The 57,671-nt window shown below is 38.5% G+C and carries 39 protein-coding genes (2 of these 39 cut by a window edge); 18 read left to right on the top strand and 21 right to left on the bottom strand.

Annotated elements, in window-relative coordinates; genetic code table 11:
• The 3 genes from IPM47_12255 to IPM47_12245 all read right to left on the bottom strand — a co-directional run.
• Nucleotides 1-9,755, bottom strand: partial view of a SprB repeat-containing protein gene (locus IPM47_12255; protein ID QQS27655.1) — the 5' portion only. Its footprint begins 511 nt before the window's first position; the window shows 9,755 of its 10,266 coding nt (coding positions 1-9,755); it begins with the start codon at nucleotides 9,753-9,755; its stop codon lies off the left edge, out of view.
• Between the two features lie 54 nt (nucleotides 9,756-9,809).
• On the bottom strand, nucleotides 9,810-10,331 hold the full coding sequence (locus IPM47_12250) for a hypothetical protein (protein ID QQS27654.1): 522 nt from the start codon (nucleotides 10,329-10,331) through the stop codon (nucleotides 9,810-9,812).
• A gap of 372 nt (nucleotides 10,332-10,703) precedes the next feature.
• Entirely contained in the window at nucleotides 10,704-10,964 is a 261-nt protein-coding gene (locus tag IPM47_12245) for a hypothetical protein (GenBank protein QQS27653.1), read from the bottom strand.
• Between the two features lie 367 nt (nucleotides 10,965-11,331).
• Between IPM47_12245 and IPM47_12240 the strand changes: the two genes are divergently transcribed.
• The 3 genes from IPM47_12240 to IPM47_12230 all read left to right on the top strand — a co-directional run bounded on the left by IPM47_12240 (nucleotide 11,332) and on the right by IPM47_12230 (nucleotide 13,635).
• On the top strand, nucleotides 11,332-11,958 hold the full coding sequence (locus IPM47_12240; protein QQS27652.1) for a fibronectin type III domain-containing protein: 627 nt from the start codon (nucleotides 11,332-11,334) through the stop codon (nucleotides 11,956-11,958).
• 593 nt (nucleotides 11,959-12,551) lie between these two features.
• Nucleotides 12,552-13,025 (top strand): hypothetical protein, encoded by a 474-nt coding sequence (locus IPM47_12235; GenBank protein QQS27651.1) that lies wholly within the window; start codon nucleotides 12,552-12,554, stop codon nucleotides 13,023-13,025.
• Between the two features lie 229 nt (nucleotides 13,026-13,254).
• Nucleotides 13,255-13,635, top strand: coding sequence for a VOC family protein (locus tag IPM47_12230; GenBank protein ID QQS27650.1), 381 nt, complete (start codon nucleotides 13,255-13,257; stop codon nucleotides 13,633-13,635).
• Nucleotides 13,636-13,680: 45 nt separating this feature from the next.
• On the opposite strand, the gene IPM47_12225 is transcribed toward IPM47_12230, so the two are convergent.
• Nucleotides 13,681-16,956, bottom strand: coding sequence for a CHAT domain-containing protein (locus tag IPM47_12225; protein ID QQS27649.1), 3,276 nt, complete (start codon nucleotides 16,954-16,956; stop codon nucleotides 13,681-13,683).
• A gap of 416 nt (nucleotides 16,957-17,372) precedes the next feature.
• On the opposite strand from IPM47_12225, the gene ftcD reads away from it, so the two are divergent.
• Nucleotides 17,373-19,082 (top strand): glutamate formimidoyltransferase, encoded by a 1,710-nt coding sequence (gene ftcD / locus IPM47_12220; protein QQS27648.1) that lies wholly within the window; start codon nucleotides 17,373-17,375, stop codon nucleotides 19,080-19,082.
• A gap of 467 nt (nucleotides 19,083-19,549) precedes the next feature.
• On the opposite strand, the gene IPM47_12215 is transcribed toward ftcD, so the two are convergent.
• Nucleotides 19,550-20,866 (bottom strand): VWA domain-containing protein, encoded by a 1,317-nt coding sequence (locus IPM47_12215; GenBank protein ID QQS27647.1) that lies wholly within the window; start codon nucleotides 20,864-20,866, stop codon nucleotides 19,550-19,552.
• A 525-nt stretch (nucleotides 20,867-21,391) separates the two neighbouring features.
• On the opposite strand from IPM47_12215, the gene IPM47_12210 reads away from it, so the two are divergent.
• Nucleotides 21,392-21,994, top strand: a complete 603-nt coding sequence (locus IPM47_12210; GenBank protein QQS27646.1) for a DUF3575 domain-containing protein — start codon at nucleotides 21,392-21,394, stop codon at nucleotides 21,992-21,994.
• A 20-nt stretch (nucleotides 21,995-22,014) separates the two neighbouring features.
• On the opposite strand, the gene IPM47_12205 is transcribed toward IPM47_12210, so the two are convergent.
• Nucleotides 22,015-23,313: an amino acid ABC transporter substrate-binding protein gene (locus IPM47_12205; GenBank protein ID QQS27645.1), complete on the bottom strand. Its 1,299-nt coding sequence runs from the start codon at nucleotides 23,311-23,313 to the stop codon at nucleotides 22,015-22,017.
• Between the two features lie 358 nt (nucleotides 23,314-23,671).
• Nucleotides 23,672-24,328, bottom strand: coding sequence for an ABC transporter ATP-binding protein (locus IPM47_12200; GenBank protein ID QQS31460.1), 657 nt, complete (start codon nucleotides 24,326-24,328; stop codon nucleotides 23,672-23,674).
• A 172-nt stretch (nucleotides 24,329-24,500) separates the two neighbouring features.
• Here IPM47_12200 and IPM47_12195 point away from each other — a divergent pair, with 172 nt between their 5' ends.
• Entirely contained in the window at nucleotides 24,501-25,220 is a 720-nt protein-coding gene (locus IPM47_12195; GenBank protein ID QQS27644.1) for a glycosyltransferase family 2 protein, read from the top strand.
• Nucleotides 25,221-25,227: 7 nt separating this feature from the next.
• Here IPM47_12195 and IPM47_12190 read toward each other — a convergent pair whose 3' ends face one another.
• Nucleotides 25,228-28,239, bottom strand: a complete 3,012-nt coding sequence (locus IPM47_12190; GenBank protein QQS27643.1) for a phosphoribosylformylglycinamidine synthase — start codon at nucleotides 28,237-28,239, stop codon at nucleotides 25,228-25,230.
• 329 nt (nucleotides 28,240-28,568) lie between these two features.
• Between IPM47_12190 and IPM47_12185 the strand changes: the two genes are divergently transcribed.
• The 3 genes from IPM47_12185 to IPM47_12175 are packed head-to-tail and all read left to right on the top strand — an operon-like array spanning nucleotide 28,569 to nucleotide 34,208.
• Complete coding sequence (locus IPM47_12185; GenBank protein ID QQS27642.1) at nucleotides 28,569-30,515, top strand: DUF3857 domain-containing protein; 1,947 nt, start codon at nucleotides 28,569-28,571, stop codon at nucleotides 30,513-30,515.
• Nucleotides 30,516-30,548: 33 nt separating this feature from the next.
• Nucleotides 30,549-32,336, top strand: coding sequence for an ABC transporter ATP-binding protein (locus IPM47_12180; GenBank protein QQS27641.1), 1,788 nt, complete (start codon nucleotides 30,549-30,551; stop codon nucleotides 32,334-32,336).
• Between the two features lie 48 nt (nucleotides 32,337-32,384).
• Nucleotides 32,385-34,208, top strand: coding sequence for an ABC transporter ATP-binding protein (locus IPM47_12175; protein ID QQS27640.1), 1,824 nt, complete (start codon nucleotides 32,385-32,387; stop codon nucleotides 34,206-34,208).
• A gap of 87 nt (nucleotides 34,209-34,295) precedes the next feature.
• Here the strand turns inward: IPM47_12175 and IPM47_12170 are convergent, their stop codons facing one another.
• From IPM47_12170 to IPM47_12155, 4 genes are all read right to left on the bottom strand, one after another.
• On the bottom strand, nucleotides 34,296-35,231 hold the full coding sequence (locus IPM47_12170; protein QQS27639.1) for a hypothetical protein: 936 nt from the start codon (nucleotides 35,229-35,231) through the stop codon (nucleotides 34,296-34,298).
• 279 nt (nucleotides 35,232-35,510) lie between these two features.
• A complete protein-coding gene (locus IPM47_12165; protein QQS27638.1) occupies nucleotides 35,511-36,473 on the bottom strand; it encodes an IS30 family transposase in 963 nt (320 codons plus the stop codon).
• 185 nt (nucleotides 36,474-36,658) lie between these two features.
• Entirely contained in the window at nucleotides 36,659-39,142 is a 2,484-nt protein-coding gene (locus IPM47_12160; GenBank protein ID QQS27637.1) for a T9SS type A sorting domain-containing protein, read from the bottom strand.
• A 313-nt stretch (nucleotides 39,143-39,455) separates the two neighbouring features.
• On the bottom strand, nucleotides 39,456-40,331 hold the full coding sequence (locus IPM47_12155; protein QQS27636.1) for an EamA family transporter: 876 nt from the start codon (nucleotides 40,329-40,331) through the stop codon (nucleotides 39,456-39,458).
• 204 nt (nucleotides 40,332-40,535) lie between these two features.
• Between IPM47_12155 and IPM47_12150 the strand changes: the two genes are divergently transcribed.
• The 4 genes from IPM47_12150 to IPM47_12135 all read left to right on the top strand — a co-directional run bounded on the left by IPM47_12150 (nucleotide 40,536) and on the right by IPM47_12135 (nucleotide 43,805).
• On the top strand, nucleotides 40,536-41,810 hold the full coding sequence (locus IPM47_12150) for a hypothetical protein (GenBank protein ID QQS31459.1): 1,275 nt from the start codon (nucleotides 40,536-40,538) through the stop codon (nucleotides 41,808-41,810).
• Between the two features lie 310 nt (nucleotides 41,811-42,120).
• On the top strand, nucleotides 42,121-42,303 hold the full coding sequence (locus IPM47_12145; GenBank protein ID QQS27635.1) for a hypothetical protein: 183 nt from the start codon (nucleotides 42,121-42,123) through the stop codon (nucleotides 42,301-42,303).
• Between the two features lie 230 nt (nucleotides 42,304-42,533).
• Nucleotides 42,534-42,806, top strand: coding sequence for a hypothetical protein (locus IPM47_12140; GenBank protein QQS27634.1), 273 nt, complete (start codon nucleotides 42,534-42,536; stop codon nucleotides 42,804-42,806).
• Nucleotides 42,807-42,869: 63 nt separating this feature from the next.
• Nucleotides 42,870-43,805 carry a homoserine kinase gene (locus IPM47_12135; GenBank protein QQS27633.1) on the top strand — a complete coding sequence of 312 codons (936 nt, stop codon included), beginning with the start codon at nucleotides 42,870-42,872 and terminating at the stop codon, nucleotides 43,803-43,805.
• Nucleotides 43,806-43,834: 29 nt separating this feature from the next.
• Here the strand turns inward: IPM47_12135 and IPM47_12130 are convergent, their stop codons facing one another.
• From IPM47_12130 to IPM47_12120, 3 genes are all read right to left on the bottom strand, one after another.
• Nucleotides 43,835-44,974: a T9SS type A sorting domain-containing protein gene (locus IPM47_12130; GenBank protein ID QQS27632.1), complete on the bottom strand. Its 1,140-nt coding sequence runs from the start codon at nucleotides 44,972-44,974 to the stop codon at nucleotides 43,835-43,837.
• A 71-nt stretch (nucleotides 44,975-45,045) separates the two neighbouring features.
• Complete coding sequence (locus IPM47_12125) at nucleotides 45,046-45,810, bottom strand: DUF1295 domain-containing protein (protein ID QQS27631.1); 765 nt, start codon at nucleotides 45,808-45,810, stop codon at nucleotides 45,046-45,048.
• Nucleotides 45,811-45,865: 55 nt separating this feature from the next.
• A complete protein-coding gene (locus tag IPM47_12120) occupies nucleotides 45,866-47,140 on the bottom strand; it encodes an aspartate kinase (protein QQS27630.1) in 1,275 nt (424 codons plus the stop codon).
• A gap of 262 nt (nucleotides 47,141-47,402) precedes the next feature.
• Between IPM47_12120 and IPM47_12115 the strand changes: the two genes are divergently transcribed.
• Nucleotides 47,403-48,131 (top strand): sigma-70 family RNA polymerase sigma factor, encoded by a 729-nt coding sequence (locus tag IPM47_12115; GenBank protein ID QQS27629.1) that lies wholly within the window; start codon nucleotides 47,403-47,405, stop codon nucleotides 48,129-48,131.
• The gene (locus tag IPM47_12110) at nucleotides 48,091-48,765 is read left to right on the top strand and encodes a hypothetical protein (GenBank protein QQS27628.1); all 675 of its coding nucleotides are present in this window, start codon (nucleotides 48,091-48,093) and stop codon (nucleotides 48,763-48,765) included. The genes IPM47_12115 and IPM47_12110 overlap by 41 nt, the downstream gene beginning before the upstream one ends.
• A gap of 109 nt (nucleotides 48,766-48,874) precedes the next feature.
• On the opposite strand, the gene IPM47_12105 is transcribed toward IPM47_12110, so the two are convergent.
• The 3 genes from IPM47_12105 to IPM47_12095 form a co-directional block, all read right to left on the bottom strand.
• A complete protein-coding gene (locus IPM47_12105) occupies nucleotides 48,875-50,482 on the bottom strand; it encodes a M28 family peptidase (protein QQS27627.1) in 1,608 nt (535 codons plus the stop codon).
• 198 nt (nucleotides 50,483-50,680) lie between these two features.
• Nucleotides 50,681-51,463 carry an enoyl-CoA hydratase/isomerase family protein gene (locus tag IPM47_12100; protein QQS27626.1) on the bottom strand — a complete coding sequence of 261 codons (783 nt, stop codon included), beginning with the start codon at nucleotides 51,461-51,463 and terminating at the stop codon, nucleotides 50,681-50,683.
• A gap of 57 nt (nucleotides 51,464-51,520) precedes the next feature.
• On the bottom strand, nucleotides 51,521-52,441 hold the full coding sequence (locus IPM47_12095) for a rhomboid family intramembrane serine protease (GenBank protein QQS27625.1): 921 nt from the start codon (nucleotides 52,439-52,441) through the stop codon (nucleotides 51,521-51,523).
• Nucleotides 52,442-52,735: 294 nt separating this feature from the next.
• Between IPM47_12095 and IPM47_12090 the strand changes: the two genes are divergently transcribed.
• Nucleotides 52,736-53,071 (top strand): hypothetical protein, encoded by a 336-nt coding sequence (locus IPM47_12090; protein QQS27624.1) that lies wholly within the window; start codon nucleotides 52,736-52,738, stop codon nucleotides 53,069-53,071.
• Here IPM47_12090 and IPM47_12085 read toward each other — a convergent pair.
• The 3 genes from IPM47_12085 to rbfA all read right to left on the bottom strand — a co-directional run bounded on the left by IPM47_12085 (nucleotide 53,068) and on the right by rbfA (nucleotide 55,616).
• A complete protein-coding gene (locus IPM47_12085) occupies nucleotides 53,068-53,484 on the bottom strand; it encodes an EVE domain-containing protein (protein QQS27623.1) in 417 nt (138 codons plus the stop codon). The two genes, IPM47_12090 and IPM47_12085, sit on opposite strands and share 4 nt — an antisense overlap.
• 56 nt (nucleotides 53,485-53,540) lie before the next feature.
• On the bottom strand, nucleotides 53,541-55,115 hold the full coding sequence (locus tag IPM47_12080) for a hypothetical protein (GenBank protein QQS27622.1): 1,575 nt from the start codon (nucleotides 55,113-55,115) through the stop codon (nucleotides 53,541-53,543).
• Nucleotides 55,116-55,232: 117 nt separating this feature from the next.
• Nucleotides 55,233-55,616 carry a 30S ribosome-binding factor RbfA gene (rbfA, locus tag IPM47_12075; protein QQS27621.1) on the bottom strand — a complete coding sequence of 128 codons (384 nt, stop codon included), beginning with the start codon at nucleotides 55,614-55,616 and terminating at the stop codon, nucleotides 55,233-55,235.
• A 353-nt stretch (nucleotides 55,617-55,969) separates the two neighbouring features.
• On the opposite strand from rbfA, the gene IPM47_12070 reads away from it, so the two are divergent.
• Both IPM47_12070 and IPM47_12065 read left to right on the top strand, forming a co-directional pair.
• A complete protein-coding gene (locus IPM47_12070) occupies nucleotides 55,970-56,881 on the top strand; it encodes a class I SAM-dependent methyltransferase (GenBank protein ID QQS27620.1) in 912 nt (303 codons plus the stop codon).
• Between the two features lie 372 nt (nucleotides 56,882-57,253).
• Nucleotides 57,254-57,671: the 5' end (the start) of a hypothetical protein gene (locus IPM47_12065; protein QQS27619.1), read on the top strand. The gene runs 4,211 nt beyond the window's last position; the window shows 418 of its 4,629 coding nt (coding positions 1-418); its start codon is at nucleotides 57,254-57,256; its stop codon lies beyond the right edge, outside the window.

Raw genomic sequence — 57,671 nt, 5'->3', positions numbered from 1 at the left:
GTCGCCGTACAACTGTTCGCATCAGTTACGGTTACATTGTAGGTTCCTGTGCTTAAACCCGTCAGGTCTTCTGTCGTTACCCCTCCGCCCCAGTTATAGGTATAGGGTGAGGTGCCTCCGGTAACTGTCAGGTTTATCGCTCCGTTTGTGCCTCCAAAACAGGAAACATCGGTCACAATTGTAGATAATGACATCGCAGCTGCAGGCTGATTTACCGTCGCACTTGTCGTCGCCATACAACTGTTCGCATCAGTTACAGTTACATTGTAGGTTCCTGTACTTAAACCCGTCAGGTCTTCTGTCGTTTCTCCTCCACCCCAGTTATACGTGTAGGGTGAGGTGCCACCGGTAACTGTCAGGTTGATCGCTCCGTTTGTGCCTCCAAAACAGGAAACATCGGTCACAATTGTAGATAATGACATCGCAGCTGCAGGCTGATTTACCGTCGCACTTATCGTCGACGTACAACTGTTCGCATCAGTTACAGTTACATTGAAGGTTCCTGTACTCAAACCCGTCAGGTCTTCTGTCGTTTCTCCTCCACCCCAGTTATACGTGTAGGGTGAGGTGCCACCGGTAACTGTCAGGTTGATCGCTCCGTTTGTGCCTCCAAAACAGGAAACATCGGTCACAATTGTAGATAATGACATCGCAGCTGCAGGCTGATTTACCGTCGCACTTATCGTCGACGTACAACTGTTCGCATCAGTTACAGTTACATTGAAGGTTCCTGTACTCAAACCCGTAAGGTCTTCTGTCGTTTCTCCTCCACCCCAGTTATACGTGTAGGGTGAGGTGCCGCCGGTAACTGTCAGGTTGATTGCTCCGTTTGTGCCTCCAAAACAGGAAACATTAGTTACACTAGTAGATAATGACATCGCAGCTCCCGACAGAGTTATAGTTGCATTAGTCGTTGTAGTGCAATTGTTTGCATCGGTAACTGTTACTGTATATGTTCCAGAAGGCAATCCCGTTCTTGGGTTAGAGCCTGCACCTGCTTGTGCTCCCCAATCATAACTAATTACACCGGTCCCACCAACAGTAGAAACTGAAATACTTCCCGTACTGGAACTACAAGTTGGATTTGTAGGAGTTGCAGTAGCAATAAGCTGATCCGGCTGAGTAACATTCAAATTTAAAATTGATGTGCAACTTTGAGCATCAGTTACAGTAACAAAATAAGTTCCTGCAACAAGATTGTTAATATCCTGAGTAGTTGCACCATTAGACCAGTTATAAGAATATGGTGAAGTTCCACCGGATGCGGATAAATCTATGCTTCCATTAGCAAATCCAAAACAATTATTATTAGCAGTGACTGTTCCGCTTATACTCAAAGCAGATGCAGGTTCATTAAATGATGAGCAGATATAACATATATTGTTTGACTTTAAAAAATTGATTAAAGCCAGATTGTTAGCATTGTTGGCTGATCCGGGTGATCTTGAGCCTGCAGCAACTCCGGTAAAGTTTGAAAGTGTGCTATAACTTCCACAACCATATTGGTAAGTATTTGAAGCGGTCGTAAAATGAACATCACCTGTAGGTGCACTTACATTACCAACTGTACCGTAACTAATTCCATGAAAAAATGTTCCGGTCGGTGATAATGTCTGTCCTGCATCATTTGAGTTTTGTAATCCCATATAAGTCGGATAGGCAGGTGGTGTTCCCGGAGATGCACAAGGAATTACTTCATTATTGCAATAGCTCATACATAAGTGATTGTTTGGTAAAATATAAACCCCATCCCCATTACTGTCATAAGGGTCATCAGCCGGAATCAGAATATCCTTATTTCCAGAATCTCCATTGTATATGACAATTAAAGAGCCGGCCGGTATAGCTGTTAAAACATTGCAACTTGGATTTGCTCCTAAATTAAAAAACATATAACCGGCACTAATATTACCCCCGTTATAACCTATTCCATTATTGTCGTTGATTACCCAACCATTTACATTTAAAGAACCATTACCCACAACCAATAATTCAAACCATTCCTGATTACCTGAGGGTCCGTTTGACAATTCATTGATTATTAAACCGGACGATGTGGACATACATCCATTACAAGAAGAATTTAAATTAGTGAGTGGTGTTGGAGCAGCCAAGGAAGCATCTGTTACAACTACCTGAAGGTTAGTTTGCCCATTTGAAATAAAGGACGCATTGTTTATACATACTGTAGTAGTTCCTGATATATCATAGGGTACATTGTCAGCCATTAACACACCTCCCACATAGATATCCACACCGCTTGCGCTTCCTCCACTGTTATCGAAGGTTACCAGCAAAAAATAATCTCCGGTTGGACCGCCATTACAATAAGGAGAACTGCAAGTTGTGGTAACTATTGGATTTGACATTGTACAATTACTACAAGGATTTGCTGTAACTGTAGCATTTGCCGTACCTGTACATCCATTACTTGCAGTAGCCGTAACTGTGTAAGTGGTAGTACTTACAGGTGTTACAACAATGGAAGAACCTGTTTGTCCTGTACTCCATAAATAGGTACTACCTCCGGATGCCGTTAATGTAGAACTGCTGCCTGAACATATTGCCAATAATCCATTAACTGATACAGTAGGAGGAGGATTTACTACAATATTTTGTGTGGATGATACGAGACAAGCACCCGTTCCTATTGTATAAGTAACAGGAATATTGCCGGATAGCCCGAAAGGATTAAAAGAAGCTGTTCCATTGCCATTGTTTGTTATTCCTGTTCCGGACCAAACACCAATTAAGTTGCTACAATAATAACTGACCTGTTGTTGAACAGGGGTTAAGGTTATAGAAGAAGCCGTGTTACAAAGAGGTGAGGGAAGCGACCATGTTGCATTTGTTGGAGATGTTATACTATATGTTACATTACAAGTTGCAGTCCTTCCCCCTCCGTCTGTTGCTGTTAAAGTGATAATATGATTACCAACAGTTAAGGGAGTTCCTACTGCGATGTTTTGAGTAACTGTTACAACATTACAATTGTCGGTTGCAATCAATCCGCTGTTAGTAGTTATAATAGCTGTTAACAAAGTAGCATCACAACCGGCATCTGTTCCATTAGGATCAACAACAAAATCAACTGCATCACCAGTGTTAAGAAAAACATTGGTAAGTGTCCAAGGAGTTGAAACTGAAGGCACATTGAAGTATTGCCATATTTCTACTCCATTTACAAACACTCGGATATGTGCTCCGTTACCACATCCTGTATCTAAATCCTGAAATTGTAAAGCGATGTTTACATTGCCTGTGAATTCACTAATCCATCGTCTTACAGCCCACTTATAGTCAGTTACTCCGGGATGGCCGCTATTTGCATTTAAATATGGAGTATTAAAAGGTTGTGAGTTTTGCCATTGACTTAACCCTCCATTCCATGTTGGCAGTTGAGTAAAATCACAACTTGAAAAAGCAAAATACTCTCCATAATACCAATTATTTGAGCCTTGAACACCAGAAAATTCTGTAACAGAGTTTGCTATCACTGTATTATTTACGAAAGTCAGGTTTGGCATTGGGATGGAACAATCAGCATCAGCCTGAACACTAATATTCGCCGGACAAGTGATTGTCGGATTTTGAGTATCCCCGGCAACATTAAGTGTTCGTGTTGCACTGTTACCGCAGTTGTTTGATGCGAAGACTGAAATGGTTCCGGGGTTAGCCCCCCAGGTTACACTTATACTTGTTGTACCCTGCCCGGAATTTATCGTAGCACCAACAGGTACAGTCCATGTATATGAAGTTGCACCTGCAACAGGAGCGATGCTATAAGTTGTGGTGGTACCAGGACAAATGGGGCTTAACCCTGAAATTATACCAGGAGTAGTAGGGGCTGTTGAAATGACAACCTGAAAAGTTGTGATAGTAGGACATAAAGATCCTGTAGGAGCAGTGTTATATGAAACGGTGTAAGTGCCCGGAAAACTTGATGCAGGGTTAATTACCCCTGTAAAAGAATTAATACTCAATCCTCCCGGGGCTGAAGAAAATGTTCCTCCCTGTGTTCCTACAACTGTCGGAGTAAAATTACCGGCACTTTGACAAATATTTGCATTTGAGATACTAGCCTGATCTTCACTATTAACTATCACATCAAAATTTACATTAGTAGCACAAACAGATGAAGGATCAGACCCTGTATTATATGTAACAACATAAAATCCGGGAATACTTGAATTTGGAAATATTTCACCGGTTGACAAATTCATGCTTAACCCAGCAGGAGTAAAGCCTGTATAAGTACCTCCTGTAAGTCCAAATGAGATATTAGGAATATAGATACCGCCATCCTGACACATTTCCAACGGGTCTATAATAGCTAAATCAGGTTGTGCTATCGTAACTGAAAAAGTAGTAGAAATGGGGCAAACAGATAACGGAGCTCCTAAAGTATTATATACAACTGTATAGTTCCCTAAGCTTGAAGCATTAGCATTTATAGCACCGGTTGTGGCATTTATGCTTAGCCCAAAGGGTTGTGAAAAAGTGCCTCCTGATATTCCGGTTATTACAGGCATATAAGTATTTCCATCCTGACAAGCCTGTATATTGGCAACTGAAGCCACATCACTCGGGTTTACGGTAATCGTTCTGTTAACTGGTACCGACTGACAACCTAAATTATCTGTAACTGAATAAGTTACAATATAAGTAGTTTGAACTCCAACCGTTGGTGCATTAAAGGAGGGGTTCTGAATATTGGTGGCACTTAAAAATGCAACGCCGCTGCCCGACCAATTATGATTTGAAAATGTACCTGATCCTCCACTGGGATTTCCATTCAGAGCTAAAGAAGCACCTGAACAGACTGTCGCAGGATTAGGTGTAATGTTGGCAGTTGGTAATGGATTGACATTTACTACAACCGCATCACATCCCGATAAATTACCACAAGCATCGGAATATCTCACATAATAAGTTGTAGTAACTGTGGGTGAGGCAATAGTTAATGGATTCCCTGTTCCAATTGAAGTACCACCACAACTTCCGGTAAACCATTGCAATATTGTTCCCGCACCTCCGGATGCAGAGAGTGCAATATTTCCCGGATCATCCGCACAGAAATTATTCCGGTCAACAGCAGCAATAGGTACTGCAGGGGCAGGTGAAACATTTACAGTAAAAGTAACAGAAGTACCTGCACATCCTGATGGTGTACCGGGTGAAATAGTATAAACTACAGTTGCCGGATCAGTCGTTGTATTGGTCAATAAATCCGAAATATTACCGGTACTATTCAACGTATTTCCGCTAATAGTTCCTAAAGTAACCGTCGAACTGTAAAAAAATACGGTAGGTGGTGAGCCTATATTGCTGATAGGAACATAAGAAGCCCATTCTCCTGAACAAATATTTATAGTAGGTGGAGAATTGGTGATGACAGGAAGTGGTGCTACTGTTACAGTTGTTCCGCTGACGGCTATACATCCTGCTGCGTCTGTTACAGTAAATGTTAAAGTATATGTTCCTCCAATCAATGCCCCTGCATTAAAAACAGGGTTTGTAATTGTGGTATTGTTTAAGAAAGCAGCACCGTTACCCGTCCAAACCTGATTTGTAATAGAGTTAGAACCGGGAATGGGATTTCCTTGTATTTGCAAAGTAAGACCGGCACAAACAGTGGCAGGATTTGGTGTAATTGTAACTGTTGGCGGTGTCAAAACGGTTAATGTTACCACATTACTGGTATCTGAAGGACAAACGCCTGAAGTTACTATCCTGATAAACTGATAAGTCCCCGCAGTAACTAACGTAGAAGGGTCATAACTTTGTCCGGTACCACCGCTTATATTTGTAAATGCCTCGCCGTTAAAACTTTGTTGCCATTGATAAGTATATGCGCAGGATCCGCCCAAAGGCAAAGATCCAACAATATTAGCAGGATCACCGGTTGAACAAAAATTAACTACCGCAGGAGCAGTTATGATATTGTTGCTGATTTCAGGCTGAACGGTTACAGAACCATACACATAAATTGACCAACCGCAACAGTCGTCATATACACGATATTTGATTTGATAAGTAATCGGACAATTCGTATTATTGGGAAGGGTAATAGCTCCAGGATCTTCAACGCTGGAAGTATAAACCGGCGATGGAATGGCAGTTCCCGTAACCGGAGTTTGTTGAATAGTCCACTCAAAAGCTGTGGCAAGAGATGGGCTATTAGGGGTAGAGGCTAAAGTAACATTGTTTTGACCCACACATACTGTTGCGACTAAACCATCAATAGTTGGTAAAGTACGGGGGGTAATGATATGAATAAAGTCATAATATGTATTGGCATTAATCACCAGATCTTTTTTCCCGGTTGAAGTGTAATATATTGCTAATGGATCTGAAGAAGTTGTATATGTTGAAGTAGAAGAAGTGATATTATTGACAATTGTGCCTCCAGTATCAAATGAGGTAAATGCGACAGCAGTAGAAGGAGTGGTAAGCGTAATCATGGAGTTGGTACAACCTTCATTATAAGTAGCTGTAATTTCAGCAGAGGGGATAGTAGAAGTTAAAGTAGAACCGGCACCATTTGTTGAAACAGCATTACTTATACCTGCTTGTCCGGCTCCACCTGCTCCACCTGCTCCGCCTGTTCCACCATTACCGCCATTACCGCCATTACCCACATTACAGTTGCCTGCATTCCCTCCTATACCACCGGATCCGCCTGCTCCGCCTGTTCCACCAGATCCTCCACTTCCGCCATTTCCTGCTGTACCTGAAACAATATTGGAATTTAATAAATTTGCTCCTGCAGAAGAATTGGTTCTATATAAACCAAATGATCCCCCTCCTCCTGAACCTCCTGTTCCACCGGCACCTGCACTTCCACCGCCACCGCCACCGCCACCGCTGCTTCCTGAACCTTCATTACATAAGCCCCCGTACTCTGCTCCACCACCGCCACCGCCACCGCCACCTCGCCCACAGCTTCCATTTGTGCCGTTTCCGCCTTGTGAACCAGGAACATAATAGCCACCTGAATGAGCACCTGCAGCACCTGCTGCACCGGCAGTACCTGCTGCACCTGCAAGTCCTACTCCTCCTGCACCTCCATTTCCCGGATTGCTACAACATAAAGGGTTGCCAAAAATAGAAGTATAACAACAATTATCTCCTCCTGCCCCCCCTCCTGTTCCACCTGAACAAGCACCAGTGCTTCCGTTAGTAGCATAAGCAAGATTATACGAGTTGTGACCACCCTGTCCCCCTGTACAGCCACAAGGTGAAGTTCCGCTTGCTCCACCCGGCAAATTCCATGTTTCATTATCTTCATGACCCGCAGATCCGTTGCCTCCTGCACCGCCCGCTACTCCATTTGATCCGTTAGAACCGCTTAAACCTGCACTTGCTGCTCCCGAAACGATGCTACACCTGACAATATCATAATTACTAGAATTATTTATCCAAACAGCATAATTTGAGCGACCTCTTCCGCTTGGAGTTTGGCCGGTAACATTTGAAGTAGTAATATTGAGATCCTGTAATGTCCATCCAGAAACACCATTTGCTTTAAACCCCATTCTGTGTTCTACATCGTTACTCCCCGTTTGTGTGTAAAACTCAATCCCTGTACAAATTATAGAAGTCAGTGCTGAACTGTTTTTTACCCATTCTCCTGCCACATTTCTGAAATCACCTTCAACGGTAATGTTATTCGATAAATTTAATACTGTTGTAGAAGAATAACTTCCCTCCAAAACACGGATATGATTTCTGGTGCCTCCGGAATTTGCAGCAATTGTTAATCCTTGTGCAATTGTAGCAACCGGTGCAGTTGGAGAGCCGATGTTTACGTCACTTCCTGTTGTTGCTACATAAACAAAACCACAATAGTCCGAAGTAGCAGTTACAGTACAAGTACTAAAAGAATTTACTGCCGGACAAATATCTCCTACCGTTAAATAGACGGTATAAGATTGAGTTCCGCTTGGAGGCGGGAATGTGATATTCGTAGTTGTGCCTGTAGGGTTTGAAATGGTTACACCGGCTGATGGAGAAACCGACCATGTGTATGAAGAAGCATTAGCTACTGCGCCAATTGCTGGTACAATAGGAAAAGTAAAACTATATGCAACTCCGCCTACAATACTTGAACCACATGCATTACTGATAATCGAAGGGGCATAAGGGAAATAAGTAACCCTGAAACAATCGGAATATACAGTATTAAGGCGAGGTCCTGAAGTCGTATAACTTCCCGAACCAGTACGATTGCTGATAACACAACGATACAAACGAGTTCCGGCTGTTTGCGGTGGTGTATAATCTTTCCAGTAAGCGCCGGCAATATCTGTCCATGTTGCATTAGTTGGGCATCCCACAAATCCATTTCCATCACCATCGTCATCGCCGGTTACGTCGGTTACCTGCCATTGGTAAAATGTCGCATTGGTTGCATTGACCGAGAGCGTGGTGGCTGTTCCTATACACAAAGTACGGTCTTTTGGTGCGACAATGGTAACAGTTGGGGCAGCCTGTACCCAACGATATCTTATCCATGCACTCCAGTTGTTGTAAGAAGTAGATCCTGCTCTCAATGGAAAATCTAAATAATTCCAGATATTAGCCTGACCTTGCAGGGTTGGAATACTATTTCGCCAGTTTACCAAACCGGTTGTACCGTAATAATAGTTGTCGTCATTTCCTAATCCAAACAAACAACCGGAAGCATCATAAGTACAGTCTCCGTTGCAATCTTCCTCCCATAATTCAAACTCTATTTCGAATTCTTTAAAATTAGTTTGTAATGCGGTATAGTTCCGGGTCAGTAAAGAAGTAATCGGATTGCCGGTATTCCATTGTGGATAGGGTTGAGACAATGAATTGATACAGGTTGACCCACCAACAAACCCGGCCAGATTATCTCTTGAACGCCATCTGACCCTTAAATCTTCATTATCGGCAACTCCAAAAACGCAGTTAATACCCCAATCGTAATCGCTATCACTCCAGACACCCATGAGTTGAACTTCCAAAGTCAATGGCCCGTCCTGATATTCAATTCCGCCGCTTGATTGATTGGTTGACAAAGTTGGCAAAGAAGGCAGCGGATCTACCCAATCCCATTGAAATGCAAACAGAATTGAGTAACTTTGTTGTTCACCACCTCCCAAAACATCGGACTGAACATAATGAACTTGTCCGTTCGGGCCGCCTCTGAAAGGGTTTACTACCGAAGATTGAATATAACCCACATAGTTATCATCTCCCAATAATCCGCAACAAAAAGAAGGATTATAAGTCCAGTTGCTTGTTCCTCCGTCGCATGGCCAAATACAGTTCGTATCATCATCTTCCCACATTTCTGCAACTGACCAGTCAAAAGTAGTCGGAGCACTTGTACTTGAATAAGTTACATCCAACAACATCACCCCATTTGCATCCTGAGTCATTGGCCAAGTAGAACTTCCAGCAGGCAATTGTAATCCTGCCCATTGTGTTCTGCTCCACCATCTGTTTTCTTCTCCATCTGCTCTTACATTTACTCCTGAAGGCGACCACCCAATTCCCGTAATGTCGGTAGTTGGACGAACTCTGATACCCCTGTAAACATATTCCTGCCCTCCAAGATCATCACAATTCGCATTTGTCCAAACTTTGTGTAGCCAAACCCGAAGTCTAATCCTCCCGTCATTCAGTTGGGTAGGTTGTGCTTCACTTAATTGTGATAAAAAAAACAATATTACGAATATGGTTACAGATTGATTGCTAAAGTTCTTGTATAATTTCAAGTGCATAATTGGCAATTTACAAACATTACATGAAGGTGAAAAAACTTTAAAGGATTGTTGTTAGTCCTCAAAGTTCAAAATCCGATAATAACCGTTTACATCTATCAACATAAGTTTAAACTGCTCAAAAGAGCCATCCTTTAATAAGAAATTAAGCGTGGGTGCAACTATTTTCATGCTGGAATCTGTACCGTATCTTTGTTTTGTAGCAACTATTTCAATGTCATTTACCTTTCCGGCAAGACCCGACAAGGTTTGTTTTACAACAGATGACCATTGAACAAATACAGGAGCAAAATTTTGGTTAATTTGAGGATAACCCTCCCCCTCCAGATAAGCTATATATTGTTTTGCTAATGGTGCGTCAAAAAAATATTGCCCTAATTTTTCCGGTGAACTGTCTGATGAGAGCGAGCACTTTAAACCATCAATCAACTCATTAAGTTGGGCTTCATCATGCATAAAAGCCGGAGGCGGTGAGTCGTAAACAATGGTGCGACTTTTATTTTGACTGTAAACATAATCTGGAAAAACCAACAAGAGTGAAATTGAAATTAGTAAGGGAAAGTACAAATAATACATATTTGCTTTTTTATTTTTTGAGCAACTCTACAAAAGTATGGAAAAACAGAAAAATAGTGAAACTTTTCTGAAAAATACTACTATTTTTCACTTAAAAAAGCGCATAAAATGACAAATGTTCCAATAAGTCTGCAAAGAAACATTTTTATGGCTTAGGGATTTTTTTTCACTCTCTGGCACTTACCGTATTTATTTAATTTTAAAAAATAATCAGACCAACATTTTTACCAAACATCTTAGATTTTGAGTAAAGATTAGGTCTTAATCAGACTTACAATTAAAATTAAAAAAAATTTGTCTGATTTTGCTTTGAGGCTAAAAAAATAACAAGACATCCACAAGTGGAACAATCCATTCCGCAAGCGGATCAATTCATTCCGTAAGCAGAACAATCCATTCCGTAAGCGGAACAATCCATTCCGTAAGCGGAACAATCCATTCCGCAAGCAGAATAATCCATTCCGCAAGCAGAACAATCCATTCCGCAAGCAGAACAATCCATTCCGCAAGCAGAACAATCCATTCCGCAAGCAGAACAAACCATTCCGCAAGCAGAACAAACCATTCCGCAAGCGGATCAAACCATTCCGTAAGCGGAACAATCCATTCCATAAGCGGAACAATCCATTCCATAAGCGGAATAATCCATTCCGCAAGCAGAACAATTCATTCCGTAAGCGGATCAATTCATTCCGCAAGCAGAACAATCCAATCCGCAAGCGGAACAATCCATTCCGTAAGCAGAACAATTCATTCCGCAAGCGGAATATACTTTTTTAAAAGCAAATTCGTTTTGTTTTAAGACATTGAAAGATTTACTTACAGTACTGTTTATTACTTAAAGAAGTATTAGTTTATAAACCCCCGATTTAAAAAAAATAAAAACGTGTTTTTTTATACATCTACCATTTTTCCTCAAAACTATGCGAATATTTTTTCGCAAACTTCAACAATCAAAAGCTAAACTTCTATTTCCTACTTTTTAAAAATACCGCAAATCATGGAAAGATTCAAAACAAGAAAAGATTACAAAGACTATTCTGATGATAAAGTATATCTACTTGCCAATAATGTGATAAACAATTTGTCAAGCAATCCTGATTTCCCCGCACCCGACCCATCCGTAGCGGAATTAATATTATTACGAGATGAGTTTAAAATAGCTATTATTAATGCTGCATTTGGTGGTAAGTTATTAATAGCAGTTCGTAAAGAAAAAAGAACAGTGCTTATCGAAGCCTTGAAAAGAGTGGCTATTTATGTTGATTTAAATGGCCAAAACATCAAATCTGTTATGTTGGGTTCGGGTTTTGAAGTATATAGTACGGCTCATGTAGTAGCACCACCTTCAGAAAAAACAATCATATTAATCGTAAAAGACGGAAAACATAGTGGAGAAACCATAGTTAGATCCAAAAAAATTAAACATGCCATTATGTATCAGTTGCGATATACCGAAGATAATTTTGGACCGGATGCAAAATGGACAGAACTTTCTCCTCAAACAAAAACCACTTATTTAGTCAGTGGATTAACTCCGGGTACAAAATATTGGTTTCAAACCCGAACCATCAGCAGTAAAGGGCAAAGCGAATGGTCTGACCCTTTTTTGTTTATGGTAAGGTAACAGGCAACTAACTTTTAAATGCAATAGTATCTCAGTTTATGATATCAAATTTTATGTAGCCCGGAATTTTGTTGCTTAGTTTTTTATTCAATCGCGACAAGTTTTAAATAAGGATTAAAAAGCCGGAAAATGTTTTTGAATATCAAAAGATGATTGAGTTATAAAAGAATTTCAATTGATATTCGTTTTTTTACCTATCAAAGAGTTTTCCAATTTTGATAATGACTCACTGTTTACACAAACAGCCCATGTTGAGGATTTACAAGAAAAGAGTCAGCAATATATTTCATTTTTATAGTTGAATATTGTATTTGTGTTTATCTTTCACCAAAATAGCCGGAAAGTACTAATCACCATTTCGAAAGATTGTATATTGGGTTTCTTTTAAGTTCAATTCCTTTTTTTAAAAGAATTGAAATATCAAAAACAAGTTGATTTTTTAGTAAAATGTTTTTCGTAAATGATAAATTGTTTTTTTTCTTTTAATTGTTTTGAAAATTTAGTACAGCATATTATCATCAAATAATTAAAAAGCAATGAAAGGAATTTATATATCCACATTCATTCTATTTTTTATTTTACCACAGTTAGTTATGGGACAAAAAAGCGTTGTGTATTATGAATTAAACAGTGCAGTCAACTATGTCAATAAAGCAAACGGATATGCAAATTCAATAATTTACAATATTGATAGAAGTTTACAACAAACTGCGATTCCGGATATCCAGTATTATGCCCGTCAGGCAAGAACCGAATCGGGATACGCCGTCACAGAAGCAGATTATGCTGAGGTAAATACTACAAAAGCAGCAGATGTTTCTGACGAGATAAAATGTTATGATGCCAAATACAAAGGTGATACGGCAAAAGAAAAACTATATACGGCTATCGAAAAGTTAGAAGATGCTTCAGCCGTTTTAATCAATGCAGAATATGGTGATAATCAAGAAAATATAATGAATCAGCTTTACAAAGCTAAAAGTTATGCCGAAGAAGGAATAAGCAATCTAAATGACGCTTTATACTATATGAAACTTGCATTAGATGCTTTGAACAGTTGCGAATAGCTCTAAACTTATTTAAAAAAACAAGCACAAAACAACTAAACTGTTAACTTGAAAAAACTTAACTTTTTCCTACCCATTATTGTAGGGTGGGCTTTTTCACTGCCTGTTTTTTTAATGACTTTGCCTTTGAATTCTGTAATTTTAAGGACTTAACCGGATGCTGTATTATTGACCAAACAAGCCTGTAAAAACTAAAAATCAACGTTTTTAATTAAAAATCATTTGAAATATGAAAAACTTAAAATTAGGAGCATTCTCTGTCAGTTTAAGTGTGAAAAATATTCATGCTTCCAAAGAATTTTATGAGCATCTCGGATTCAAAGTATTTGGAGGGGACATCAATCAAAACTGGTTGATTATGAAAAACGGCAATTCCATTATTGGGTTATTTCATGGGATGTTTACCAATAATATACTGACTTTTAATCCCGGTTGGGATGAAAATGCAGAAAATTTAGCGGAGTTTGACGATGTTCGTCAGATACAACAACATCTAAAAGAAAATGAAATTCCCCTTATGAGTGAAGTTGATGTCGAGACAAGCGGACCGGGCAGTATCACACTAACAGATCCGGATGGCAACCTGATTTTAATAGATCAGCACCGGTAATTTATTTCTTATTGTTGTTTTTTATAGGGCAGTAATAAGGAGTTATTAATCCCAATACTCTTCATTGTTTGAAATTCTTTCTTCATATACCATACCTGTCCCAATAAAAATAAATCCTGCCCAATGTTTAGGAGCAGCATACCGACTAAGCGCCATTTCCCGTTTAGTCTGGTTTACTAAAAATTGTAATGAAAAACAGGTTTTTTCATTCGACAATATCTTTTTGAATAAAGGAATTGTAAACTCCGGTGTTGAAATATCCAATACTTTGAAAATTGTATAAACTAAATTTTGTACGCCTGCGTATAGAAAAGCTCTGTTTATTCCCATCACCCCCTCTCCTTTTGCATGTTTTCCAAGTCCGGTTTCACAACAACTTAAAACCATCAGAAATGTGTTCAAATTGAGCGAGTAAATATCGGACAGGTAAAGCATGGAAGATTCATTGTTTTGGTGGCTTTCTGATGAAAAAACAATTCCGCTTAGTTCGGGTCTTTGGGGGTTAAAATGACCATGTGCCGATACCAACACAAATTCACCTTCAAAAACATGATGAATAAAATTGAGGCGTGTTGCTTGTTTTCCTAAAAAAAGTTTTGTTTTCAGATTGTATTGCTTGAAAAGAAGGTCAACTCCCATAATCTCTTTATCAGAATTAGGCAGTTCAGGAAAATCTTTACCTCCAAATCTGACCGGGAAAATAATATCTGAATCAGAATCTGCAATAATAGTATTTTCATTTTTATTGGCATAAACCGGAGCAAAACCTATAAAACCGGTATCCACAGATACATTAGATACTGGAGTATCAACGTTTACAATGCCTATTGTTCTTTCCATAGAACGAACCCATAAAGTTGCAGATAAATGATAGCTGAAATAATATTGATGTAAAAGATAGGGCAACTTTGAAAAAGAATAATCTGCCGGCAATTCCTTTGTCAAAAGCGCTTCAAATGGCAAATTAGTCAATGCCTCGTCGGGTAAAATAAGAATTGAGGAAATTTTTTCCCCATCTAATGTTGCCAAAGGTTTTTCAAATAATTCAGTAAATAAAGAAGTTGCGTATGCTATATAAGGATCCGGGTCGAAATCGTCCTGAATGGCACAAATGAAGTTTTCAATTTTTAATTTCCAATCTTTAGATTTTTTTAATCTGATAAAGTGAGTGGAATCTTCAGTAAGAATAAGAACATAAAAAAAGTGCAGCCCAATAAAATAGGAAAACGCTGCTTGATTTTCAGGCAATAAAAATTGTATGTCTATAAGATTCGGCACCTCTAATTTATACTTCTGTTTGGCGTATTCAGGGTACCGTCTTTCTATTCGATGAATAAACCGGTCATATTTTAATTTGAAATTAAACTGCTCATTTTGCCAAATGGTAAGTTGTTTTTGATTCCGGATTGATTGTGGCTTTTTTGTTTCATCATCAATCAAACGTTCTAAATAATTCAATTCAACTACATGTTTATATTCGTAACTTAATAGTCTTTCCGGAATTTTTTCTTGTAATTTGGCTTCCATATCTTTAAAACGCAGCAAAAGCAGAACACCTTTCGATTTTTCGATAAAGTAATGAGCCAATTCAATACAATTTCCGTCTAATTTGTAACCAAACGCTTCATTAAATTCAGAAATCTGAATTTTAAATTTAATAGCCGTCCAAAGAGCAAAAATGGCCTGACGGTAAATGCTTTTGGCTTCTTTTGCCAATCTGATTTTACTCCCTTCCGACAAATAACTTTTTCGGAGATGATCTATCAATTGATCGCACTGCAAATAAAAAGCAATTGTAGCACACAAGGCTGCCCTGTTCTCATGGTTTTGTTGGAACCGGGACAATAACAAATTTGCCTTAAATCTCAGGGCATGCAAAGTTTCATTGTTTTCCCTGTTTTTAACTATCTGATTGGGGAGTAGATATGGATTTAAAGGCTGACGTTCGTATAATAATATCCTTAACGCCCGATTATACAGGGTCATAGCTCGATTTGCCTCATTTACCAAAGCGTAACACTCCCCCAAGTTGGTAAATGCCAATGCCGTATCAATCCGGTTAAAATCTTTTTGGGCTATGTAGATTTTAATGCCAATTTTTTGAAACCTTATCGCCTGTCGGTAGTTCTTTTGCAAACGATAACAATTGCCAATATTTATATATGCAGCAGCAGTAAACGGGTGGTTCTTTCCGTTAAGTTGTAGTCGCAGATACAATACTTTCCGGTAAATAGTCATGGCTTTTTGAAACTGTCCCGTTTTGACAAATACATTTCCGATATTGGTCAAACTATTTGCAGTAATCGAATTGACTATTCCTAAAGCAGCTACCGAAATTTTGTATCCTGCCAAAAAAGACTGATAAGCCATTTTTATATTGGCTTTATCTAAATAGGCTGTTCCTAAACTATTATAATTTTTGGCAGTAGCAATATGCTGTTCTCCATTCGGCTGCCTTAAATTTATATGCAGTCCTTTTCTAAAATATAGAATTGCCTGATCATAATCTGTGTTCAACAGATAATTATCCCCAAGAGTCGTATAGGTTTGGGCTGTTTCAGGATGATACTCGCCTAAAGTTTCCAACCTGATTTTCAAAGCTAAATGCACATATTCAAGTGAAGTTTTAAAATCTCCTTTCAACCGGTAGCACAAACCGATGCTGAGATAAGAACTTGCTGTATCCGGATGGTTTTCACCGCTTAATCGAAGCCGTATTTTCAAAGCATGATTGTAACAGGATATAGCTTGATTGTATTTGGCATTCGCTTTTAAAATAACCCCTAAATTGTTATACAGTTTTGCTGTATCGAGATGGTTCTTCCCAATTGTTTTTAGCGAAACAGACAAGGCATATCTGACAAATTTTTCAGCTTTTTCATTCTTTCCCAAGTTGAGCAGGCAATTGCCGATATTGGCATAGTTTGATGCAGTTTCGGGATGTTTTAAGCCGTATAAACTTTTTCTGATTTTTAAGGATTTAACCAGCCAATGAAGTGCTGTCTTCATATCGCCCATTACAAAATAGGATATCCCTTTAATATTCATACAACCGGCAGTATGTGGGTGTCTTTTTCCCAGTTTCTTTACCGAGAACGCTAATGTTTTAGAAATTGCTTGTAGTGCTTCTCCGGATTTACCTTTCTTCCATAAGGCATCGGCAATCTTATACCGGCACTGAACAAGTTCTTCCCAAGCTTTATATTTTTTAAAAACCGGTAAAACCTTCTTTAACTGCTCGATTGCCGAATCATATTTTGCCTCAACTATTAATTGAATTGCTTCTGATAAATTTTTCTTCGCATCGTGCAAATTAATCATGTTGCAAAAAGGTATTAGCAGAATTTGCGATTTCTTTTGTTCAAATTTTCAATGGATGCAAATATAAATATTTTTATCATAAAGTTATGTTTTAAAGGCTTCAAAAGCATACTTACAGTTTAAACTAAAAAATATGTGAAAAAATCTCTTAAAAACGGTTGATTTTTTTTTTCAAAAGGGAATAATAGTCTGTAGATGGAAATACTAAGGTGATATTGTATTTTCCTGTGTGATTATTCCCCATTCAGCCACTTGATTGTGATTTAGTAAAAAATCAACTCAGGTGGTTTTTTTTATTTTGGATTTGCAGGAAAGAAAAAATCCAAAATCTACTTTTTAGGGTTGTATAAAAACATAGCAACAAAATAGTATTATTTTCGCACCTGAAAACCTAATCTTAGTTTAAGTCAGTTTATATGGACAATGTTTTATTAGAATGTGTACCCAATTTTTCGGAAGGGCAAAACCTGCAAATTATTCAACAAATCAACGAAGTAATACAAAGTGTCGAAGGAATCCGATTGTTGGACACAGATCCCGGAAAAGCAACTAACCGAACCGTTGTTACTTTTGTCGGTGAGCCGGATGCTGTTATTGAAGCTGCATTTTTAGCTATAAAAAAGGCATCTGAACTCATTGATATGAGCAAACATAAAGGCGAACATCCCCGTTTTGGCGCTACGGATGTTTGTCCACTCATCCCTATTTCGGGAATAACCTTAGAAGAAGCTGCAATTTATGCGAACAAACTTGGAGAGCGTGTCGGACGTGAATTGAAAATACCAGTTTACTTATACGAAAGTGCTGCCTCAAAACCAGAAAGAAAAAATCTGGCAACCGTCAGAGCCGGTGAATATGAAGGTCTTTCAGAAAAATTAAAACATCCAGATTGGATTCCGGATTATGGCCCATCCGAGTTTAACGAACATATTGCCAAAACCGGAGCGATAGCTATCGGAGCCAGAGATTTTTTAGTCGCTTATAATATCAACTTAAATACGACTTCTGTAAGAAGGGCGAACGCCATTGCTTTTGATATTCGTGAAGCCGGTCGGGTAGTAAGAATAGGACATCCTGTTACCGGAGAAATTATGAGAGATGAAAACGGCGAACCTATCAGAAAGCCAGGCGTTTTAAAATCGGTAAAAGCAATTGGATGGTATATCGAAGAATATGGAATTGCTCAAATTTCCATGAATTTAACCAATATCAGCATCACTCCTATTCATATTGCTTTTGAGGAAGTTTGCCAAAGTGCCCAAGATCGGGGCATCAGGGTTACAGGTTCTGAAATTGTAGGTTTGGTTCCTTTAAAAGCCATGATTGAGGCAGGAAAATATTTTCTTCGCAAACAACAACGCTCTGTCGGTGTTGCAGAATCCGAGTTAATCAAAATAGCAGTTAAATCGCTGGGATTGGACGATCTTGCTCTTTTTGACCCGAAAAAGAAAATCATAGAATATGTTCTAAAAAACGAATCAGGCCAAAATTCCGCACCTTTGGTGAATATGTCCCTGCTCAGTTTTGCAGAAGAAACAGCATCAGAATCTCCTGCTCCGGGCGGTGGTTCTGTATCTGCATATATCGGTGCATTAGGAGTTTCATTAGCTACAATGGTTGCAAATTTGTCGTCTCACAAAAGAGGTTGGGATGACCGTTGGGAAGAATTTTCAAATTGGGCAGAAAAAGGACAACTCCTGAAAGATCAGTTGCTTTTTTTGGTAGATGAAGACACCAGGGCATTTAACGGCATTTTACATGCTGTAAGATTACCAAAACAAACTGAAACCGAAAAAAGTACCCGACTAAAAGCAATAGAACAAGCAACCAAGCAAGCCACTGAAACTCCGTTTAAAGTAATGGAAATTGCGTTACAAAGCATGGAAATCATTCAGGCAATGGCTCAAACCGGAAATCCAAATTCTATGTCTGATGCCGCTGTTGGTGCTTTATGCGCATATACAGCAGTTAAAGGTGCCTTTCTGAATGTCTGCACAAATGCTAAAGACCTGACCGATAAAGAATTTGCTTTTCAAATTGTTGAAAAGGCAAATAACATATTAAATCAGGCAACTCTTTTGGAAAATGAAATTACGGCATGGGTGCTAAATCAGTTAAACAAATAATTTCGGTAATCGAACTTATTGTTTAATCCTCCTACTTTGATGTATTTTATTGATTTACCTTCCGTATCTTCTCCACTTATCCAAAAGGATGATAAGCTCATCCCAAGTTGTATATCCAATCGTTTGTTTACCCTCCCTTGGGTTGATATTTTTTCCTTCGCTAAGTTTGTAAACAGATAGTGAAAAATATGGAGCACTAAAAACCCGAAGATTTTCTTATATCTTCGGGTTATTTGGTTAGTGTTCGATGGAGTTGTTTCCAACAATCATCACAACTTTTCCGGATTTTTTCGATCCATCCTGGGTTCAAATATCAGGATGCAGCGCAGGTGTCATGCTAAAATCAAAAAACATATAGTTGGTATTTTGAAAAAACCCAAATGGGATTTCAACTTTTAAGCATAGCACTGAAAAAATCTTTTAAAGCGCAGCAATCAACATTGAATTGATGCAATGCAAACACCAAACTATTTTTCATCTTCAAATTTATACCCTTTTTCTTTGGCCTGAGTGCGAATAGTTCCAATTATTGCAGCGTCCAAGGTAGTTGTTCCTTCTTGCTCCGCCATTTTCCGTTCTTCATTTGCAACATAAGTCCTTCGCTCGGCATTGAGTTGTTGGATACGTTCCTGAATTTCTTTACGCTTTTTGGCTTTACTCTCAACATACGCTTTTCTCTGCTCTACATTCATATTCTTCATTTCTTCCGGCAAGTCGTCTTTTGACAATTCATCCATTTTGACAGATTTGTCTTCAACGGCATCCACCAAATCCCAGGAAGTGTTTTTATAATTTGCAGAAGCCTTTGTAGCAGAACGTTGCGCTGCGTTTGATGAACCATATTGACTGGCGTTCATATCTTGTTCCATCTGTAGTTCTTTTCTATGCTTTCCTTCCTTTCCATATCCGATATAAGTATCGTTCAATTGTTCGTTTAGTTGGTTAATTTCTTTGTCTTGTGGTGCATCTATATGAACAACCGTCCGGTTTTGGTCAATATTCATATATTTTCCATCGGCACAATCTGCACCATCTTTCCATTTGGTCTCAATTCCTTCCTGCATTGAACCGCAAAAAATAGTATTGATAATAATCCCCTTTTCAGCCGCCTCTTTACAGGCATCTTTGTAAGAAACTGATCCCTGAGTAAACTCTTCATTACCGGCAATAAAAATGATTTTAAGAATATCATTGCTTTTATTCCAGTCCAACTGCCGAACTGCAGTTTGAATAACATGACCGCAATATTCACTGCCGCCATAAGTAGTTAGTGCAAACAACTTTTCTGAAATCATATCGAGATCGGTAGTTAATGGTGAAATTTGTTGAATATACCCTACCGAAGAAGAATAACGGTCATTTCCATAATCATATAATCCAAGTTCTATGTTTGGAATGTTGCCCTTGCTGTCTCTTGCCAAAGCAAGTTCACCCACCATTTTCCATAATTGGGACTTGGCCTGATCTATTAATCCGTCCATACTATTACTGGTATCCAATAAAATTGAAACCTGAACAATATTTCCGTCTTTAGTGGATGCTCTTGCAACCGAATTGTTATCGGCAGGTGCAGGGGCTGTTACCGTATTTTCCGGTTCAAAATTCTGTTGTGGTGTATATACATTCTGTTGTGGTGTTACTGCATTCTGTTGTGGTGTAACTACATTCTGTGATTGTTGTGTTTGATAACTATTTGTTGTTTTTTGAGTATCGCGATTACTGCAACTACTCCATGTAATACAAGTTAAAGTTATCCAAAAAGATAAAAACAGTAAGTTTTTCATAGTGTCAAATATTTGAGTTAAAAGATTGAAAATCAGGGGATGGGATGTTAATGAATATTAACGTTTTAAACTTTTCTAAATTGCAGATGCGATTCGGGTTGAATAAGGTGTCTGATGATGAAAATTGCAGTTTCGGATTTAATTTATAAATCACCGTTCCTGTAACTAAAACAAAGAGAAAGCCGGTTTAATTAGTATAAGTTTTATCATGCTCACTTATATAGAGGAACTTCTTTCAGACAGATTTCAGATTGAATTCATTCGAAAATAACATTACTTGACCGGTTCGAAACCTGTTAGTGTCAGGACACTTTTTAATTCTGACTTTTAATTTCATAGATTTGTTACAGTTGAATAATTTACCAACAAACTATTGCAAATTACCCCTTTGTAGTATGTTAAAATAAAAAGATGACAGCATTACAGGTTTAGAAATGATTTGATGACCCCTTTCGTTTTTAGAATTTTGACTATTTTTGGCACTTCAGACTAAAAAGAGTATTGATTATTCAAACCCGACTAATTATGTCCCGTTCCTTCTTTCGTATATACGGCATTGCAATAGTTTATATTATATACTTAGTTTACGCTCAAAATTTACACGCTCAGCATGTTGTCTTAAAAACCAATGTTCTAAGTATTCTATCAGGCAATTATGGGGCTTCTGCTGAATTTGCAGTTGGTAAAAAAATTGGAATTAGCATCACTGGCAATTATGTCAGCACTAAAAAAGGGGACGATACTCAATTCAGTACAACAGAACATGAAACGGGATATAATGTCATTCCTGAAGCCCGGTTCTACCTTTCAAACCGGATTGATGGGGGCAGTTTACAAGGCTTGTATGTCGGGCCAAATTTGATTTATGAAAAACTTAAGGTAAAAATAACCAATCCCCAACCTGATTCAACCACAGTTGAAGGGCAGGTTACAAACTTTGGTTATGGGGTCATTGTCGGACATCAATGGATTTTCAAAGAGCGGTTTGCTGTTGATTTGTTTTTTAATCCTTATTTCAACTCCCCTTCTATAAGCGGAGAAATTGCCACTACTACACCCCAAAGATATGAAGGCAATCGTGGAATTCAATTTCGCAGAATTGGGGTAGCAGTAGGAATCGCGTTTTAATCAATAAAAAATTTTTACACCTATTTGTTGACTTTTTCCAACGACAAATCAGGGTTAACCCTGACTATATTAACAAATTTATTTTCCAGAAAATCGGTTCTGTTCAGTTTATTACCGCTTGTATATTGATGTGCAGATGCCGGTTCAAAAACAAAATCAGTAAAAATTCCTTTGGCATTCAGCTCTCCTGCAAATGTGCCAAACGTTTTTCCATAATTGTACAAAGCCCTTCCCAACCAAAGCATGGTGTCATAGCCCCGACAAGCATATTCTGAGGGCAACGTTTTAAAATTTGACAGATAGCTTTTTTTAAAGGCAAGATATTGAGCATCCTGTTTATCTAACCAAAATGGGAGTGGAATATGGAGATTCAAATTTGCAAAATATTCAAAATCAACCATATCAAAATTAAGCCAATTAGGCATACCAAAAAGCTTTATCCTATATTTTGAACGCAGTGAATTTAGTTTGGTAATTAAATCGTACACTAACAAAGGATCAAAGGATGTAACAACAATCATGTTCTCATCCAAAGGTGATAAATGCTGTTCTATTTCAGCAATACTTTGGTTTGCATAAATTATTTGGCTGACAGGTATATTATTTATATCCAATCCCGATTCTTTGCTCTGATGTCTGAAATGAAAAAACAGATTGGACAAACCGGTTTCATTAGATTTGCCGGAACAAATTGTAACAATACGTTTTTGTTCCTGACCGGAAGCAATATATTGATAAATTGCCGCACATTGAGCTTCAATAGAAGGATTAGCAATTAAATACCAGGGATTATCATGACAGATATTTGATGATGGGGAAAGTGGAGAAAGTTGGTAAACCTGGTGTTGACGGGCAAAATTAGCAACAGGTTTTAGTTCTCGATTGTAAACCGGCCCTACAATCAAATCGGCACTCATAAGTTCAGGAGTTTGGAGTAACCGGTTTACGGTATTTACATTGTTTTCGGTATCATACACATGAACCTGTAGCGAAACTCCCTCTTGTTTCAATTTCTCAAATGACAACAACATCCCCTCATAAAATTCAAGTGCTATTGTTGAAGATTCGGGTACTGAGTCATTAGCAGCATTGGGAATATAATCGGCAACTGAAAAAGGAAGCATGACGGCTATATTGTAAACTAAAGATTTTATTACTGCAGGTTTTTGAGGTTTTAATGCTTCCGGTGATTTCTCTTCAATTTTTATTTTAGTAGTATCCGGTTGCTTGTGTTCGACTTTTTTTTCAGTAGGATTTTCATAATTTTCAGGTGTTGGAGGCAATGCCGGTGGTTTTGATACCGGTAATTCAGGCTTCAAAACAATAGATTGGGTTTGCGTTTTTTTTGCCCCCGTCGAAAAACATGAATAATTTGTTGTGAGTATGCAAATAAATATCGCAAAAAAAAGGATATGCCTGATAGAATCAAAAGAACTCCTAATCATATTAAGAACATTGATGGCGTAAAATATAGCTGTGCAAGATTAAGCAAAATTAAGGAAATTGCCCGAATGTACTTTTAAACTTGATACTGACTGGCAACTTTTGCAGTGCAATAACAATGTATCGCTTATCAAATTTGTGGTTGTTTAATAAAGCAGTTTATAATTTTAAAGTACATAAATTACGGTTGTTTTGCTTAATTCCCGATGATTCCTGATGTCTGATTTATTAAATTCAGTTCAAAAGCATCAACCCATCCTTCATGACCAATTTGCGGTCCGACATATCAGCCAACTCTTCATTGTGTGTTACGATGATAAATGTTTGTTGAAATCTGTCTCTCAATTCAAAAAATAGCCGGTGAAGTTCCCGGGAATTATCCGAATCCAAATTGCCGGAAGGTTCGTCAGCTAAAATAACGTCCGGTTGATTGACCAATGCCCTTGCAACAGCAACTCTTTGTTGTTCCCCTCCCGATAATTCTGTAGGTTTATGTTCTAACCGCTGTCCAAGTCCTAAAAACAACAACAGATCTTTTGCTTTTGAAACAGCATCTGTTATACTACTACCCAACAAATACGCAGGAATACAAACATTTTCCAATGCTGTGAATTCGGGTAATAAATGATGAAACTGGAACACAAAACCTATATGTCTGTTGCGAAAACGTGCAAGTTCTTTATCGTTCAATTTGCTGATATTCTTTTGACCAATTTCCAAACTTCCACTGTCAGAACGGTCAAGTGTTCCTAAAATATGCAACAAGGTACTTTTGCCTGCTCCTGACGCACCGACAATAGACACAATTTCTCCTTTTTGAACTGAAATGTCAACACCTTTCAAAACTTTTAATGTTCCGTAAGACTTGGAAAGCTGCGTGCCTTTTACAATTTCCATCTTTATTTTTTGTATGTGCCAATCTTAATGCCTGCAAATATCTGTTTCTTTTGGCAAAAACTGTTAAGGATGAACTGTATTTTCAAGATACAACAACTAAACTTGGTTGTTTATGTTCTTAACCCCATCTTTGCAGCTTTAAAGTCAATTTTTCAATTCAACGGGCATGAATATACACAAACTGAGTATCATTATACCGGCTTACAATGAAGAAAACACAATCACTTCGCTGTTAGACAATGTCCGCAACGTTACTCTTGTCAACAATATACAAAAGGAAATTATTATCGTCAACGATTGTTCCAAGGATCAAACTGAAGCCGTTGTAAAGAATTATATGACTAATTATCCTAAAGCAGATATATGTTACTATAAACATGAGGTAAATAAAGGCAAGGGTGCAGCGTTGCACACAGGAATTGCCAAAGCAACGGGAGATTTTCTCATTATTCAGGATGCAGATTTAGAATATGACCCCCATGAATTTAATATTCTCCTTTCACCGGTTTTGCGGGGTGTGGCTGATGTCGTATATGGTTCTCGTTTTTTAGGTGGAAACCCCCATCGGATTCTTTTTTTCTGGCATACTATCGGCAACAAATTCCTGACATTTCTTTCCAATATGTTTACCAATCTAAATTTGACTGATATGGAAACCTGCTACAAACTGTTCAGATCCGATATCATCAAACAAATCAAACTGAAAGAAAACCGTTTCGGTTTTGAACCTGAGATTACCGCAAAAATTTCGAGGGTAAAAAATATCAGGATCTATGAAGTTGGAATTTCCTATTACGGGCGGACGTATGCCGAAGGAAAAAAAATCAACTGGAAAGACGGGTTTAGAGCTATTTACTGCATTTTAAAATATAACATTTGGGCTTAGCGCTTAGTTATACCATAGATAACCCATTGTTCCAGGCATCGAGAAGATTATGGATGGGTTGATTGATAATTTCCCTGCCTTCATAAATCACTGTCATATAGGGTTGCGGGATTACCTGACCGAGGAAATGTGCCTGACTGCCAAACATTTGTTCAAATAAAATTCTGTTCTGAGGTTGGACACTAACCACAAAACGGCTATGGGATTCTGAGAACAATAGGTCGTTTAATGAAAGTCCTTTACCCATATAATTGTCCAAAACAATCTGAACTCCAAGATTACCGCCAAAAGCACATTCTGCCAATGCCACTGCAAGACCACCATCCGAAAGATCATGGCTGCTTTCTATCAACCGGTTATTGTTGGCCAACATTACTTTTTGATATAGCTTCTTAGCCTCTTCCTTTCTCACCCTTGGTACATTTGCCCCTAACTCATTAAATAGTGAATAAAACTGAGAAGCGCCAAGTTCAGAATAAGTATGACCGAGCTGGTAAACTAAATCGCCTGCTGCTTTAAACTCGCTGGTTACAATATTTGAAATATCGGTAATTTTGGCAGCCATCGAATAAAGAATAGTCGGAGGTACTGAAATTTTTACCCCATCTGCCTTAAAATCATTTTTCATACTGTCTTTGCCGGAGGTTAGGGGGATGTCGAAAAAAGTGGCCATATCATATAACGCTTCACACATCTGAACTAATTTTGCCAGTTTTTCTTTCCCGTCCGGATTGTTTTGTTCGTCAAAGACCGAATCAGGCACACAAAAATTATCGTTCACAGACCAAAATATACCATCTTCGGGGGCGGTATTTGGCAAACTTCCCCCAACAGATATTATCTGACGGACTGCCTCGTCAAAAGCTCCGGCCGACATTTGATAAGCATCTATATCTCCATAATGAGGAATTATTCCATTTGAAACTGCAATTCCTTCCAACGAATCAAATGCCACCCGTACAACTGCTGCATCCTGAGGAGCCTTTCCTTTCGGACCCATCAAAGGTTTTAAAACCGTTCTTCCTTTAACTTCATGGTCATATTGGCGGATTACCTGCTCTCGGGAACATATATTAAAACTCCCCAACAGCTTTAACAACACCTCATTATAGTTGATGCCTTCGGGCAGTGCAGGTTCTTTTAGTACCGGTTTTTTATACTCAGCAACTAAGGTTTTTTGAGGAACTCCTTCATGCAGGAAGTGCATATCTAACAAAGCCACGGTTTCATTATTGAACTTAACTTCAAGATTGCCCGAGTTTGTAAACACCCCTATTTCGCTGAGTTCTACCTCCATACTTTGAGCCAGATTAAACAATTCTCTGACCTTAGTTTTTTCTACAACTATGGTCATTCGCTCTTGTGACTCTGAAACAAATATTTCCCAGGGTTTTAATCCTGAATACTTCAAAGGAACTTTTTCGAGGTGTATAATCGCCCCGTTGCTGATAGTTGCCAATTCTCCGATTGAAGAAGAAAGCCCTCCGGCTCCATTGTCAGTACTGCATTTGACCAATCCGGATGCACAAGCCCTTACCAAAAAGTCAGCCAATAGTTTTTGAGTGATCGGGCTTCCAATTTGAACGGCCGATTGAGGTGAATATTCATCAATTTCTACAGAAGAAAATGTCGCACCGTGTATTCCATCTTTTCCAACCCTTCCTCCTGCCATCAGGATAATATCTTCCGGATCTATTGGTTTTTCCCAGGCAGGTTTTCCATGGTAAAATGGCTCCATAATAGCTCCGGTTCCACAATAAACCAAAGGTTTTCCACCAAATCTTTCGTCAAAAATGATGGCTCCGTTAACTGTAGGTATTCCTGATTTATTTCCACCGTCTTCTATTCCGTGTCTTACTCCGTTAAATATTCTTTTCGGATGCAGTTGCCCGCTTAAAAGTTTGCCGCTAAAATCGGGTTTGCCAAAACAGAGCACATTCGTATTAAACAGCAATTTTGCACCACCAACACCTGTTCCGAGAGGATCGCGGTTATTGCCAAGAATTCCGGTGATAGCTCCTCCATAAGGGTCTAAAGCCGATGGTGAATTATGTGTTTCAACTTTCCAGACAAAATGAAGCCGGTCGTTAATTTTTACTACTCCGGCATTGTCCGAAAACACCTTTACCAGCCAGTGATTATTGAATGATTTAAGGTTTTCTGCAACTTTATCGGTTGCTCCTTTTATAAAGGTCTTAAATAAAGAATGAATTGTTTTGGAGGATTGAGTATCCGCATCAAAATAATGGATGATGGCATTAAACTCTTTGTGTTTACAATGTTCACTCCAGGTTTGTGCTAAAATTTCAAGTTCACAATCGGTGGGTGAAGCAGGCAATCCGGCCTGTTCGCGAAAGGTAATAGTTTCAGGGCTTTGGTAATAGGCTTGGATGGCTTTCATTTCTTCCAGATTCAAAGCAAGTAGCATTGTTTTGGAAAGTTGAACCAATGCCTCATTGGGAATATTCAGGTCAATTTCAGTAACAGTACTATCCGCTTTTACCCTGACTTCAGGAATATACAAATTTTCACTGTTCAGGACAGCGCTGGAAGAATAGTCGAAATGGTTGATTAGTGAATTGCCTAATTCCTGAGCTAATATTTTAAGATCTGCTTGTGGCAAGGAATTTTCAATGTAATAAATGTCCTGCGAAAATATATGTTGTGTGTTGGTATCTATATTGATATTTAAATAGTCACTCAACGCTTTTTGGGCTGATATTCCCTCGTCATCAGTAACTCCCGGAAGTTTAGCAATAGCAATATAAGAATGAAACCCACTTTGCGGCAACAATTCGTTCACATACATTTCATTGACAATGGAATCATTCAGGCATAACGTTGCAAAATCTTTTACCGTTTTCGGTTCCATTTCATAACCAATGCTGTAAACTTTGCTGCTTTTAACTTTTCCGGTATTAATTCCAAAATACTTTTTAGCCTTTTCAGCCAGTTGTTCGGCAGCTATATCGCGAATATGTTCCTGATATGATAAATGTATAAACTGGTATGTACTCATTTTTCCTCGATTGTTATGGCTGCAAAGATAGGAAATTAGTCATTAGTCATTTGTGGAAAAAGAATTGATATTCGAGAGAGAATGTGTCAATTTCTATGCAACCATAATAAAATAATATCAGACATATACAAGTGGTGGTAAGGAATTGGTCATCAACTTATTCTGATATTTTTTTCAACCTTAACCTATAAAAGTACGTTAATCAATAATCAAACAATAAACATTTATTGATACAGATTTTGCTCAATGTCCTGCTGTTTTTTTAGCCTGCAAGTTTCCATTTTTCTTGCGGGTTTTTTAGTTTTTTAAAAAACAATAAACTTACCAAAATGCTTAAAACATCTGTTTATTCTGCAATTTTGTTTTTATTGATTGCCAAATCTATTGTTGCTCAGCCTGTTTATTCCCACCAAAACTACAACTGGGAAGAATTGCCCGTATTGTATGATTTACAAGATGAAGAATCCACCGAGCCGGCAGTAATTATAAAAGACAAACGCATCATTGAGTTTTGTTATGATGAACCTACCGGTGCCCTTCTTCAGTATGAAACTGTTCACAAAATAGTTAGGGTAAATGATGATGCCGGGGTTGAAGGATTTAACAAAGTTTATGTGCCGATGCATAATGTGATACAATTCATTGAGTTAAAAGCTCGTGCCATTACTAAAGACGGAAAAGTTGTGGTGTTGAACAAAGACAATATCAAAGAGATTCAAGATGTAGAGGATTATGGAAGCTTGAAAATTTTTGCCATCGAAGGGGTCGAAAAGGGCGGTGAAATTGAATATTTCTATACAATTCAATCGTTGGTTACTGATCCTTACGGAAGAGAAATCATTCAAACCGACAATAAAATCAAAGAAGCATCAATTGACATTATATCACCCGACAATTTGGTTTTTGAAGCTAAATCTTACAATGGATTTCCTGAACTTAAACTGTCTGAACTTGATTCTACAAGACAATTAAGTGCAGTTGCCTTCAACATACCTGCATTATTTAACGAAGAATATTGCACTTATCGGGCAAATTTGATGAAAGTGGACTATAAAGTATCCTATAATACCGGATCCCCTCAACAAAACAGGTTATATAGTTGGGAATCGGCTACTGAAAATTTTAGCGATTTGTTGTATAGTTATACTCCTGAAGCCAAAAAAATGGTACAAGAGGAATTGAAAAAACTAAAAATCAAGAAACTGAACACAGACCAAAAAGTTATCAGGATTGAGCAATTTTTGAAAACTACGGTTTCGCTTGAAGACGGATCCGGACCTGAATTTAACGAAATCGAAAAAATGCTGGTCAATCGTTTTGCAAGTGAGTTGGGAATTGCCCGTTTGTTTGCAGCATTTTTAAAAGAAGCTGAAATTGATCACGATTTGGTCATCACGACCAACCGGAACAATGCCCGTTTTGACAAAGACTTTGAAAGCTGGAATAATTTTGTGGAAATCATCATTTATGTCAATCCAACCAAAAAGTATATTGCTCCTGATATGATTCAATTTCGGTATGGCCAACCACCCTATCAGTTTGCCAATAACTATGGATTTTTTATCAATCAGGCAAAAAAAACAGGAGTTGTGAAGTATATTCAAATGCCTGATGCAGAGTATAGCACAAACAATATTGATGCTACTATTAGCTTTGATCAGGGTTTCATGCCGACCGTTAATATCAGGCATGGCTGGACCGGTTACCGGGCAGCGGAATATCGCGTAATTACTCTTTTTCAAAAAGAAGAATTTGTAAAGGCGATTGTACTTTCCGGAATGGAAGATGCACAGCGTCCGAAATCGGAAGTTTTTAACGATAACCTTGAACTTTCGACTCAGCCTGAAAAAGAATTTTATATCACCTCACAATTCACAGCACCTTCGCTGATTGAAAAAGCCGGAAAAAACTATCTGTTTAAAGTAGGTAATATCATTGGCCCACAAGTAGAACTTTATCAACAGCATGAAAGGCAACATGATATAGACATGGATTATCCGGTATATTACCGCAGAAAAATTAAGTTCTCAATTCCCGAAGGATATAAGGTTAGTGGATTAGAAACCGCCAATATTGACCATTTTGTCGAAGAAAAGGGCATTAAAACCTGCCGTTTTGTTTCCGGATTCCAACAAAACGGAAGAGAAATTACCATCACTGCAGACGAGTATTACCAAAACATTAACCTCCCAAAATCTGAATATGAACCATTCAGAAAAGTCATCAATGCTGCTGCCGACTTTAACAAGGTAGTTTTGGTCTTTGAAAAAGATTAAGTTCAAGTCATTTCTACATCAACGCTCTAATATATGTCTAAGGAAATCAGCCCGATGCGCCGTTTGTTTCATTATCTCGGAAACTATAAAATCCGGATTGCCGGGGCAAGCGGAGCAAGCGTTTTAAATAAAATCTTCGACTTAATGCCCCCTTTATTTGTGGCATGGATTATTGATACTGTAAATGGTCAAAAACCCGAATGGATTCAAACCCTCTTAGGTGATAGTTCAGCTCTGAATATCGCAGCCTTTTTAGCAGGTTTGATTGTAATCATATTTTTTATTGAGAGTTTTTTTGAATGGGTGTATGAACGGGCTTTTAAACGTTTGGCACAAGATGTTCAGCATCAACTGAGAACAGACGCATACAATAAAATGCAGATGCGCGAAATCGCTTTTTTTGAAGAACAACGAACCGGAAACCTTTTATCAATTCTAAACAACGATGTTAACGAACTGGAGCGATTTTTAAACGGCAGTTTTAATCAAATCTTACAATTGATGGTGCTTTTGGTTTTTGCCATGATATCCCTGTTTCAAACTTCCTGGCAATTAGCTCTTGTTGGGGTTTTACCAATTCCCTTTATGGTAGCGATAGGAGCCTGGTATAAAAGAAAAATTGCACCGCTTTACACCGATATCCGGCAATCGGTCGGGGATTTAAACAACCGGTTGGAAAACAACCTATCGGGTATTGCAGTCATTAAGAGTTTTACCGCCGAAAACCTGGAAAGCCGCCGGGTAGAAGAAGCCTCTAAGGAATACCGCAACAAAAATTACGCAGCCATCGAATACAACAGTGCTTTTATACCTGTTGTGCGAATGTTTATTGCATTCGGTTTGGCGGCTTCCTTGTTTTGGGGAGCCTATTCTATCCTTCAGGGAACCCCTTTAATTACCATTGGACAATTGGCTTTTTTTGCCATGATGCTGCAAAGATTGCTTTGGCCAATCACCGGATTAGGTGGGGTGTTTGATTCTTACGAGCGCGCAAGAGCAAGTGCACGCCGTATTTTTAACCTTATTGACTCAACTCCAAAAATTGTAAGCCCCGTTCATCCAAAACCTTTTAACCATGTTGAAGGAAAAATTGAGTTGCGCAATGTATCTTTCAGTTACTTTGAAAAAATCCCGGTTTTAAGCAATATAAACCTTAAAATAGAAGCCGGCGCTATGATAGGTTTGGCGGGATTGACCGGAGCAGGAAAAACTACCCTCATCAAATTGTTGCTTCGATATTATGATGTCCAAAATGGTGCGGTTATCATTGATGAAACCGATGTCAGAGATGCCGATTTAACTGATTTAAGAAAAAACATCGCCCTTGTCAGTCAGGATGTTTACCTTTTTCATGGGACAATTTTCGAAAACATTTCCTATGGGCTGCCAAATGCGACCCCTGAAGCAATAGAAAATGCAGCTCGTCAGGCACAATTGCACGATTTTATCAGTTCTTTGCCTGAAAAATACCTAACGATTGTAGGCGAAAGAGGCATTAAGCTATCCGGTGGACAGAGGCAACGTTTAAGTATCGCCCGTGCAATATTGAAAAACGCCCCCATTCTTTTATTAGATGAGGCAACAAGTGCAGTTGATACAGAAACCGAAAGGGCTATTCAGGAAAACCTTTATCTGCTGACAAAAGATAAAACAGCCATTGTAGTTGCACACCGTCTTTCAACAATCCGACATGCTGATCATATTGTAATCCTGCATCACGGTCAAATTGCCGAACAGGGAACACATGAATCATTACTGGCGCTTAATGGCATTTATGCAGATTTGTGGAATGTTCAGATTGGAGAAATTGCTGTAAGTTAAATATTTAATCCGCGTCAATTTTTTAATGGCAATAAAACAACCGGATACATGTCTAATTTTGAACGGCTTTTGTACTACTTAAAACCATTTAAGCTACAAGCACTTCTGCACATTTTATTTAACCTGCTTTCTATCCTGTTTTCGGTTGTTTCTCTCGCAATGGTTATTCCTTTCCTTCGATTACTTTTCGACAAACAACCCCTTGTCCAAACAGCTCCCGAACATTTCAGCCTATCTATAGAATGGGTTCAGACGGCTTTTAATTACGGAATGACTCAACTTATCACACAATACGGTAAAATTGAGGCTTTACTTGCTGTTTGTATTCTCGTGTCGTTGATCTTTTTTTTCAAAAACCTCTTCCGCTATTTAGCCATGTATGCAATGGCAAAAATGAGAAACGGGACGATCCGGCAAATTCGTGCCGATGCTTTTGGTAAAGTTGTAGCGCTGCCTGTATCTTATTTTACCGAAGAACGTAAAGGGGATATTATCACCAGACTTACCTCTGATATACAGGAGATTGAAAACAGCATCATCAGTATGCTGGCTATCGCTTTTACCGAACCTCTGACCGTTTTGGCTTATCTGATTACGATGTTTATCATCAGCCCTCAACTGACTTTGTTTGTACTGATTATCTTGCCGTTGACCGGATTGATTATCGGTCAAATCGGTAAATCGCTGAAAAAAAAATCACATCAGGCTCAAAGCAAACTCGGCATGTTGATGACCATTATTGATGAAACCATCAGTGGCATGAAAGTCATCAAGGGATTTAATGCGCAACAAAAACAAATCAATAAGTTCGCAACCGAAAACGAAGTTTTTTATAAGTTGAGTAAAAATATGCTTCACCGCCGCGATTTGTCTTCACCCCTTTCAGAGTTTTTAAGTATAACAGTTGTGGCAATAGTCTTGTATGTGGGGGGAAGAATGGTTTTAAGTCAGTCGTTACAACTTGAAGCAGAAACTTTTATCTATTTTATAGTTGTATTTTCACAGATAATACCACCTGCAAAAACATTTAGTGCTGCTTACTATAATATTCAAAAAGGGCTTGCATCTGTGGAAAGAATCGCTAAAATTTTAGATGCGCCTATCGGCATCAAAGATCCTGAAAAACCGGTAGCTGTTTCGGGATTCCAACACCAAATACAATTTAACAATGTTTCATTTGCCTATGAAACTCAAACTGTGCTACAAAACATCAATGTAACCATACCGAAAGGTAAAATTCTGGCACTTGTAGGTAGTTCGGGAGCCGGAAAATCTACATTTGCAGACCTGATACCGAGATTTTATGATGTTACAAAAGGTGAAATCCTGTTAGACAACACGGATATCCGAAAGTTTGCCTTGGCTGATCTTAGAAACCTCATCGGTATTGTTACTCAGGAACCGGTTTTGTTTAATGATACCGTGTTTAACAATATTTCTTTCGGGGTACATCATCCGGTAACCGAGGACGAACTAATTCAAGCAGCTAAAATAGCCAATGCACATCAGTTCATTATGGAGTTAGAAAACGGCTATCAAACCATAATCGGTGACAGAGGTAATAAACTAAGCGGGGGAGAGCGCCAACGATTGACTATTGCAAGAGCGGTTTTAAAAAACCCTCCCATTTTAATATTGGATGAAGCCACCTCCTCACTCGATTCCGCTTCTGAAAAATTAGTACAGGAAGCCCTGTACAAACTAATGCAAAACAGAACCTCCATAGTCATTGCTCACCGACTTTCTACCATTCAGTTTGCCGATGAAATCTTAGTGCTTGAAAAAGGGCAAATCATAGAGCGAGGCACTCATGCCGAACTGATTGCTCAACAAGGGGCTTATAAAAGGTTTGTAGATTTGCAGGTGTTTTAAACCCTGCACTTTTATCATCAATTCGCTTTTTTCAGAAAAACAAACTATGAAAAATTAGTTCTGTGAATAGGAAAGTGTTTTAAAATCTTAGTTTTTGAAAAAATTTGCAGTTAAACGTTCAATCCTATCCATTGCCATCATACTAACCTGATAATTGCGAATATTGGTCAGGCTGCTACTTAAATGAGCCTGATCATTATACCATTTAGCCATCTGAATATTTCCCAATGTTGTATCCCATTTGCTTATTTCTGCCGGTGTCATTAGATTCCATTCTAAATTGTAGAATGTGTTATCAACTGTAACGTCAAAAATCAGCTTTTGACCATCCTGTTTAGTCATGGGAATTTTCAATTTTGAAATACTATGTGCCCCCTCGGAAAAGACCTTACCGGTAAAGCCCATTTCTGTAGTTAAGGCCACAAATGCCATTTCCCGTTCACTACACCAACCGAAAGTTGAAAAAGTGTCACATCTTTCAGCGTAGAATTTTGGATGTTCGGCCAACAAGTCGCTCAGGTATAAAAAAGGTTTGCGGTCAAGATCTGCGTAAGATCTGTATTTTTTATATCCGGTTGGCGATTCAACCTGAGTTAACGGAATTCCGGTTTTTACAAGTTTAATTTCGTGCCTTGGGTTTGGATTAATCCAATGCCAAAAGTACGGAATTTTAAGTATTCCGGCATTTGAGCAATCTGAAGCACTATTTGTGGTAAATAGCTGATGTAAAAACCAGACTGTTAAGTAATTTTTTTTATTTGCTAAATCATTGGCATCTATCTGATTATCGCTGCAAAAATTCAAATACTCACTTCCATGCTTTTCAAAAATGCTTTCAAAATGGTTGTTTGTCAGTTCTTTAAAAAAATCAGGAATATTGGAAGGAGGGTATGTATGATAAGTTATCTTTGACTCAACGGGTTCTTCAATTATAGTATTCTGGGTCGCAGGTTCTATGGTTCGGTTAGAGTTAATAAAATAAAAACCTGAAATAAACATCAATGAGATTAATAACAGTTTCATAAGAGTGGATTTTAAATAAAACATTTAAATTTTGTTGGTTACTTTAATCAATAGTTCTGTTAAAATTGTATCAAAAAGAAGATGCGCCGGTAATTCAAATCTAACTTCATACAACTCTCCTTTTCCTGATGAAAGTCATAACGTTCAAATAGTGAATATATTTTTAAGTTTTCGAGGACAGAAAAGTTTTCAATACAATTTGATGAAATTACTATGATCACTAACTAATAACAAATGATTGTACAAATTCTGTAAACTATCATTAAAAGTGTGCAGGATTCAAGTTATAAATTCAACTTTGTGTTTAATAAATTGATTAGGCGAATCAAAGTTCAATCTTTTTCTGGGTCTGTTGTTTATTTTTTCCTGATTGTCATGAATTTGCTCATCGGTTAGGGAGTTAAAATCAGTTGATTTGGGGATGTATTGTCTGATTAAACCATTTAGATTTTCACTAGCACCTCTTTCCCAACTATGATAGGGTCTGGCAAAGAAAAAGTTGATTTGAAGTTCGCTGGCAATGAATTGGTGATGGGCAAACTCTTTTCCATTATCTGCGGTAATGGTATGTAAAGAAGGTTTCCAATCCTGAAGCAATTGGATAGCGGCACTTGCCACTAAAGCCGCTTCTTTTTTAGCTATTTTCTTCATTCTAAGCATACCGGTGCATCTATCGTTGATAGTTACAATAGCCCCTTGATGGTTTTTACCAATAATGGTATCTATTTCAAGGTCTCCGAACCGCTCTTTGGCTGCCACCTCCGGTGGGCGATGTTCAATAGAAATACGGTCTTTTATTATTCCCCGTTTATCTTTAGCGGCACCCCTGTTGTGGTAGCGCTTGCCGCTTGTTCGCAGGTGAGTGAATAAGCTGCCTTTCCGCTTCTTGTCTGCCCATATATGCTGATAAATGCGTTCTGCCGACACACAAGCAACCCCCGCTTTTCGCGCTACACCTACAACTTGTTCCGGACTGTAGTCCTGAAACAACAATTCCTCTATATACCTTTGCATGGAAGAATCAAACCGGATGGCTTTCTTTTTCTCTTGATGCCGCTTAACACATTTGCGTTGTGCCAATTCAGGTTCATAAAACCCGCTCCGCTTATCGCAATTTCGCCTAAGCTCTCTACTAATCGTGCTTGGGCTTTTACCAATCGCTTCCGCAATCGCTTTTTGACTGTAATTTTCTGCTTTCATCATACTAATTGTGTACCTTTGGGATGCGGTTAAATGTTTCATTTATTAGCTTCTTTGGTCGGACAGCAATAAACGAACTTTTTTCCATTTAAGGGGGAGAGTTTTGGCTCTTCTCCTTAATTATTTTCCGTTTATGTCCAGTCCCAAAGTTGCATTTATGAATTGAATCTAGGAACCTGCATCCCTTAAAAATCCGGAAGTAAATCATAAGCCTTGAATCCCCTTCCTTACTCCTTCAAAATCTTCTCACTCAGGGCAGTTTTTGCCGAAGATAGGGTGAGCAAATACATTCCTTTGGTCAGGTGTTGCATGTTTAAAGTAACGGTATGAATACCGGGTGAAGCAGGCAAATTAGTTTGGGTAAATGCCTGTTTACCCGCGAGGTCGTGCATTTGTAAGGATAAAGGTTGGTTGTCGGGAGTAGTATAGGTAATGGTGATGGTGTTTTGTGTGGGATTGGGGGAAAGTTGCAGGATTTGTAATTGTTGAATCTTATCGGTATAAACTGTATTAGAGGCAATATTGAGAAACAGGTTCCGATGCCAGTCAATTATACTGTAAGAATTATATCCCAAAACAACATCCTTATATCCGTCATTATCAATATCGGCAGCTAAAATGGCTCTTATATTTCCCAAATTTGAAATTGGAAAATCGGCTGCTTGAAAGTTTCCCATGCCGTCATTTTGATACCATTCTACCCTATCGTTTCCTATCGATCCGACAATGATATCCAAATCACCATCGTTATCTAAGTCTTCCGCACTTACGGCAACAGGTTCGTTAAGACAGGTACAGATGATTTCTTCACTAAAAGGAAATCCTTCGCCATTGTTTCTATACCAGATAGATTGATCGTAAAAAAGAGAGACCCCCACTACATCGGGCAGTCCGTCGTTGTCAATATCACCAACATCAAAGTCATTTATACCGGGCACAATAGCTATGGTAGAATAATTTGGATAAAATGTGCCGTCTCCGTTATTTTTAATCCAACCAATTATTCCGGCTTCCTCATTTTGGGAAGCTGCAAAAATGATGTCAGGAAATCCATCGTAATTCAGATCGGCAATCCTGATTTTTTGGATCGCAATAGGAACAATGAATGTTTGTTCGAGGCTGAAACTACCACTACCATCATTCGCATATCGGAAAAGTTGTTCTTCATAAATAGCGGCAACCACATCGGCATCACCATCATTATCAAAATCTGCGGCTGTTACTGCCATAGCTCCTTCTGCTGTATTGGTTATTAAAATTTGTTCGCTAAAATTGCCTTGTCCTTCATTTCTATACCATGCAATTTTATCATCGTTATAGGATGATGATAGTACATCAATAAACCCGTCGTTGTCCAAATCTGCTGCGAAAACAGTGTTTGCACCCCAAGCATTCCGGGTAATGACTTTTATAGTGTTAAACGTGCCGTTGCCTAAGTTTTCGAACCAGGCAATTTTTTTATCCCCATAAGAAGCCGACAACACATCAATATCTCCGTCATTATCTAAATCGGAATTAAATATATCATATAGTATGGCATTGTTCTCTGCCAATATATGCTGAACAAAGGTTGAATTATCCTGATTTTCGTACCATTCTACCCTATCCGAATAAGTAGAATTGGTGGTAATTAAAATATCAATATACCCATTGTTGTCAACATCCTGAACTGCAAAAGTACTGAGCGGATAGGTCATGTTTACGAGTTGAACAGGCCCTTCAAAAATAGCATTTCCATAATTCAACAATATATTAACCGTGTTATTATTTAAAGGGAAAATGATATCCTTATTGCCATCAAAATTGAAATCGATAAGGAAAAAGGGAGAATAACCGTTTGAATGTATTAAAATCGGATCAACAAAACTCTGCGTTACATCCCTCAAAATGAGGTATTTTTTAGAACCTGAATTAACTATCAAATCCTCGATACCATCGTTATTCATATCAGCTATAGCAATTTGAGTTGGATTAAAAAAGGCATTGGTAATAGTTTGAGGGACACCAAAAATACCATTTCCGTAGTTTTTATGCCATGCTAACCCATAAATTACTGAAGCTCCCGATATGACATCTTTCAGTCCGTCATTGTCAACATCCAATGCTGTTACGACAGAGGTCTGATAGGCATTTTGGGCTATTACAATTTGGTTTCCAAAATTGCCATCGCCAAGGTTTTCATACAAAGCAATCTTATGATCATAACTCGAAGCAGAGAGCAGGTCAAGGTCATTGTCGTTGTCAAAATCCAATATCTCAACAAATTTCAGATAATTAACGGCAGTAGTAATGGTTTGCAAATCACTAAAATTAAAACCCCCATTGTTTTTACTCCATGCAATTTTGTTGAGATTTTTAAACGCAAAAACCAGATCTAAATAGTTGTCATTGTCTAAATCTGCCAATTGTATATTTATATCACCACTTTCGTTCAAATGATGGGTTAGCATCGGAATTCCGGCATAAACACCCTCTACATTTTCAAAGATAGCAACCTTTTTATTCGGGCTGTTTAAATAAGATATTACAATGATATCCCTATCGCCGTCATTGTCAAAGTCAGCAGAAAGAATATTGATAGGATTGTTAATGATAGGAGCAATTCGCCAGTGCTGATCAAAACCGGTTTGAGCCTCTATAGTCAAGCTAATGCCAAAAAAGTTAAGAATGAATATGGCAAGCAATGTTGAAATAAAGGAGTATGATTTCATGGCAATGTTTTTGGATTGATTAATTAAAACTGCCCAACATTTTAGACCGAATAGTATATGTTTGTTTTGCTATTTAAAAAAGTATATATCCAAATGTTATTAATTTCTTGTTTCACAATATCAAAATTTTATCTTAAAACTGGATAAAACTGTATCCTACAAATGTAGGAATTTTAAATCCAAAAAGCTACAAACGCACTTAGTTTCTAATAAGAAACACACTTCTATTGAAAATAAGAGACATTAAGAATTGGAAAGGGAGATATCGAACTTTTAAATCTCTTATCCACTGAGCAAAAACTAACTAATCAGATTAGTTTATTGATTTTATTTCTTTTTTTGAATTTTTAGCAAGCTCCAGCACCAGGATCCTTACCGACAAAGCGATAATAATAATAGCCCCACCTAACAAAGCCTGTAACGAAGGTTTTTCACCATGTCCTATCCAAACCCATACCGGATTTAAGACCGGTTCAATCATTGCCAGCAAAGCGCTCTCTATGGCAAGGGTTCTTTTCAGACCGTAGGTAAACAATAAATATCCAACTCCTATTTGAACAAATCCCAGAAACATCAACATCCCAAATTGTTCTGTAGAGGGGGTGGCAGACATGGCAAAAAAAGGAAAACAAATCAGGACGATCCACACATTTCCCCAAAAAACAGCAGAAATATAATATCGGTGGTCATTCATGCGCTGCGAAAGCAATAAACCAGCCAAAAACACTCCGGACAACAAGGCAATCAGATTTCCCCAACCCCCACCGCCTTCGAGATTGTCAGAAAAGAACAAACCCATCCCTGCAACACAGGCAATAATAGTAATGACATTGATTTTTTGTAATTTCAGACCAAACAACCGGGGCTCCAACAACAACACATAAACCGGTGCGGTATATTGAAGAAAGATAGCGTTTGCAGCAGTAGTCAGTTTGGTTGCCGATACGAAGCAAATCAGTAACAAGGCATAAAAACCGGAGGCAATAAAAGCAGTCTTATTGACCAAAAGTACTTCACGGCGATAAACGGCAGCAAACAAAATTCCTGCAAACAGGGAGCGGTAAAACAATATGGTCATTGCGTTAAACGGTAGCAACTTGACAAACAACCCGCCGGTACTCCAGACAACCGATGCAATAACCACTGCTGCAATTCCTCTACCGTGTTCACGCAAATACAAAGGCTCCATAAACGTTAAAATCTTGAATTTTGTCGTAAATTTACCTTTATTAGTATATCCTTTACCTTTTTAACCCTATTTTGTGTGAGGTTAAAGCAACCCTCCCCCCTATTCGATACGTTCTTGTTTTTGTAAATCGCAATCATCCATCAATTCAAATTCAAAACATCCCGGTAAATCATGAAAAAACTAACCTTTTCATTTTTGGCTTGTATGGCCATTCTTGGCTATTTATTGGTTTTATCACCATCCTGTTCTGACAAATGTGAGCAAACTTACACTTATATGGCTTATGAGCCGGTTTATCTGTCGCTCGAAGAGTTAAGACAACCCATAACCGTTTCTGCTCCTCGGGATTTAAAACAATCGGGTAAAATCTATTTCAAACCGCCCTATCTGTTAATCAACGAACCACTTAAAGGCATCCATGTCATTGACAACAGCAACCCTGCTTCTCCTCAAAACATTGCTTTTATTGAGATTGTCGGAAATGTGGATATGGCAGTTAAAAACAACATTTTATATGCCGACAGCTATATTGATTTATTGGCAATAGATATTTCGGATCCTGCCAATGCGACCTTTATTTCCAGGACTGAAAATGTTTTTGCAGATAATTTTCCTTTCAGCCCTGAAGAAGGAATCGTTACGGAATACCAGCAGGTAGAAAGAACAGAATCTTATGACTGCAATCAGGGTTATCCGGTCATGTTTGTGGATAATATGGTAGATTCTTTTGAAGGAGGGCCTGTCAACACAACAACCTCAACCGGAGGAGTTATGCCTCCTTCATCAGGAGGAGATACGCAGTCTAACGCACCATCTGTAGGGGTTGGAGGTTCTATGGCTCGTTTTACCCTTGCCGGTGATTACCTCTATATCGTTACACTCAGCAGTTTACAAACTTACTATGTCGGAAATCCCGCACAACCTTCTACCACAGGAACCACCAATATCGGATGGAATATTGAAACCATATTCCCCTTTCGAAACCATTTATTGATTGGTTCTCAAACCGGAATGTTTGTTTATGGACTTTCAAATCCGGCTCAACCAAATTATGTTTCACAGTTTTCACACGTAACAAGTTGTGATCCCGTTGTTGCAGAAGGAGATTATGCTTATGTAACCCTTCGTTCCGGCACTACTTGTCAGGGTTTTTCCAACCAACTTGAAGTTTTGGATATTGTAGATTTAACCAACCCCATTCTGATAAAAACCTATCCAATGACCAATCCACATGGTTTAGGAATTGACAACAGTACTTTGTTTATCTGTGACGGAGATGCCGGTCTGAAAATCTATAATGCTTCCAATGTCTATCAGATTGACCTAAATCAGATTGCACACTATGACAACATCAACGCTTTTGATGTCATTCCTTACAATCAAATATTGCTTATGATAGGTGCAAACGGTTTATATCAATATGATTACAGCAATCTTCAGGAAATCAGTTTGCTTAGTACCATTCCGGTTAAGCCATGATTTTAGTTTCATCAATTTAAAACATACAATCCGTCTAATATGAACTAACTTAAATTTTTAGTTCAAAACAGCGCTGTTTTTCGTTTATGTTCCCCGATGGTTTTCACCATCGGGGTTTTTTATGGAGTTTAAACAAAGTACTTTTATCTGTTTGAAGCATCCCTCGCTGCGAAAACACAAATCAACACATCAAAATTTACAATTCTTCAAATCCACTTTTAGAGGTTTCAAAATGGAACACACTATAAAAAAGCGGTATAAAAGCCCGGTGATTCAAACTTAAGCAAAGGTGATTCAAACTTAAGCAAAGGTGATTCAAACTGAAGCAAAGGTGATTCAAACTGAATCAAAGGTGATTCAAACTGAAGCAAAGGTGATTCAAACTGAAGCAAAGGTGATTCAAACTGAAGCAAAGGTGATTCAAACTGAAGCAAAGGTGATTCAAACTGAAGCAAAGGTGATTCAAACTGAAGCAAAGGTGATTCAAACTTAAGCAAAGGTGATTCAAACTGAAGCAAAGGTGATTCAAACTGAAGCAAAGGTGATTCAAACTTAAGCAAAGGTGATTCAAACTGAAGCAAAGGTGATTCAAACTGAAGCAAAGGTGATTCAAACTGAAGCAAAGGTGATTCAAACTGAAGCAAAGGTGATTCAAACTGAATCAAAGGTGATTCAAACTGAATCAAAGGTGATGAATCAAAGGTGATTCAAACTGAAGCAAAGGTGATTCAAACTGAAGCAAAGGTGATTCAAACTGAAGCAAAGGTGATTCAAACTGAAGCAAAGGTGATTCAAACTGAAGCAAAGGTGATTCAAACTGAAGCAAAGGTGATTCAAACTGATTGCGTTTTTAAAGTTGCCCTTTCAGGGTTTTTTGCCGATTGGTGTTTGTTTGTTACAAACATTTCACCTTTTCGAGGTTCTGTCCATCACTCCACAAGCGCTCGCTGTTCTTATAGAACTCCCAATAATTACTCAAATTTAATCCCGGACTAATGTTAATTATTAACTTTGCGGAAATAAGAAGAGAAGCATAACTTCAGGAATATAAGACAAAACATGGTAACAGCATTTGCACCTGCGACAGTGGCGAATTTGAATTGTGGGTTTGATGTGTTGGGTCTGGCAATTGAAACTCCGGGCGATGAGGTTTCGGTATGGTGGAATGATGTTGGAGAAGTTCGCATTGTAAAGATAGAGGGGGATGATGGCAAGTTGTCCTATTTGCCGGAAGAGAATACTGCAACCGGTGGGATTTTAACGATGTTTGAAATGGTGGGTAAAGGGTCAAGGGGAATAGACGTGGCGATCAAGAAGAAGATGCCATTTGGCAGCGGATTAGGGTCGAGTGCTGCAAGTGCAGTAGCAGGGGTTATGGCGGTGAATAAGTTGATGGGCAGCCCTTTTACAAAAACGGAGCTGGTCGAGTTTGCGCTTGACGGGGAGGTCATTGCGAGTGGTTCGCGCCATGCGGATAATGTTGCACCTTCGATGATGGGCGGTATTGTTTTGATAAAAAGTTATCATCCGCTTGAGATTGTTCAGCTACCTGTGCCGGAGGGGTTGTGGGTTACGGTAATTCATCCGCAAATTGAGATTTTGACGAAAGAGGCGCGGAATATTTTACCCAAAGAAATCGGGCTAAAAGAGGCTATCATTCAAACCGGAAATATTGCAGGTTTTGTATCTGCGCTTTATACGGGTGATTTCGAGTTGATGGGAAAATCTATGACGGATCGGTTTGCAGAACCCTATCGGGCGGCACTAATTCCGCAATTTGATTTGATGAGAACAAAAGCTATGCTGCACGGGGCAATTTCTTTTGGGATTTCGGGGTCGGGACCTTCGGTTTTTGCGTTTTCGAAAGGGGAAGAGACTGCGTTAAAAGTGGCAACAGCGGTTAAAAGTTTGTTGAACAACTTAAAAATAGAAACAAATAGCTATACCTCTGCGATTAACCAAAGCGGTGCAAAAGCATGGCATGATTTAGGGTAGCGTTTTTTGGCGAGCAATCCCCCCATCCACTACCATTTTACTACTTTTAAAGTTTGAACGCCATTTGGGTTTGAAAACCGGAACAGATAAATGCCGGCAGGCAAATGTGCTATTGAAACTGTTGATGAGGGATGGGTTAAATCTATTGTCTGTAGGCATTGCCCTTTGATGTCGGTCAGCAGGAGTTTTGTAGCCTGAGGAACACCGGATACCTGTACAAAATCTGAAGATGGATTGGGATAGACCTCAATTTTTGTTTGAAGCGGTGGTTCATTTATGCTAACAGGAGTTGAGAACCCGGGATGTTGAAATTGTCTGAAAAACTCCCAAATCACTTTACTTGCACTGAAATCTTTGTTCGTGCCGGCGAGAAGAATGATGGACCCCGGCCAGGTATGTCCGCCGCCTGTTACTTTGTAAAAGGCAACCGAAGTTTGGTCTTCACAACTGAGGTAATCAAATCTTTCAGCGGTGGAACCGTCTGTGGTGTTGATGTCGGGTACGGGGGTGATGACCGGAGTGGTTGAACAGGTGTTGTGAGCTACCCAAAAATCAACCAAATCTTCGATTCCCATTGATCCACTGCCGCCTTCGTATGGAACTGTGGGGTCATTGGTACCGTGAATTTGCATGACCGGAACAGGACGTTCGGGGGAGCAGTTGAGTTGCTGGAGTATGGTCATCGAGCCGGTAACCGAGGCGATTGCGGCAATTCTGTCTGAGAGTTCACAGGCTAAAGTATGGGACATATAGCCTCCGTTTGACATGCCGGTACTGTAAATCATGGCAGGATTAATGGAATAATTAGCAGAAATAGTATCAATGAGGTTTGAAATAAATCCAACATCGTCAACACCGGTGGCAAAGCCTGAATTCCATCTCAAACTGCCACCGGCATCGGGGGTTCCGTTTGGTAAACAGATAATAAAATTGGCAGTATCGGCAATGCTTCTGAAATCGCCATAGATAGTTTGCTGCAAATTGTTCGACCCATATCCGTGCAGGTTGAATAACAGTGGTACAGGAGTAGAGCCGTTATAAGCAGCGGGAACATAGAGGCGATATGCGCGGGTAATTCCATCGTGCTCCATGGTCAAATCAATGGTTTGCTGGGAATAAACCGAAAATGTTGCAAACAAAAACAGTAGCGGGGTAAGAAGCTGTTTCATAATATGGAGATAATTGAAAGTTAACAGGCAAATATACAATCTTAGAACCGTAATGAGATAGGGAAGAAGGTTTAGAGCAAAAAAGGGATTAATGCTTTTCTGTTTTTAGGATAATGTTCAAAATGTTGTAAATACCAACGGTGGTGAGCTAAAGCACGGGGCACCAAATTGGCGATGCTCCACCACCAGAAGGTAAAACCGGGCAAGGAGCAGGTCATCAGGGCAAACCCTCCCCATTCGATCAATTCTCCAAGCAGGTTGGGGCAACTTATATACTCAAAAAGGCCGCCATGTGGGATATGGTAGGAAACATCGCCGGGTTTTCTCAACCCAATGAGGCGGTAATCGCTGTAGATATTGATGCACATTCCCAAAAGGAAGAGTGCAATACCGGATATAAACTGCCAGGAAGCAATCCAATCGGGGGGGTAGGCAGCGAAATGTGCAAAATAATAACCTAAACCGAAGCCGTTTACCAGATTGAAAAACAGAGCGAGCAAAACAATCATGAGGGGCATAAATTTGCCTTTTGTTCGCATAAAAGCCGGGAATATGAAACTGCGGTGGAGGTAATGCAACAAAAATAAACCTATGAATATATAGACCACAAAAGGAGATTGCTCATTGTTTTTCCCGATTAAAAAGAAAAGCAAGAGCCAGATCATGACCGGAGTTTCCATCAAAACCCATCCCAACCGGTTGTTAATCATCAGCCCGAAACCTTGTTTTGTATGCCTTCCGTAAGGGGCGGTCTGACGGAACAATAGCCATAAAAAGGCAATCAGGCCTATAAAAATCCATAGATACTGGATGGATGAAAATACGGACCAAGTCATAAAAACCGGGATTATGAGTTAGAATTAACGTACCATGGAACAGGACAGGGGAGGGTTATTCGCGCACGACTAACTGAACGGTGTTCTTGCCTTTTTGTTCGAGCAAGACTTCCCGCCCGTTGACGAAACGTTTGATGGTATTTTCGGTATAGTGTCTGATGGTGATGAGTTCGAGGTTGGTAAAGATGCGTTCGTTGTAGTTTGTGTTCAGGTCTTTGAGCAAAGGCTCGACTTTATAGGTAATATGGTCAATGCAAGCCGAGAAACTAATGGCTGCATTTTGGCTGAGGTTAGCTTTTACGCGATGTTTGGCAAATAAATCATAAATATTACTCAAATTTTCTTCGGCGATGAAGGAAAAATCCTTACTTCTGACATTGAGCAGCATTTGATTTTTCTTAATTACCACGATAGGCGGAATAGAAGCGATATCCACGGAATCTTCTGTATGGATGATAGTTCCGGATTCGTCCGGTGCAAGAAAAGACTGGACGATCAATGGTATTTTTTTATTTTGAAGAGGTTTTATGGTTTTTGGGTGGATGACCTGTGCCCCGTAATAGGTCATTTCTACGGCTTCGTAGTAGGACAGTCGTGGAATTTTGACAGCATCGGCAACCAAACGGGGGTCGGCACTTAAAATACCCGGTACGTCTTTCCAGACAGTCATAGATTGGGCATCGAGGATATTTGCAAAGACGGCAGCCGTATAGTCGGAGCCTTCGCGTCCGAGGGTTGTGGTAAAATATTCAATGGTTGCACCGATAAATCCCTGGGTGATCACCATTTTATTGTCATTAAGCAAGGGCAATACTTTTTCTCTGACCTGCCAGTTACTGACCTCCCATTGGATATTGGCTTCCCGCCATGTATTATCGGTTTTGATACATTGCCTGACATCGAGCCATTCGTTTGAAATACCTGCAAAATTCAGGTAACTACTCACCAGTTTTGTAGCCAGCAACTCACCCAACGATACAATTTGATCGTAAATAAAATTATAGTCTGCCAGAGGTTTATTGTCCAAAATCTCTTCGACATGTTTCAGTAAAAACTCCATTTCTGCATATACGGTATGATTTCTATTGCCGTCAAACAAGGTATCAGCAGTAGAGAAATGAGCATTTCTGACTTTGTCCAAAAGTATTTTTGCCTGTCCTGTTTCCTGAGTATAGGCATTGACCACGTCTTCCAACGCATTGGTAGTTTTTCCCATGGCAGAAATCACGACCACCAAAGGGAGCCCGGTATATGAATTCAAAATATTGGCAACATTGAGGACAGAAGGGGCATCTTTGACCGAAGCTCCTCCAAATTTGAATACTTGCATAGCTTTGATTGTGCTTTTTTCAGGTAAAAAGTTAAGAAATTCTAAATAGACATGCTGTTTCAAAAAGCCTGCAAAAGTAAATTATTATTGTGAAGCCCGCAAAAGAATCACGTTCGTTTAACATTGGATTTTGACCGTTTGATTTGTAAATTTTTTCAATGCTCATACCTGAATAAAATCAAATTGCCGAATTTTAACAAAAACGGTAAAAAAGGTTATTTTTGTGCAGATTCTTTTTCGAACATTCACAATATTGAAGCAAATGACTAAGCACTCTCTTCCTTTTGAATGGATGGAAACCAACCAAAAAATTATCAGTGGATTCAGAGAAGGAAGACAACAGGTTTTAGTTAATGTGTATAAAAAACTGCTGATCATTGTTTCGTCCTATTTGTCGGCCAACAACGGGACGTTTGAAGATGCTAAAGAGTTGACCTGGAGCACCATGGAAGCTTTCAGAGTGAGATGTTTAAATCCTTCGTTCAGTTTGACAAATACAGATACCGGCGAAGAAATTCCTTTTAGAATTTACATCGCAGGGATTTACAAAAATATCTGGAAAAAAACCCTCAAGCAGCGGAAAAAGGATAATTTTTTGACTTCGGTTTCAGATATTGAGGCAATTGAAAACTTAGGCAATCATCATACATTCTCTCAAAAACCGGAAGAAGCTTTTGAATATAAAGAATTGTTAGGGTTGGTCATCAGCAAAATAAAAATGATGTCGCCCGGATGCAGAAAGCTATTTTATTTGCACGTTTTTAATAGTTGGTCTCATTCTAAAATTCAAAATTCCACTAAATTAGCAAATTCTGTGAGTGCGACACAAACAAAAATGTATATATGCAGAGAAAGGTTAAGTACTCATTTATCGGAGTTGCTTGGGAATGACTGGGACGACATAAAAATGGTTAAAAAATTTCTTTCGAGGAAAAAGGTAAAAACAAAAAATGGACAAATCATTAACAGAAAGAATCAGGAGTTACCTTGAGGGTCAAATATCGGAAGCAGAAAGAAACGAGTTTGAACAAGAATTGTTAAAAAACCGTGAATTACTAAGTATGACAGTATTAGAACAGCTTTTACTTGATTCGATGAAACAGATTGTCAATGAGCGTTCTTCAAATGCTTTGTTAAAATGTCAGGATTTTGTAGGGGATACAGGCATGAATTTGTTTTCAGAAACTGACAGAGACAGGATAGAGCGATTTTTTTCGTCTGTTAAAGTTGAAAATTACTTGCTGACAGACCTGATGGAATCTTTTGAAGTAGCCGAAGACTTTGAATCATATACGACCCGAAGCAGTACCGGCAGTTCACAACCTATTATTCAGGTGTTGTTACCTGAAAATGAAGCTGAAGTAGCAGGTACATTAAATATAGAGTTGAAAACACCTGTTGACCATTCGCTTATCTTGAACATCCGGACAAACAAAGGAATTTTTGTTTTGAAAAACTATATACTCCCACCCAATCAAACTTCTTTTAGTATTGAACTTCCGCAGGATTTAAAGCCCGGAAGATATTATTGGCAGTTAAAAGCAGCGATTTCAAATCTTAAAACCCAACAAGATTACGGAATTGCTCTGCAATCTTTTTTTATTGAAAAAAGACTGATGCCATAAGGAATAATTCAAACCCAACGAAATATCACCCATTCATACTGATGCTCAACTTTTCTAAGTATTCAAGATGAAAGAAGTTGTATTGGATATTTGCAAAAAAGAATGACAATTAAGGCTTATTGACATCAACGACAATGCGGGGAGTTTGGTTAGCCAGTTGCCATGCGGTGTAAAAAACGAGTAAAGTTCTTTTATGCAGGGCGTTGAAATTTATTTTTTCAAGGGTGTCGGAGGGTTTGTGGTAATCGGCATGAGTTCCGTTAAAGTAAAAAATAACAGGTATTTTGTTTTTGGCAAAATTGTAATGGTCTGAACGGTAATAAAACCTGTTGGGGTCATTTGGAACATTGTATCGGTAATCCAAATCGAGTTTAGTATAAGATTTATTGGCAGCTTCGTTAATGTTGTGAAGTTCAGTACTTAGTTTGTCTGAGCCGATGATATACACATAATCACCGGTAAGATGTTCGGGGTCAATACGTCCAATCATGTCAATATTGAGGTTGGCAACTGTATTACTCAAAGGGAAAATGGGACTGAAATCTGTATAAAACTGAGAACCCAAAAGTCCTTTTTCTTCTGCTGCGACCGGCATAATCAGGATGCTTCTTCGAGGGCCTCTACCGGCTTGCTTAGCTCTCCAAAAGGCTTCAGCAATTTCAATCAGTGCAACGGTACCCGACCCGTCATCGTCAGCTCCGTTATAGATTTCACCGTCTTCGATACCCAAATGATCGTAATGCGCTGTCAGGACAATGACCTCGTTTTTGAGGTCGGTTCCTTCAATAAAGCCCAAAACATTTTTTCCAAACAACTCTTCCCCTTTTTTGGTGATACTCAGGCTGAGGTCAGTAGAGACATTCAGGTAAAAGGGGTGATTTTGGAGTTTGTTTTCCAAATCATTCAACCTCATATTTAGCAAAGCTTCTGCCATTTCACGGCTGATGTACAAGGAATTGGAAGAAGCCTGAGTGTTGCCGGAAGTTTTTAGTTCAAAAGAATCGCTGTTAATAAAATGTTTGAGTTGCTCCACATTTTTCTCCACATCATCCACGACAATTAACAGAGCTTTGACTCCTTTTTTAGTGGCCGTTTCCAGTTTTTTACGCCAGTTGGTTGTCCATTCTGAAGCAACCAACGAGTTGGTTAATAGAAACTTATTATCAGAAGTTTTAGGTTCTCCGTGCATCACTACTACTATTTTGTCTTTCACGTTCACCTCCGTACTGTCAGGTTGCAGGTAATTATTATAGCGGGTATCTTCGATTCCGTATCCTAAAAAGACGATTTCGGAGAAATTTTCAATCAGTGTTTTATTGCTTCTCGGAAAACAATAAAAGTCTTTCTTAAAATGATAAACTTTGCCATGAATACTGACGGATGGGCTATCCCAAGCCTGACGCTGAAGTGGAAATTCCTGAAAATAAGTGCCGTTTAAAGGAGGGATTCCGATAGCTGCAAACTGTTCTGCCAAATATTTGGCAGCCATTTCAACACCTGCCTGCCCATTGCCACGACCTGCATATTCGTCAGATGCGAGAATAGTCAGATGTTTTTTGAGGTCGTCTGTGGTGATGGTTTTTGCAAAAACAGGAGCTGTTTTTTTGCCATGAGATTTCGGCAGAGCTGAGGTTTTTTGTGCAAAAGCTCCCTGAACCATGAAGGTTGTGAGGATAATCAGGAGAGATAACTGTTTGAGCAGACTATTGTTAGACATAGTTATATTGATTTGTTAAGACTTAAATAACCGGTTGTTTAATGAGATTTCAGACTTTATGATTCGCAATGTTAAAACAAAAGAGTAAGAAAAACTTTTACTATAAAGAGCTTATTTAGTGAATTTCAATATTTTTAGTTGATCGAGATTCCCATATTAAGAGAAATCAGAGAACAGTCAGGTTGTGGTAAAAGATAGTTAGTTGCCGGTAAAAACAGGGGGGCGTTTTTCGACAAAAGCAGAAATACCTTCTTTGTAATCGGAAGAGAAACCGGCCAATTGTTGATAATATGCCTCTTGTTGAAGCATGGTTGATAAGTCGGATTGAAGCGACTGGTTGAGCATTTTTTTGATATAAGCCACAGCCTTTGCAGGAGCTTTGGCAAAATAAGCACTAACTTCATCAACAGCGATATCCAGTTCTTCATGAGGAACGACTTTGTTGACCATTCCCAAAGCCAATGCTTCATGAGCGCTGATTTTAGTTCCCATTGCTGCAATTTCAAAGGCTTTTTTCATTCCGACAATACGAGGAAGAAAATAAGAAGACCCACTATCCAGCACGAGACCCACATGAATAAAAGCTTCGATCATCCATGCTTTTTCAGAAGCGATAATCATATCGCAAGCAAGGGCTAAAGAGCATCCTGCACCTGCAGCAACACCGTTCATCCGGCAGATTACAGGTTTGGGACATTGGTAAATTGCCTGAATCATTGGGTTATATCTCCGCTCTACTGAATCGGCGAGGTTGCGATCCCCAACCTTATCTTTGATTTCCTTTAAATCCTGTCCTGAACAAAAAGCCTTGCCCGCACCGGTCAGGACAATGACTCTAACAGAAGGGTTTTTCCCTGCTTTTTTTACTGCATCAGTAAGTTCGCCATTCATCAATTCAACAAAAGCGTTGAAATTTTCGGGTCTGTTGAGCGTAATTAAAGCAACTCCTTCAGATTCCTGGTAAAGAATGTGTTCGTACATATTTGTGAGATTGTTTTTGAATGGTTGTTTTCGGGTTTTCCTGCCCAAATGGTTGGATTAGTCTTTACTCATTTTGAACAAAAATTCTTTTTCTTCTCTGCTCAGGTTTTCATAACCAACGCTGGCTATTTTTTCAAGAATATAATCTAAACGTTCCTGATCAGAAGCAGATTTGGAAGAATTTGGAGGAGCAGCATTTTGTTGTTTAGCTGAATTAGGGTAAACATATTTTGGGTTTTTATTGACGCGGAGCGAATGTTTGTTAAACAATCCTTTGATAAACAAGAGCACCTTTTCTACAAAGTTATTGAAGGGGATAGACAAGTCGTTGCCGCGCTGCAACTGATTGATGAAATAATACCCAAAAATAGCCCCACCAAGGTGAGCTATATGCCCCCCGGGATTGTCTTTGGCAATTGTGGTCAAATCTAACAGAATAAAAGCCAGAGCAATATATTTGATTCTGACCGGTCCTAAAAGTATCAAAGAAATCTGATGATTGGGTTGAAGGGTAGCAGCAGCTAAAACAATAGCCATAACTCCGGCAGAAGCACCCAACATAGGGACATGAAGAAACGGTTGTAAAGCAGGCAGGACATTAAACATCAAAATACAAATCAAAGCGCCGACAATTCCGCCATAAATAAAAATTGGTAAAATTTTCCGGTTGCCTAAGTAATTATACAGTATTTGTCCGAAAATCCAAAAAGTCAACATATTGAAAGCGAGATGCCATATCCCGTCGTGTAAAAATATATAGGTTACCAACGACCATGGTTTGAAAATAATTTCCCTGAGCGAAGCAGTAACCATAAACCACTTCATGACAGAATCATAAACATAAGGAAGACTGATTAAAAAAAACAAAAGATGCAGAATATTATCGGCTATGTAAACAAAGATGTTTACTAACACTAAGCGAGTAACCATGCTACCATGCTCAAACTGATTTTTTATGTCCTGAATGATTGAATCCATTCCAGCAAAAGTTAGATTTCTTAATAAGATTTAGAAAAAAGACAGTTGTTTATAAGGTTTATAATGGTGGTGATATGTTGCTTCACTTCAGCATTTACAAACAACTTGTCAAAAGTACGAAAAAAATAAAATCCACAGGCTTTCCTGTTTTACAAACTGCATTCGTCCGCAAACAATCAACTAAATCGGTCAAAGGTTTGTTTTCCCCGTGTTATCGTTATTCCATATAAATTAAAGTATTCGGTTGTGTTAGGTAAATATCTTGATATTTTCAGTGATCCCTTTTTTTGGTTGATGGCAGTCATTGCTGTGTTTATCGGGTTTATGACTTATCGCAGGTATGTTTCGGGAAACAACGGGGTTAATGAAGAAGTCGAACATCTTTCAAAACTTCTGAATCATTATGAACTGTCTTATATATTGTCGGAAAACATTCCGGCAAATGATGTATCACAACTGTTTCCGGATTCAGAAGCAAGTCAACCACATATTTATACTTATCGCAAGGTTTGGGCAGAGAACAAGAAAGGGGAAACGCTTGAATTTATTGCCCGGATTGAATATAAAAATGCTTCACTTGCTGCAATCAGGTGGGTACCTTCCTTAGCATCCACTAAGTTGACAAACTAATTTTCCTGAACTTCAGAGAGGCGGACTATTTCTTTAAATTCAGTTTCCGTCAAAGGCATTACTGACAATCTGCTTTGCCTGACCAAGCCAATATTAGCAAAAATAGGATTAGACTTTATCGTTTTAAGCGAAACGGGATAGGTTAACGGACGTTCAACGGTAAAATCTACAACTACCCAACGATTATCATCTGTTGACGGATCGGGATAATGTTCTTTGACAACCCTTGCAATACCTACAACAGCAGGATTTATGTTGCTATGGTAAAAAAGGGCTAAATCACCGGTTTTCATAGCAATCAAATTATTTCGTGCTGCATAGTTTCGAACTCCTTCCCACATATCCGTTCCTTTTTCGACAAATTCCGGCCATCCGTAAGTCTCCGGATCTGATTTGATTAACCAATACTGCATGGGTATGAATATTTAAATGGTGTTAGTATAAAAAGAATATCTAAATGGTCATGGGTCTAACCTTTCAATTCTTTTACCAAAGAAGAATGTTTTTCTGCCCAGTCTATCACTGTAGTGCCTTCTAATTTGCTGTTTACCCATTCTAAATAGTGAATGCGGTAAAAAGAATCTTGTTCGAATTCATCTTCTGCATACATTTCGAGTTTTTGACGCAGTTTTGTCAATCCTGCTTTCAGTTCTTTTTTATCGGCAAATTGTGCACTATTGCGCATAAATCTGATGATTAATGATTCAACATTGTTAGAAGCTTCTGTTTGGAATAAAAAGCGGTAAGTAGCTCTGCCTAAAGATTCGAGCAGCAAATCGTTTTTCAATTCGAAATGAATAAGCAGATGCAAAATACGGGCACTTCCGTGTATTACAGGCAGGGTGTCGAAATCTTTGTCATCTAAAAGTAGTTCTAATTCGGTAAGTGCATTGTTTAGATCTCCTTCATAAAAATAAAGGGCGGCAATGTTAAGTCTGTATTGCAGGTTGTTTCCTTTATTGCGCTGTGCAAAGGCATTTGCGAGATATTCGCGCATTTTTGGGATCAAAGAAATGGCTTTTCGATAACTTTTCTGATAATAAAAAGCATCGAAAGGTGCGCCATAAATGGCATCCATGACTACATTGACAGACTCGGGAGTGATGTTACTTAGGTTGGAAGAATACCATTGTTCTGTTTGTTCGACTAATTTGTCGAATCTATGATAGTCTTCAAGTTTAATCAATGGCAACAGAACTCCTTTTACCGATACCATATATTTTTGAACATTTCCAGTTTTCAGCATCGGGGTATTAAACTGATCGAGTTGCAATTGTGCATAATGCAATGCTTTGTAGAAGTCTCCACTGCCCATGTAATAATTAACCCAAGTATTACAAAAGAAGAGGCGGGCATTAAATGACAAAGCCAGATTGAGATCACTTAACAAAGGATGAGCAACAGTTTCAGTAAATTCTTCATAAAGACGTTTATGGCGGTCGAGTCTGCTGATGCCTGTTTGATTCAGAAAGTGAAGCGATTTAAGATATAGGTTATAATATTCCTGACAATTGCCGGTAACAGCAAAAATTTCGCTTTTTTCGTTTTGTAATTTCATTCGCTCATCGAAAGTTTCTGTTTTATAGGGCAGAATTTCGAGTTGCAGGTTAATTAGTTCAATATGCCAGCTATATTGATTTATGATATTGTCCGGATGAAGGAGTTTTCGGGTAGCTTCTACTTTTTTTAAAGCCTGTTCCATTAAACCGCGGTCAATCAGAGCTTCAATATGTCTGATTTGCATCCTTAACTTATGTCGGATAGAAATGCCTGCTGCATCATAGTTTGCCAGACAATCTAAAATTAACTGATGCAGGTAGTTTTTTGCAGCCGAGAACTTTTGGGCAAATTTTTCTTTAGAAAATTTTTTTACCAGTTTTTCTTCATCATACTCTTCCTGTTTATCTATTGCATCAAACAATCGCAAATAAGGGTTGTCTTTTGCGTCTGTGTTTTGCTTGTAAGCATATTTTTTAAAGTAAGCTTTTTCAGTTACAGTCAGTGTTTTGATCAGGTCAAACAAATCAGTAGAATAGGTGGCCATTTTTCCTATGTTAGTAGGTTTATGGAAATTTTATTTTTTCAGACAAATATACGACGTATAGTTTCAGTTAACCAATAAAGACGACTTTACCTTTCAGCCCGTTCTTTACTATAGTGTTTATTCTGTTTTGTAATCCGGTTCTTCACCTTCATCTTTTAATTTATTAAACAGGTCTTCAATTTTGTCAACTTCGTCTAAAGTATCATCGAGAAAAAAAGCGAGTTCGGGTATTCTTCTCAACTTATGGCGAAGTTTTCCACCCAAATCATGGCGTAAAACGTGATAGTTGTCTGCAATTTGCTGTACCGTTTGAGCTTTATCGGGTTGATTATAGACGCTTAAATAAATTCGAGCCAATAAAAGGTCGGGAGTAATCCGGACATTGGTAATGGTTACAAATGCGTTGCTATAATATTTCCCTGAATTTTTAATGAAAAGGTCAGCCAAATGATGATGTATCAGGGAAGCAGTTTGTTTTTGCTTAATACTCTCTGTATTCATAATGTATTTTGGTATATTTTTTTGATTACTCAGATATCTCTGTTTTATATCAAAAAGTAAAGGATAGGGAATAGAACGTTGATTTGTTGCAAATAGTTTTAAAGCAACCTTTCACAATGCAGCGTTCCTTGCTCTGTGTATTTATTCAGAATGTAAAAGTAAACATTTAAAATTGGTTTAAAAAATCTTCAACTTTAGCTTAACGTTTTGGAGTTAAACTGGGAAAGTATTGTAAAGCAAACGCAATTTTTACACAGTACAAATCATTTCATTCCCTAAACATCCCGTATATTACAACCAAAATTACTTTGGCGGAATTTCAATCGCTATCTCTAATCTAATACTTAAAACAGATGGAGCTGTTAACCCCCGAACCCTGGGCTGATTATGATTTGATTGACACCGGTGGATTTGAAAAGTTAGAACGATTCGGAGCATATATCATACGCCGTCCTGAACCGCAGGCAATTTGGCAAAAAAGCCTTTCTGAAGAGGACTGGTTAGAAAAAGCAGATGCGAGATTTAACAGGCTTTCCGAAAAACAGAGAATAGCAGATGGGAATGAACAGGGCAACTGGCAAAAAAAAGCCAATATGCCCGACCAATGGCAGGTATCCTATCACTACAAGGAAATGAGTCTCAAGTTTCGGCTCGGATTAACGGGCTTTAAGCATGTCGGGATATTTCCGGAACAGGCTGTTAACTGGAATTTTATTTACGATACTATAAAGCAAACAAATGAAGAGCAACCTTCAGTGTTAAACCTTTTTGCCTATACCGGTGGTGCTTCTTTGGCTGCTTGTTCAGCAGGTGCAAAAGTTGTTCATATCGATTCTGTCCGTCAGGTAATTCATTGGGCTAAACAAAATATGGAATTATCCGGGTTAAATTCGATACAATGGGTTGTAGAGGATGCACTAAAATTTGTCCGGCGCGAAACCCGGCGTAATCACCGTTATACAGGCATCATTTTAGACCCTCCTGCTTATGGAAGAGGGCCAGACGGTGAAAAATGGATTATTGAAAAAGATTTGGATGAATTATTGCAATTGTGCAGTCGCTTGTTGTTGCCTAACGGATTTATTATCATCAATGTCTATTCACTTGGATGGTCTGCTTTAATTCTTGAAAATCTATTCCGCCTTCATTTTTCTGGTTTCCTGCACTATATAAGGTATGGAGAACTGTTTTTACCCGACAGCTTTGGAAACAAACTTCCGCTTGGTTCTTTTTTATACCTCATTAAAACAAATACGACACCCTGATACAGTTTCAACATCGCAAAACTAATCGTTGCATTTAATCTGTCAGGATTTTCAAGGCCTGCTTATGTTGTGTATTTCGGTGATTAGCAACTTGAAATAACCGTTGATTCCTACCATACTCTTCTTTTAGGCTATAGGTGGCATTTTGAAAAACAAATTTCATAGTATAAATGAAATTCTTTGTCTAAAATCTACCTGAATTTTCAGCACCTAACTCCAAATTGATAATTTGTTGGAAGAAATAAAAAGCTTACGAATAAAAGTGATAAAAAAGTTACTATTTTGGTGAAGATTACTACATATATGAGATAGCCGAAGTGTAATTTAGACATCAATTGAATTTTAATTTTGTTAAACTTAAAATGATATAAGATGAAAAAGAAAAAGATGATTATGTTGTTGGCAGTCTGTATCCTATTCCTTGTAGTACAAATCCAAACCGGCTTTGCAAAAAAAGGATTTATTCCTGAAAAATCGGATGAAAAAAAGGAAAATTCCGATTGCTTACCGGGTCTATCTCAAACAGAACTCAATGTTAACAATGTAAGGGCAAAACTCTTGCTTACCGGAGATGGATGGTATGATCCTATCACAACCACCCCCGGATATGAAGTTCCTAAAGTAGAAACAGGATCGGGTCAACCATCACTTCATTCATTGTGTGGTGGAGCTATGTGGATGGGGGGAATAGATAATTTAGGACAATTGAGATTTGCCGGAAAAGGTATCGCCACGAATGGATATGACTATTGGCCGGGACCTTTAGATAATAATGGGCAAACTATGTCTG

It is taken from the genome of Sphingobacteriales bacterium, assembly GCA_016700115.1.
In the GTDB taxonomy this organism is placed as follows: Bacteria; Bacteroidota; Bacteroidia; order Chitinophagales; family UBA2359; genus UBA2359.
The sequence above is the reverse complement of the archived record's forward strand: the minus strand, read 5'-3'. Positions and strand labels throughout refer to the sequence as shown.

Excerpts from the sequence above, each read along its gene's own strand:
- IPM47_12105 (QQS27627.1), bottom strand. The coding sequence starts at position 50,482 with ATGTCTAACAATAGTCTGCTCAAACAGTTATCTCTCCTGATTATCCTC.
- IPM47_12130 (QQS27632.1), bottom strand. The coding sequence starts at position 44,974 with ATGAAACAGCTTCTTACCCCGCTACTGTTTTTGTTTGCAACATTTTCG.
- IPM47_12250 (QQS27654.1), bottom strand. The coding sequence starts at position 10,331 with ATGTATTATTTGTACTTTCCCTTACTAATTTCAATTTCACTCTTGTTG.
- IPM47_12125 (QQS27631.1), bottom strand. The coding sequence starts at position 45,810 with ATGACTTGGTCCGTATTTTCATCCATCCAGTATCTATGGATTTTTATA.
- IPM47_12150 (QQS31459.1), top strand. The coding sequence starts at position 40,536 with ATGGCCATTCTTGGCTATTTATTGGTTTTATCACCATCCTGTTCTGAC.
- IPM47_12120 (QQS27630.1), bottom strand. The coding sequence starts at position 47,140 with ATGCAAGTATTCAAATTTGGAGGAGCTTCGGTCAAAGATGCCCCTTCT.
- IPM47_12175 (QQS27640.1), top strand. The coding sequence starts at position 32,385 with ATGTCTAATTTTGAACGGCTTTTGTACTACTTAAAACCATTTAAGCTA.
- IPM47_12230 (QQS27650.1), top strand. The coding sequence starts at position 13,255 with ATGAAAAACTTAAAATTAGGAGCATTCTCTGTCAGTTTAAGTGTGAAA.
- IPM47_12080 (QQS27622.1), bottom strand. The coding sequence starts at position 55,115 with ATGGCCACCTATTCTACTGATTTGTTTGACCTGATCAAAACACTGACT.
- IPM47_12090 (QQS27624.1), top strand. The coding sequence starts at position 52,736 with ATGGCAGTCATTGCTGTGTTTATCGGGTTTATGACTTATCGCAGGTAT.
- IPM47_12115 (QQS27629.1), top strand. The coding sequence starts at position 47,403 with ATGACTAAGCACTCTCTTCCTTTTGAATGGATGGAAACCAACCAAAAA.
- IPM47_12085 (QQS27623.1), bottom strand. The coding sequence starts at position 53,484 with ATGCAGTATTGGTTAATCAAATCAGATCCGGAGACTTACGGATGGCCG.
- IPM47_12070 (QQS27620.1), top strand. The coding sequence starts at position 55,970 with ATGGAGCTGTTAACCCCCGAACCCTGGGCTGATTATGATTTGATTGAC.
- IPM47_12245 (QQS27653.1), bottom strand. The coding sequence starts at position 10,964 with ATGGAATGGATTGTTCCGCTTATGGAATGGATTGTTCCGCTTACGGAA.
- rbfA (QQS27621.1), bottom strand. The coding sequence starts at position 55,616 with ATGAATACAGAGAGTATTAAGCAAAAACAAACTGCTTCCCTGATACAT.
- IPM47_12155 (QQS27636.1), bottom strand. The coding sequence starts at position 40,331 with ATGGAGCCTTTGTATTTGCGTGAACACGGTAGAGGAATTGCAGCAGTG.
- IPM47_12235 (QQS27651.1), top strand. The coding sequence starts at position 12,552 with ATGGGACAAAAAAGCGTTGTGTATTATGAATTAAACAGTGCAGTCAAC.
- IPM47_12240 (QQS27652.1), top strand. The coding sequence starts at position 11,332 with ATGGAAAGATTCAAAACAAGAAAAGATTACAAAGACTATTCTGATGAT.
- IPM47_12185 (QQS27642.1), top strand. The coding sequence starts at position 28,569 with ATGCTTAAAACATCTGTTTATTCTGCAATTTTGTTTTTATTGATTGCC.
- IPM47_12165 (QQS27638.1), bottom strand. The coding sequence starts at position 36,473 with ATGAAACATTTAACCGCATCCCAAAGGTACACAATTAGTATGATGAAA.
- IPM47_12180 (QQS27641.1), top strand. The coding sequence starts at position 30,549 with ATGTCTAAGGAAATCAGCCCGATGCGCCGTTTGTTTCATTATCTCGGA.
- IPM47_12095 (QQS27625.1), bottom strand. The coding sequence starts at position 52,441 with ATGGATTCAATCATTCAGGACATAAAAAATCAGTTTGAGCATGGTAGC.
- IPM47_12160 (QQS27637.1), bottom strand. The coding sequence starts at position 39,142 with ATGAAATCATACTCCTTTATTTCAACATTGCTTGCCATATTCATTCTT.
- IPM47_12215 (QQS27647.1), bottom strand. The coding sequence starts at position 20,866 with ATGAAAAACTTACTGTTTTTATCTTTTTGGATAACTTTAACTTGTATT.
- IPM47_12170 (QQS27639.1), bottom strand. The coding sequence starts at position 35,231 with ATGAAACTGTTATTAATCTCATTGATGTTTATTTCAGGTTTTTATTTT.
- IPM47_12195 (QQS27644.1), top strand. The coding sequence starts at position 24,501 with ATGAATATACACAAACTGAGTATCATTATACCGGCTTACAATGAAGAA.
- IPM47_12100 (QQS27626.1), bottom strand. The coding sequence starts at position 51,463 with ATGTACGAACACATTCTTTACCAGGAATCTGAAGGAGTTGCTTTAATT.
- IPM47_12190 (QQS27643.1), bottom strand. The coding sequence starts at position 28,239 with ATGAGTACATACCAGTTTATACATTTATCATATCAGGAACATATTCGC.
- ftcD (QQS27648.1), top strand. The coding sequence starts at position 17,373 with ATGGACAATGTTTTATTAGAATGTGTACCCAATTTTTCGGAAGGGCAA.
- IPM47_12135 (QQS27633.1), top strand. The coding sequence starts at position 42,870 with ATGGTAACAGCATTTGCACCTGCGACAGTGGCGAATTTGAATTGTGGG.
- IPM47_12210 (QQS27646.1), top strand. The coding sequence starts at position 21,392 with ATGTCCCGTTCCTTCTTTCGTATATACGGCATTGCAATAGTTTATATT.
- IPM47_12110 (QQS27628.1), top strand. The coding sequence starts at position 48,091 with ATGGACAAATCATTAACAGAAAGAATCAGGAGTTACCTTGAGGGTCAA.
- IPM47_12225 (QQS27649.1), bottom strand. The coding sequence starts at position 16,956 with ATGATTAATTTGCACGATGCGAAGAAAAATTTATCAGAAGCAATTCAA.